This window comes from Actinomyces mediterranea (genome assembly GCF_900155595.1).
GTDB classification, from domain to species: domain Bacteria; phylum Actinomycetota; class Actinomycetes; order Actinomycetales; family Actinomycetaceae; genus Pauljensenia; species Pauljensenia mediterranea.
Map to the genome: position 1 here is coordinate 173,015 of NZ_FTPB01000003.1, position 57,671 is coordinate 230,685.

Annotated in this window: 49 protein-coding genes and 1 pseudogene (2 of these 50 running past the window's edge); 8 read left to right on the forward strand and 42 right to left on the reverse strand. The window is 63.8% G+C overall.

All coding sequences use genetic code 11. The annotated features are described in order from the left end of the window. The 11 genes from pgsA to BQ7471_RS10985 all read right to left on the reverse strand — a co-directional run. Positions 1–329 carry the 5' portion of a CDP-diacylglycerol--glycerol-3-phosphate 3-phosphatidyltransferase gene (gene pgsA / locus BQ7471_RS01915; RefSeq protein ID WP_076463809.1) on the reverse strand. 301 nt of this gene lie to the left of the window's left edge, so only the first 329 of its 630 coding nucleotides appear in the window; it begins with the start codon at positions 327–329; the stop codon falls past the left edge of the window. A 23-nt stretch (positions 330–352) separates the two neighbouring features. Further along, on the reverse strand, positions 353–3,070 hold the full coding sequence (locus BQ7471_RS01920) for an FtsK/SpoIIIE family DNA translocase (RefSeq protein WP_076463810.1): 2,718 nt from the start codon (positions 3,068–3,070) through the stop codon (positions 353–355). A gap of 81 nt (positions 3,071–3,151) precedes the next feature. Then, positions 3,152–4,099, reverse strand: a complete 948-nt coding sequence (locus tag BQ7471_RS01925; RefSeq protein WP_205408231.1) for a PfkB family carbohydrate kinase — start codon at positions 4,097–4,099, stop codon at positions 3,152–3,154. A gap of 22 nt (positions 4,100–4,121) precedes the next feature. Then, positions 4,122–5,813: a ribonuclease J gene (locus BQ7471_RS01930; protein WP_076463812.1), complete on the reverse strand. Its 1,692-nt coding sequence runs from the start codon at positions 5,811–5,813 to the stop codon at positions 4,122–4,124. Positions 5,814–5,907: 94 nt separating this feature from the next. Continuing rightward, the gene (dapA, locus tag BQ7471_RS01935) at positions 5,908–6,804 is read right to left on the reverse strand and encodes a 4-hydroxy-tetrahydrodipicolinate synthase (protein WP_076463813.1); all 897 of its coding nucleotides are present in this window, start codon (positions 6,802–6,804) and stop codon (positions 5,908–5,910) included. 43 nt (positions 6,805–6,847) lie between these two features. Beyond that, on the reverse strand, positions 6,848–7,303 hold the full coding sequence (locus tag BQ7471_RS01940) for a GNAT family N-acetyltransferase (RefSeq protein ID WP_129583307.1): 456 nt from the start codon (positions 7,301–7,303) through the stop codon (positions 6,848–6,850). Between the two features lie 158 nt (positions 7,304–7,461). After that, on the reverse strand, positions 7,462–8,202 hold the full coding sequence (gene dapB / locus BQ7471_RS01945) for a 4-hydroxy-tetrahydrodipicolinate reductase (RefSeq protein ID WP_076463816.1): 741 nt from the start codon (positions 8,200–8,202) through the stop codon (positions 7,462–7,464). A 181-nt stretch (positions 8,203–8,383) separates the two neighbouring features. Further along, entirely contained in the window at positions 8,384–9,154 is a 771-nt protein-coding gene (locus BQ7471_RS01950; protein WP_076464375.1) for an NYN domain-containing protein, read from the reverse strand. Positions 9,155–9,394: 240 nt separating this feature from the next. Further along, positions 9,395–10,708 carry a M16 family metallopeptidase gene (locus tag BQ7471_RS01955; RefSeq protein ID WP_076463818.1) on the reverse strand — a complete coding sequence of 438 codons (1,314 nt, stop codon included), beginning with the start codon at positions 10,706–10,708 and terminating at the stop codon, positions 9,395–9,397. Positions 10,709–10,827: 119 nt separating this feature from the next. Further along, positions 10,828–11,067, reverse strand: coding sequence for a hypothetical protein (locus BQ7471_RS01960; protein WP_076463819.1), 240 nt, complete (start codon positions 11,065–11,067; stop codon positions 10,828–10,830). An 18-nt stretch (positions 11,068–11,085) separates the two neighbouring features. Next, entirely contained in the window at positions 11,086–11,496 is a 411-nt protein-coding gene (locus BQ7471_RS10985) for a hypothetical protein (RefSeq protein ID WP_129583308.1), read from the reverse strand. A 391-nt stretch (positions 11,497–11,887) separates the two neighbouring features. On the opposite strand from BQ7471_RS10985, the gene BQ7471_RS11870 reads away from it, so the two are divergent. Genes BQ7471_RS11870 through BQ7471_RS11585 form a run of 3 tightly spaced genes read left to right on the forward strand, consistent with a single transcriptional unit; the run spans position 11,888 to position 12,646 of the window. Continuing rightward, positions 11,888–11,995 carry a helix-turn-helix domain-containing protein gene (locus BQ7471_RS11870; RefSeq protein WP_083663189.1) on the forward strand — a complete coding sequence of 36 codons (108 nt, stop codon included), beginning with the start codon at positions 11,888–11,890 and terminating at the stop codon, positions 11,993–11,995. Positions 11,996–12,023: 28 nt separating this feature from the next. Next, positions 12,024–12,311 carry a hypothetical protein gene (locus tag BQ7471_RS10990; RefSeq protein WP_129583309.1) on the forward strand — a complete coding sequence of 96 codons (288 nt, stop codon included), beginning with the start codon at positions 12,024–12,026 and terminating at the stop codon, positions 12,309–12,311. After that, positions 12,308–12,646, forward strand: coding sequence for a ribbon-helix-helix protein, CopG family (locus tag BQ7471_RS11585; protein ID WP_083663190.1), 339 nt, complete (start codon positions 12,308–12,310; stop codon positions 12,644–12,646). The genes BQ7471_RS10990 and BQ7471_RS11585 overlap by 4 nt, the downstream gene beginning before the upstream one ends. A 352-nt stretch (positions 12,647–12,998) precedes the next feature. Here the strand turns inward: BQ7471_RS11585 and BQ7471_RS11000 are convergent, their stop codons facing one another. The 12 genes from BQ7471_RS11000 to BQ7471_RS02035 form a co-directional block, all read right to left on the reverse strand. Next, positions 12,999–13,421 (reverse strand): hypothetical protein, encoded by a 423-nt coding sequence (locus tag BQ7471_RS11000; protein WP_129583310.1) that lies wholly within the window; start codon positions 13,419–13,421, stop codon positions 12,999–13,001. A 655-nt stretch (positions 13,422–14,076) separates the two neighbouring features. Further along, positions 14,077–14,763 (reverse strand): response regulator, encoded by a 687-nt coding sequence (locus BQ7471_RS01985; protein ID WP_076464378.1) that lies wholly within the window; start codon positions 14,761–14,763, stop codon positions 14,077–14,079. Between the two features lie 8 nt (positions 14,764–14,771). Beyond that, complete coding sequence (locus BQ7471_RS01990) at positions 14,772–15,524, reverse strand: sensor histidine kinase (protein WP_129583311.1); 753 nt, start codon at positions 15,522–15,524, stop codon at positions 14,772–14,774. A gap of 825 nt (positions 15,525–16,349) precedes the next feature. Next, the gene (locus BQ7471_RS01995) at positions 16,350–18,719 is read right to left on the reverse strand and encodes a polyribonucleotide nucleotidyltransferase (RefSeq protein ID WP_076463827.1); all 2,370 of its coding nucleotides are present in this window, start codon (positions 18,717–18,719) and stop codon (positions 16,350–16,352) included. Positions 18,720–18,949: 230 nt separating this feature from the next. Beyond that, positions 18,950–19,219 (reverse strand): 30S ribosomal protein S15, encoded by a 270-nt coding sequence (gene rpsO / locus BQ7471_RS02000; RefSeq protein WP_076463828.1) that lies wholly within the window; start codon positions 19,217–19,219, stop codon positions 18,950–18,952. Positions 19,220–19,373: 154 nt separating this feature from the next. After that, entirely contained in the window at positions 19,374–20,363 is a 990-nt protein-coding gene (locus BQ7471_RS02005) for a bifunctional riboflavin kinase/FAD synthetase (protein WP_076463830.1), read from the reverse strand. Beyond that, complete coding sequence (gene truB, locus BQ7471_RS02010; protein ID WP_076463831.1) at positions 20,360–21,367, reverse strand: tRNA pseudouridine(55) synthase TruB; 1,008 nt, start codon at positions 21,365–21,367, stop codon at positions 20,360–20,362. Before truB ends, BQ7471_RS02005 begins: the two co-directional genes overlap by 4 nt. A 2-nt stretch (positions 21,368–21,369) precedes the next feature. Beyond that, positions 21,370–21,807 carry a 30S ribosome-binding factor RbfA gene (gene rbfA, locus BQ7471_RS02015; RefSeq protein WP_076463833.1) on the reverse strand — a complete coding sequence of 146 codons (438 nt, stop codon included), beginning with the start codon at positions 21,805–21,807 and terminating at the stop codon, positions 21,370–21,372. A gap of 353 nt (positions 21,808–22,160) precedes the next feature. Then, positions 22,161–24,944, reverse strand: coding sequence for a translation initiation factor IF-2 (infB, locus tag BQ7471_RS02020; protein ID WP_076463834.1), 2,784 nt, complete (start codon positions 24,942–24,944; stop codon positions 22,161–22,163). A gap of 107 nt (positions 24,945–25,051) precedes the next feature. After that, positions 25,052–25,378, reverse strand: a complete 327-nt coding sequence (locus tag BQ7471_RS02025; RefSeq protein WP_076463836.1) for a YlxR family protein — start codon at positions 25,376–25,378, stop codon at positions 25,052–25,054. A gap of 9 nt (positions 25,379–25,387) precedes the next feature. Continuing rightward, complete coding sequence (gene nusA, locus BQ7471_RS02030; protein ID WP_076463838.1) at positions 25,388–26,449, reverse strand: transcription termination factor NusA; 1,062 nt, start codon at positions 26,447–26,449, stop codon at positions 25,388–25,390. Between the two features lie 5 nt (positions 26,450–26,454). After that, the gene (locus BQ7471_RS02035) at positions 26,455–26,925 is read right to left on the reverse strand and encodes a ribosome maturation factor RimP (protein ID WP_076463839.1); all 471 of its coding nucleotides are present in this window, start codon (positions 26,923–26,925) and stop codon (positions 26,455–26,457) included. Between the two features lie 154 nt (positions 26,926–27,079). Here BQ7471_RS02035 and BQ7471_RS02040 point away from each other — a divergent pair, with 154 nt between their 5' ends. Next, positions 27,080–28,123 (forward strand): hypothetical protein, encoded by a 1,044-nt coding sequence (locus BQ7471_RS02040; RefSeq protein ID WP_083663192.1) that lies wholly within the window; start codon positions 27,080–27,082, stop codon positions 28,121–28,123. 13 nt (positions 28,124–28,136) lie between these two features. Next, positions 28,137–28,622, forward strand: a complete 486-nt coding sequence (locus tag BQ7471_RS02045) for a hypothetical protein (protein ID WP_076463842.1) — start codon at positions 28,137–28,139, stop codon at positions 28,620–28,622. Positions 28,623–28,704: 82 nt separating this feature from the next. Here BQ7471_RS02045 and BQ7471_RS02050 read toward each other — a convergent pair whose 3' ends face one another. The 3 genes from BQ7471_RS02050 to BQ7471_RS02060 are packed head-to-tail and all read right to left on the reverse strand — an operon-like array spanning position 28,705 to position 32,540. Next, complete coding sequence (locus BQ7471_RS02050; protein ID WP_076463844.1) at positions 28,705–29,184, reverse strand: S-ribosylhomocysteine lyase; 480 nt, start codon at positions 29,182–29,184, stop codon at positions 28,705–28,707. A 21-nt stretch (positions 29,185–29,205) separates the two neighbouring features. Then, entirely contained in the window at positions 29,206–31,182 is a 1,977-nt protein-coding gene (gene dnaG, locus BQ7471_RS02055; RefSeq protein ID WP_076463845.1) for a DNA primase, read from the reverse strand. Positions 31,183–31,235: 53 nt separating this feature from the next. Next, complete coding sequence (locus tag BQ7471_RS02060; protein ID WP_083663193.1) at positions 31,236–32,540, reverse strand: deoxyguanosinetriphosphate triphosphohydrolase; 1,305 nt, start codon at positions 32,538–32,540, stop codon at positions 31,236–31,238. A 141-nt stretch (positions 32,541–32,681) separates the two neighbouring features. Here BQ7471_RS02060 and BQ7471_RS11005 point away from each other — a divergent pair, with 141 nt between their 5' ends. Beyond that, positions 32,682–33,026, forward strand: coding sequence for a hypothetical protein (locus tag BQ7471_RS11005; protein WP_129583312.1), 345 nt, complete (start codon positions 32,682–32,684; stop codon positions 33,024–33,026). Here the strand turns inward: BQ7471_RS11005 and BQ7471_RS02070 are convergent. The 16 genes from BQ7471_RS02070 to BQ7471_RS02145 all read right to left on the reverse strand — a co-directional run bounded on the left by BQ7471_RS02070 (position 33,023) and on the right by BQ7471_RS02145 (position 56,036). Beyond that, entirely contained in the window at positions 33,023–33,694 is a 672-nt protein-coding gene (locus tag BQ7471_RS02070; protein ID WP_076463847.1) for a response regulator transcription factor, read from the reverse strand. The genes BQ7471_RS11005 and BQ7471_RS02070 overlap by 4 nt on opposite strands. Next, positions 33,691–35,118, reverse strand: a complete 1,428-nt coding sequence (locus tag BQ7471_RS02075; RefSeq protein ID WP_076463848.1) for a sensor histidine kinase — start codon at positions 35,116–35,118, stop codon at positions 33,691–33,693. Before BQ7471_RS02075 ends, BQ7471_RS02070 begins: the two co-directional genes overlap by 4 nt. A gap of 79 nt (positions 35,119–35,197) precedes the next feature. Then, positions 35,198–36,511 carry a UDP-glucose dehydrogenase family protein gene (locus tag BQ7471_RS02080; protein WP_076463850.1) on the reverse strand — a complete coding sequence of 438 codons (1,314 nt, stop codon included), beginning with the start codon at positions 36,509–36,511 and terminating at the stop codon, positions 35,198–35,200. Further along, positions 36,508–37,524 (reverse strand): phosphotransferase, encoded by a 1,017-nt coding sequence (locus tag BQ7471_RS02085; protein ID WP_076463851.1) that lies wholly within the window; start codon positions 37,522–37,524, stop codon positions 36,508–36,510. The genes BQ7471_RS02080 and BQ7471_RS02085 overlap by 4 nt, the downstream gene beginning before the upstream one ends. Beyond that, positions 37,521–38,612 (reverse strand): phosphotransferase family protein, encoded by a 1,092-nt coding sequence (locus BQ7471_RS02090; protein WP_076463853.1) that lies wholly within the window; start codon positions 38,610–38,612, stop codon positions 37,521–37,523. Before BQ7471_RS02090 ends, BQ7471_RS02085 begins: the two co-directional genes overlap by 4 nt. Beyond that, positions 38,609–40,399 (reverse strand): ABC transporter ATP-binding protein, encoded by a 1,791-nt coding sequence (locus BQ7471_RS02095; protein ID WP_076463855.1) that lies wholly within the window; start codon positions 40,397–40,399, stop codon positions 38,609–38,611. The genes BQ7471_RS02090 and BQ7471_RS02095 overlap by 4 nt, the downstream gene beginning before the upstream one ends. Then, complete coding sequence (locus tag BQ7471_RS02100) at positions 40,392–41,513, reverse strand: glycosyltransferase family 4 protein (protein WP_076463857.1); 1,122 nt, start codon at positions 41,511–41,513, stop codon at positions 40,392–40,394. Before BQ7471_RS02100 ends, BQ7471_RS02095 begins: the two co-directional genes overlap by 8 nt. Beyond that, on the reverse strand, positions 41,510–42,724 hold the full coding sequence (locus tag BQ7471_RS02105) for a glycosyltransferase (protein ID WP_076463859.1): 1,215 nt from the start codon (positions 42,722–42,724) through the stop codon (positions 41,510–41,512). Before BQ7471_RS02105 ends, BQ7471_RS02100 begins: the two co-directional genes overlap by 4 nt. Then, entirely contained in the window at positions 42,721–43,908 is a 1,188-nt protein-coding gene (locus BQ7471_RS02110; protein WP_076463861.1) for a glycosyltransferase family protein, read from the reverse strand. The genes BQ7471_RS02105 and BQ7471_RS02110 overlap by 4 nt, the downstream gene beginning before the upstream one ends. Positions 43,909–44,230: 322 nt before the next feature. Continuing rightward, positions 44,231–44,551 (reverse strand): hypothetical protein, encoded by a 321-nt coding sequence (locus BQ7471_RS10715; RefSeq protein WP_235821207.1) that lies wholly within the window; start codon positions 44,549–44,551, stop codon positions 44,231–44,233. 461 nt (positions 44,552–45,012) lie between these two features. Further along, the gene (aroD, locus tag BQ7471_RS02120) at positions 45,013–46,008 is read right to left on the reverse strand and encodes a type I 3-dehydroquinate dehydratase (protein WP_235821208.1); all 996 of its coding nucleotides are present in this window, start codon (positions 46,006–46,008) and stop codon (positions 45,013–45,015) included. An 83-nt stretch (positions 46,009–46,091) separates the two neighbouring features. Further along, the gene (gene dusB, locus BQ7471_RS02125; RefSeq protein ID WP_235821209.1) at positions 46,092–47,264 is read right to left on the reverse strand and encodes a tRNA dihydrouridine synthase DusB; all 1,173 of its coding nucleotides are present in this window, start codon (positions 47,262–47,264) and stop codon (positions 46,092–46,094) included. An 86-nt stretch (positions 47,265–47,350) separates the two neighbouring features. Then, positions 47,351–48,742: a glycine--tRNA ligase gene (locus BQ7471_RS02130; RefSeq protein ID WP_076463865.1), complete on the reverse strand. Its 1,392-nt coding sequence runs from the start codon at positions 48,740–48,742 to the stop codon at positions 47,351–47,353. Positions 48,743–48,896: 154 nt separating this feature from the next. Continuing rightward, positions 48,897–53,090, reverse strand: a complete 4,194-nt coding sequence (locus BQ7471_RS02135; RefSeq protein ID WP_076463867.1) for a WD40 domain-containing protein — start codon at positions 53,088–53,090, stop codon at positions 48,897–48,899. A gap of 769 nt (positions 53,091–53,859) precedes the next feature. Next, on the reverse strand, positions 53,860–54,702 hold the full coding sequence (locus BQ7471_RS02140) for an AraC family transcriptional regulator (protein ID WP_076463869.1): 843 nt from the start codon (positions 54,700–54,702) through the stop codon (positions 53,860–53,862). A 434-nt stretch (positions 54,703–55,136) separates the two neighbouring features. Next, positions 55,137–56,036 (reverse strand): helix-turn-helix domain-containing protein, encoded by a 900-nt coding sequence (locus BQ7471_RS02145; RefSeq protein WP_005961849.1) that lies wholly within the window; start codon positions 56,034–56,036, stop codon positions 55,137–55,139. A 325-nt stretch (positions 56,037–56,361) separates the two neighbouring features. Between BQ7471_RS02145 and BQ7471_RS02150 the strand changes: the two genes are divergently transcribed. Further along, positions 56,362–57,372 carry a metal ABC transporter substrate-binding protein gene (locus BQ7471_RS02150; RefSeq protein ID WP_076463870.1) on the forward strand — a complete coding sequence of 337 codons (1,011 nt, stop codon included), beginning with the start codon at positions 56,362–56,364 and terminating at the stop codon, positions 57,370–57,372. Beyond that, a pseudogene (locus BQ7471_RS11590) lies at positions 57,363–57,671 on the forward strand (metal ABC transporter ATP-binding protein) (its annotated part continues 456 nt past the right edge of the window); the annotation flags it as partial. The gene BQ7471_RS02150 and the pseudogene BQ7471_RS11590, both read left to right, overlap by 10 nt.

Consider the following 57,671-nt stretch of genomic DNA (forward strand, 5'->3'; position numbering starts at 1 on the left):
ATGAGGATCGTCACCCACCACGGCAGGATGTCCGCCAGGGACAGGACGGCGAAGGCCGACAGGGTGAGCGCCTTATCCGCGATCGGGTCTGCGATGCGCCCGAAGTCGGTGACGAGGTTGTGCGAGCGGGCGATGTGCCCGTCGAGTTGATCCGTGGCGGCGGCGACCATGAAGATGATAACCGCCCACCACCTGAGCGGCTCCCCGGACTGCAGCGCGAGGAGGATGAACACGGGCACCAAGACGAGGCGCAGAACAGTCAGCGCATTGGGCAGGTTCACCAACGATGCCTTCTGGTCATGCCGACGCTGCGACACATTGTCATCCATGACCTCGCTCCTCTCTCGTGCGCTCAGCGGCCCGTGAGCTGCCATGCGTCTTCGTCTCCTTCCGGGTCCTCGTCGATCCAGTCGGGCACATTCCCACCGAAGTCATGTCCAGCATAAGGGTCCGACGAAGACGAGGCACTGCGTGTGTCATCAGCCGGTGCATGTGCGAGCGGGGTGAGCGCCTCGTCGCCCTCGTCCGCTCCCCCATCCGACACCGGATCCGGCTGTTCCGCGGTCGCGGCCTCGCCCAGCGAGGTCGACTCCCCCCGCAGCATGGCGAGCACCTCGGGCAGCTGCTCGGGCTGCACGAGGACCTGACGCGCCTTCGACCCCTCGGAAGGGCCGACGATGTCACGCGACTCCAACAAGTCCATGAGGCGTCCGGCGCGCGCGAAGCCGACCCGCAACTTCCTTTGAAGCATCGAGGTCGACCCCAACTGCGTAGAGACGACCAGTTCCGCCGCCTGCAACAGATCGTCGAGATCATCGCCGATATCCTCAGCGACCTTCGTCGTCTTCTGCTCGACGACGACATCATCGCGGTAGTGCGGCCGCATCTGTTCCTTCACGTGGGCGACAACCTTATGGATCTCCGACTCCGAGACCCATGCGCCCTGGACGCGCATCGGTTTCGATGCCCCCGCCGGGAGGTAGAGGGCGTCACCCTGACCGATGAGCTTCTCCGCACCCGGCTGGTCGAGGATCGTGCGCGAGTCCGTTAGCGACGAGGTCGCGAAGGCGAGCCTGGAGGGGATATTCGCCTTGATGAGACCCGTGACGACATCGACCGACGGGCGCTGCGTGGCGAGCACCAGGTGAATGCCCGCTGCTCGGGCCAACTGTGTGATCCTCTGGATGGATGCCTCCACATCGCGGGGCGCCACCATCATGAGGTCGGCGAGTTCGTCGACGACGACCAGCAGATACGGGTAGGGGCGCAGCGTCCGCTCCAAGCCGGGCTTAGCCTGTACCTGTCCCGAGGCGACCGCCTTATTGAAGTCGTCGATGTGCTTGAAGCCGTAATCCGACAGGTCGTTGTAACGCGCGTCCATCTCCCGCACCACCCATTCGAGGGCCTCGGCGGCCTTCTTCGGGTCAGTGATGATCGGCGAGATGAGATGCGGGATTCCCTCGTAGATGGTGAGTTCGACGCGCTTGGGGTCAACAAGGATCATACGGACCTCGTTGGGTGTCGCACGCATCATGATCGACGTGATCATCGAGTTGACGAAGCTCGACTTACCCGAACCGGTCTGGCCGGCGACCAGTAGGTGCGGTGTCTTCGCCAGGTTCGTCACGACATACCCGCCCTCGACGTCTTTCCCAACGCCGACGACGAGGGGATGCTGATTGCGCAGTGCCGCACCCGAGCGGAGCACATCGCCCAGGGCGACATTTTCACGGTCGGTGTTGGGGATCTCGATGCCGATCGCGGACTTGCCGGGGATCGGCGCGAGGATGCGCACATCGGCTGAGGCCACCGCGTAGGCGATGTTCTTCGACAGGTTCGTCAACTTGTCGACCTTGACCCCCGACCCGAGAACGACCTCGTAGCGGGTGACCGTCGGTCCGCGGGAGAAGCCCGTCACCTGCGCGTCAATCTTGAAGTCGTTGAACACCTGGCCGAGGGCGCGCACCACCTGGTCGTTGACGGTGGAGCGGGTCTTGTGGGGCGGACCCGTCACGAGGAGCGCATCATCGGGCAGCGTATAGGTGATCGACTCGTCGAGGTCGGGCTGGACCTCGGCACCATCGGGGGCGGGGGTGATCGGCGGCGGGGTGATCGACGGTGTGGACGCGGTCGGGGCGTCGGCCTCGTTCGTCAACGGCGCGAATTGCTCGGTAGGGGCGTCTGGCGCCGATGGGGACACTCCGATCGCGAGCTGCGTCGCAGTATCGTCGCCCGCGGGCGCATTGGTGAGCAGCACGGCCTCGTCGTGGGAGGACTCTAGCTGCGCAGTGCGGAAGGACTCGTCCCCATCGTACTGATCGAGGAAGGGGTCATCGCCCGCTGCGAGCCCCTCGCGCAGGCGTGAGCGCGCGGACTGGGCATCATCCGATGACGAGTCGGGGCGTGTTCTGCGACTCAGCACATCCCACAGGCGACGCGCCCTATCGGGGACATCGGCAACGCGCGTCCGAGTCGCCAGCAGCAGCGAATAGACGAAGAGCAGGACGAGGACGGCGCCCGCCCCCCATGCGGATAGGAGGATCGTGAGGGGGCGCGCGATGAACCAGCCGATCAGTCCCCCGGCACCCTCGATCGCCTCGAAATCCTGCGCCGACGGATTGCCCTGGCTGACGTGCACGAGGCCCGTCAGCGCGACAACGATTCCGAGACCGCCCGCCACATGATGCGGCAGAGCGTGATTGCCGCTGCGAGCCCGGAACAATTCGACGGAGAATCCGATGAGGGCGATGGGCACGACGACGGAGAAGAGCCCCACGGCCCCGGCTGCCCCGTGATGGATGAAATCGCCGGCCTGTCCGGAGATGCGGAACCACTCCCGCAGCGCGACGAGAATACCAGCCGCCAGGCACACGAATGCAAGCGCATCGCGCTTCACCTGTGCATCGGTTACCCTCCAAGCGGTGATCGCCGCTATGAACGCCCGCCCGCCCGCCGCGAAGAAGCGCGCGAGCAGTCCTGATTGATTCATCGCCGAAGAAGAAGCCGAAGAGGTCCGCCCGGACTGGGCGTTCCTCCCCTTCTTCCCCGAAACAGGGGTACGTGATGCCATGATGCTTCGACGCTACCGCGACGCCAACTCAGCCCCGAACAGGCGCGCCGATGAGGCCCGAAGCGCGAGAACCTCACGTTTCTAAAAGATGATGCCGGTCGCAGAACCCGTCTCGAGGACGTGGTTGATCTGATCGAGGGCCGGTACGGGCAGCGCGGACTCGTGGCTGATCGCAATGGCGGCCCCCGCATTCGCCATGAGGCACGCCTCCTCCAGATCCTTGCCGCGCAGCAGCTGCGCGCACATGGTCGCGATATGCGTATCGCCGACACCCGCAGTATCTGCGATATGCGTCTCGAATGGGGGGATCTGCAGGCGCAGTTCACCCCGGCCGAGCTGAACCTCGCAGCCCATCCTGCCGGTGCGCCTCACAAGCGCCGCCTCCGGCTTCATGAGGGTGCGAATCGACAGGCCCGACTCATATTTGGCGAGAATCGCCGTCAGGGCGGCCGCCTCACGCACATTCATCGTCACGATATCGGCCCGTCCGAGCAGTTGGTGCCAGCATTCGACGGGCACCTGCTCGACGGCGGGCGACACGGCGACGACGAGCGTCACCGACGAGGGCAAGGCGGCCCCCCACCCGGCGAGGACCTTCGCCGAATGCGGGTTCGCCAAGTCGGAGGCGGTGATGTGGATGAGGTCCCCGGGGGTGAGGACGAGGCGGTCCAATGCCGTGCGCGAGGGTTCGGACTCGACGCCCGCCGTCACAATGGACGTCATCGACCCGTCGGGCTCGATAAGCTGGATCGCAACACCAATGTCGCCGACGAGTTCCTGCGTGAGGACCGTGATCCCCTCGGCGATGAGCTGCTGGCGCACCGTGTACGAGTTCGGGCCCGTCCCCAGGGGCGACGCCATTGCGGCGGATATCCCCTGGGCGGCGACCGCGCTCAGCGTGGTGAAGCCGCCGCCCGGCCTCGAACTGGCCGCATCGGCGTGGATCGAGGCACCGCGCACCGGGGAATGCGCGATGTGCATGGGCAGGACCAGCACTACTGAGTGGGTGGAAACGAAGCGAGCGGTCATGGGAGTATCGTCGTCCTATCCGTCACTGCTCGACGACGACGGGCACGATCATCGGGCGGCGGCGCAACCTGCGCGCCACCCAGCGACCGATGACGCGGCGCATCGCCTGCTGCAGGATGTACGGATCCTTACCGCCCGGGGACGCCGCCTCTTTCAGCGCCGCATCAACATCGGGCAGGATCTCGTCGAAGACGGACTCGTCCTCGGCCATGCCGATCGCGCGGATCGTCGGACCGGAGAGCACCGCCCCCGAATCGTGTTCGACGACCGCGTAGACGCTGATGAATCCTTCAGAACCGAGAGTGCGCCTGATCTCGAGTTCCTCCTCGGAGATCTCCCCGATTGAGCGCCCGTCGACGTACACGTACTCGCAGGGGACGGCTCCGCTGATCGATGCCTGCCCGTCGCACAGGTCGACGCACACTCCCCCGTCGGCGAGGACGACCCTGGCGGGGTCGACCCCCGTGGATGCGGCGAGCTTGCCGTTGGCGACCAGATGGCGCAATTCGCCGTGGATCGGCATGACATTGCGGGGGCGGACGAGGTTGTAGAAGGTGAGCAATTCACCCTGGCATGCGTGCCCGGAGACGTGGACCTTCGCATTTCCGCGGTGGAAGACCTTGGCGCCCAGGCGCGTGAGGTCGTTGATGACGCGGTTGACGTCGGTCTCATTGCCGGGGATGAGGGAGGCAGCGATGATGACGGTGTCCCCCGCTTCGAGGGTCACGGACTTGTGGGAGCCGGAGCTCATGCGGGCCAGTGCCGCCATCGGTTCTCCCTGCGAGCCGGTCGCCATGTACACGCGTTTATCGGGTTCGAGGGCGGCGATCTCCCCCATGTCGACGATAAGGCCCTCGGGGGCGGTGAGGTAGCCCTTGTCTTGGGCGATGCGCATATTGCGCTCCATGGAGCGCCCGACGAGGGCGACATGGCGCCCCGCATTCGCAGCGGCGTTGATAACTTGCTGGACGCGGTGCACGTGGGAGGCGAAGGAGGCGACGACGACCTGCCCGGTCGCCTCGTTGATGATGCGGTCGAGGACGGGGCCGATTTCGCGTTCGGAGGGGATGAACCCGGGAACTTCGGAGTTCGTCGAGTCGATCATGAACAGGTCGACGCCCTCCGAACCGATGCGGCCGAGCGCGGGCAGGTCGGTGGGGCGCCCGTCGAGAGGCTGATGGTCAATCTTGAAGTCGCCGGTGATGAGGACGGTTCCGGCGCTGGTGCGCGCGCACACGGCGAGGGCGTCCGGGATGGAATGGGTGACCTGCACGAATTCGAGGTCGAAGGGGCCGACCGTCACACGGTCGCCGCTCTTGACGACGTGCATGTCCCCGGCGGGGAGGCGGTGCTCACGCAGTTTCGGCTCGGTGAACGCCAATGTCAGGTCGGAGCCGTAGATCGGGATGTCGTCGCGGAGCTTGAGCAGGTAGGGGACGGCGCCGATGTGGTCCTCGTGTCCGTGGGTGAGCACCATGCCCACGACGTCTTCGAGGCTGTCCTCGATCCACGTGAAGTCGGGGAGGATGAGGTCGACGCCGGGCTGGTAGACCTCGGGGAAAAGGACGCCGCAGTCGACGATGAGCAGCTTCCCGTCGCATTCGAGGACGTTCATATTGCGTCCGACCTCGCCCAGGCCGCCCAGTGGGATGACACGCAGCGCGCCGTCCTCGAGGGGCTCGGGCGCGGACAGGTTTTCGTACAGAGGCTTCATGACTCTAAGTGTGCCACGCCCCGACGCCGCCCCGGCTCCCAGCGCCCGAGCTGACGCATTTGCCCGCCCTCCGCACCAGGGTGTTCAGTCCCCATCAGAGGAGCTCAGCGGCCTCGAGGGCGCGTCGCAGGCGGTCGACCTCGTCATCAGATGCGGGCACGAGCGGCAAGCGCACGGTCGGAGTGCCGATGAGGCCCTGGAGGTGGACGGCGTGCTTCGCCATGACGGCCCCCTGGCCGCCGCCCATGATCGCACTGACGAGGGGGCGCAGCGAATAGGCGAGCTCTCGCGCCTCCCACACCTGGTCCGCGTCGAGCAGGTCGATCATGCGGCGGTAGCGGGATGCGGCGACGTGGCCGACGACTGACACGAAACCGGAGGCTCCGCCCGTCATCCACGCGAAGTTGAGCCCGTCATCGCCCGAGTAGTATTCGAGGCCGGTGCGGTGCATGCGCTCCACACCCTGTTCGACGTTCCCCGTCGCATCCTTGACCGCCCTGATCCGCGGATGCGTCGCCAGATCGTCGAGGGCGGAGTCTGAGAATGCGAGTCCGGTGCGCCCGGGGATGTCGTAGAGCATGACCGGCAGGTCGGTGGCGTCGGCGATGGCGCGCACATGTGCGATGAGGCCCGCCTGCGAGGGGCGGTTGTAGTAGGGGGACACGACGAGCAGGCCGTCCGCGCCGTGGGCCTGGGCGCCCTCGGCGATGCGGACCGCATGCGCCGTGTCGTTCGAGCCGGCGCCGCACAGGATGAACGCCTGATCCCCGACGGCCTCCTTCACGGCGACGGTGAGGTCGTTCTTCTCCGGCTGGTGGGTCGTCGGCGACTCGCCGGTGGTTCCGGACAGAAGGATCGTGTCGCAACCGTCGAGGACGAGTTTGCGGGCGAGGCGCTGCGCGGAGTCGAGGTCGATGCTGCCATCTGCATGGAAGGGCGTGACCATCGCGGGGGCGAGGGATCCGAACAGGCGCGGGGGGATGTGACTCATGGTGTGAGCATATGCACGTCCGAGGCCGTTTCACATCCTGTGTTCAGTCGGTGGTCGCGCCCTCGTCGACGCCCGCCCACCACAGGTGTTGGACGAGCGGCTCCCCCTCCTCCACGGGCAGTCTCCTCCTCAACGAGGAGGGCGCGAATCCGCAGGAGTGGAAGAATCTCAGGCGCGCCTCGTCGCCCGATGCGATCCATATGCGCAGCGTCGGAGCCTCCGATAAGTCAGCGACCGCCGACATGAGCCGGGAGGCGTGGCCGGATCTGCGGAAGCGCTCGTCGACCGCGAGGTCGAGGATCTCAGCTCCCGCGCCGATCACATCCGAATCGGAAGCCGCTTCCTCTGCGGGTGCGAATGCCGCGAAGCCGACGACCGTGTCCGCATGGAGTGCGACGAGGGTGAGGCACCCGGGGGGCGCAGGCGCAGACAGCGTGGCGGTCCACTGCGCTGCGAGACGTTCATCGTCAACGGCGATCTGGGAGGAGGGCGGGAGCATGAGGCGCAGAGGCGAGGGGGGGAGGGGAGGAGGGGAGAGGGAGGGAGGGGAGAAAAAAGAGAAGAAGAAGAAGAAGAGAGAGGAGGAGAGGAAGGGGGAGGAGGGAAGGAAGAAAAAAAAAAAAAGGAAAGAGAGAGGAAAGGGAGGAGAGAGGCCGGTCACAGTCCGAGGTAGGTGTCGAGGCCGATGGACAGTCCCGGGTGCTCGCCGACCGAGCGAATCGCGAGGAGAACCCCCGGCATGAAGGAGATGCGGTCGAAGGAATCGGTTCGGATGACGAGTTGCTCTCCGGGGTTGCCCAAAAGGATCTCTTCCGACGCGGTCAGTCCGCGCAGCCGGACCGCGTGGACGGGGATCCCCTCGATCCTGCCCCCGCGGGTGCCCTCCGGGTCGGTCTGTGTGGCATCCGGTATGGCGCCCAGCCCGGCATCCCGGCGGGCTGCGGCGATGCCGCGCGCGGTTGCGGCGGCTGTGCCCGAGGGGGCGTCGACCTTATTCGGGTGGTGCATCTCGACGACTTCAGCGGACTCGAAGTAGGGGGCGGCCAGGGCTGCGAATTTCATCGCGAGGACGGCTCCCATCGCGAAATTCGGAGCGATGAGGACATTTCTGCCCGCCCGCTCGGCGTGCTCGCGGACGCGCGCATAGGACTCATCAGTCCATCCGGTCGTGCCGACGACGACGTCAACACCCGCGTCGAGCAGGGCGTGCACATTCGACTCGGTGACGGCGGGGATGGAGAAGTCGACTCCGACCTGCGCCCCGGACAGGGTCTGGGAGGTGATCTCGTCCCCGGCGTCGAGTTGCGCGACGACCTCCATGCCGGGCGCCGCGGTGACGGCATCGACCACCGTCGATCCCATGCGGCCCTTGGCTCCGGTGACGGCTACGCGAATCATGATGCTCCTATCGGTCGGGTGTGTCAGTTCTCAGGAAGGACGAGGGCGCGGGCGCGCGGCTGGGAGACGAGCTGGGCGGCGAGGACACGCACGTCATCGGTGGTGACGGCGTTTGCGGCGTTCGCAGTTGGGAGCACATACGGGAAGGCAGACTCATGCGTTCACGAATGCTAAAACGTATTCAGTCGACAGCACGAATGAACTCCTGCCGAATGACATTCAGTTCATCGGCAGTCAACCGTCGACTCCCCTGGAGCTTCGATACCGAGGCAATCAAACGACCGTCGAATTCTCTGGGAATTTTCCCCGCGATCTCGATCTGCGCTCGGATCTGCTCCTTATCTCTTTCGTCCATTCCGTTGACGAGTTGGTGGACCACTCTGCTAATCGAATCATTAATCGTCTCTCCCTCAATGGGATCCAATTCGACTCGTCGTGTTGATCGCCTCCCGATGCCGACCTGCGTCGATTGGCAATCAACCACGCTTTCGACCGTCGGCGCTGTTGTGGCCCCTGTTACTGAGCCCGGAACTTCGAGAACCTCGGTGAACCACTCACTCGGCAGTATTTCTACAGTATCCGCTTCCTGGCGCAGCAATCTGCTCATATTCCTTGACACGTCCCCGGCGCCGAGCAAATGGACGCGAATACCATAGTTCTGCGCTAACTGCACTCCTAGGCGAATATCTTCATCTCCGGAGAGAACGACCGCATCGACGACTGCTCGATGGCGAGCCAAATCGATAAGATCTGTGACGATCAGGGAGTCAACTCCCTTTTGTTGTCCGGCGCCGTTGAGAACGCCGAGCCGAAGCTTGACAGAAGGTAACAGCGCCAATTCAGCCTGATCCGCAGACAATTGATTTCCAGGCATGGCATCATACCAGTAGGTACGCAGGAGCGGCACATCCGATGCCAATCGTTGAGAGATCTCAACCAGCTTATCGATCATCCGCATCGGGTCCTTGAGGCGAATCTGGTCGCGTCTCAGCTTCTCTCCAAATGCTGCGCGTATCCCCGCGGCATAGAAGTATCCCGCATCTACTAGGAGCGCACAACGATCCACATCGACCCCCAGATCAAATACATAGGCCCCCTTGCGGGGGCCATACGCTGACCGTGCAACTAATAACGACCAGCAGATTATTAGGCTACCAGATTTGGTAGCGGTCCACAATCGTTAAGGGGTGTGTCAGTTCTCAGGAAGGACGAGGGCGCGGGCGCGCGGCTGGGAGACGAGCTGGGCGGCGAGGGCGCGCACGTCATCGGTGGTGACGGCGTTGACGGCGTCGAGGGACTCGGTGACGGTCTTGTAGCGCCCTGAGACTTCGGAGCGCCCCAAGCGCATCATCTTCGACCAATTGTCCTCCAAGCCGAGGGCGACTGAGCCGCGGACTTGGCCGCGCACACGTTCGAGTTCGGCGTCGGTAGGGCCGGTGGCAGCGAGGTCTTCGAGTTCGCCGATCATGATGCGCTGGACCTCGTCGATGTTCGAGGGCGAGGTGCCCGCGTACATGCCGACGGTGCCAGTGTCGGTGTAGGCGGATTCGAAGGCGTAGGTCGTGTAAGCGAGGCCGCGCTTCTCGCGCACTTCTTGGAAGAGCCTCGATGACATGGAGCCACCGAGGACGCTGATGAGCACCGACATGGTGGGGCCCTCGTCGGCGTGGACTCGCCTGCCCTTCGTTCCGACGATGAGGTGCGCCTGTTCGACAGTGCGCCTGCGGATGACCTCGTACTCGTGCTCGGGCGTCGCCTCCGGGGTCATCGACCTGCGAGGCCTGGGCTGGGCGCTGGTCGGGGCGTCCGACCAGGCGGAGGCGCTGATCGCCTCGTCGATGAGTGCGACGAGCCTGTCGTGGTCGACGGCGCCCGAGGCTGCGACGACGAGGGAGTCGGGCGCGTAGTGGCGGCGGTAGTGCTCCCAGACGGCGTCGCGCGTGACCGATGAGATGACGTCGGGAGTTCCTCCTATGGGTCGGCCCAGAGGTGTGTCGCCGTGGACGGCAAGTTGGAAGGCGTCGTGGACGACTTCGTTGGGACTGTCCTCCGCCATGGCGAGCTCGTCGAGGATGACGCCGCGCTCCATGGAGAAGGCGTCGGGGGTGAGCATCGAGTTGGAGAGCATGTCGACGAGGACGCCGGTCGCCATATCAAGGTCGTCGGAGAGGATCCGCGCCCAGTAGGCGGTGTGTTCGCGGGCGGTTTCCGCGTTCGAGTCCCCGCCGACCCGGTCGAAGGATTCTGCGATGTCGAGGGCGCTGCGCCGCGTCGTCCCTTTGAAGAGGAGGTGTTCGAGGAAGTGAGTGGATCCGGCGAAGTCCGCGGATTCGTCGCGCGACCCGACGGGCACCCACAGACTGAGTGCGACCGAGCGGGTTGCGGGGACCGTCTGGGTGATGATTCGACTTCCCGATGAGGTGACGGTTCGCAGGATGTCGCCTTCGGAGTCGTCAAGCAGGTGCGCCCGGGTCGCTTCAAGGGGCAATTCGATCGGCGGAGTCATGGCGATGATTCTAGCCGCCCGACGGTAAAGCTCCCTCCGGGGGTGACACAGACACAGAACAACGCATAGTCGGGGCTAGCGTGACGACGCTATCCCCGACTATGCGGCATTGGAAGATGCTACTGGCCGTTTTGGAGGGCTGCGGCTTGCTCGTCCATGATCCGGCGCCGATTGCGGTCATAGTCCCCCAGACCCCGCCCCACCGTGAACAGCAGGAATGCCACCATCCAGGTATTCTCAGGAGTTTGGCTTTTCGTGATCAACGCGTACCCGAAGCTCATCACTAGGACCGCGATCGTCAGCCAGTCGCAGGCGCGACCGACCTTTCCCCACGCGCTCATGTCCTTCCATTGAGCCATTGTGCTTGTCACTTCCTCTCACCTGTAGTAGCAGTACGAGTGATTGGGGCATTCTTTCTGGAACCCGTGACTCCATCCATGGTATCCGGCGATTCCCACCGGACCGAGTCCATAAGCAGCTCCCATCAGACCCCATCCCCAGTCGCCGCTCCACATACTCCATGTCACTTGGCCTGTGGCAGCACGGGCAACACCATCATTGTAAGCCACGGTGTAACCTGCCATCAGAACGGCAACAATAGCCGCTATAGGAATCGCTCTCGTCTGTTCAGATTCTCTTTCAAATGTCGTACTCTCGACCGTGACAGACACGCTATCACGGTCTTGCATTGTGACAGTATCAGTGGAGCCGTACGCGACTCCAGCGCCACTGAGTACGAGCGCACACGAAGTCAGTGCACTGATCACAGTCCTCTTCAACGTCGTCATTGTTGTCTCCTTTGAGACAAAGCTGCTTGAGTGATTGTCGGCGGACGCCGTCATTTTATGATTTGCGACTCGTCCTCTTCTATCGAGGAATGTTAATGATTGTTGGGATGGTGCCTGTCTCGGCGTTCATCGCCAGATAGCATCCGACCGAAGACGCACGGCATACCCCGCTTCCACGACACGTGGTGCAGCACGGACATGTGAAACACGTTGAGTACGAGAATCTGCGTCTATGCAGGTGAGGGTAGGGGTCGTGGAGCGGGTCTGGGTGGTGCTTGCTGTCTAGTTCATGGTGGTTTTCCATTCGATGGGGGGTCAGGCGGTCGAGGTGGTCGTGTCTGCGGTGCCTGTGGTAGGTGCGTTCGATCCAGGTGACGATCGCGATGCGTAGTTGGTCGTACTCGCTCAAGATCTGCGCCGCCAGGGCATGAGCCTCGCTCGCATCGGGCGGATCCTTAACTGCTCAACCTCAACAATCAGACGCGCTGTGGGTTGCTAACACCATAGATTGGTAGTACCATTCTCGTGTGGCCATTAGATTCACTAAGAGTGCCGGACGCCACGGGGTATCTCAACAAGAAGCCCTGCACGCTGTTTTCCATCACGTTAACGCTGCTTCGATTGAAGGAGAGCCGGGAGATAAGACCATGGTCTTCGTCGGATTGCCGCACCCTCAAGCACGGCGGTTCATCGAGGTGATTGCTTCGATCAGGGGGAGCGCAGATATCAAGATCTTTCACGCAATGGAGGTCACCGACGCGTGGAAGCATCTGGTCTACGAAGCCGGGCACACAGAATGGGAGAACGAATCGTGACTCACACACTGACTGAGGAAGAAGAAGCCCGCTACAGCGCCCTCGCAGACACAGCGGAAAGGGGCGAACTCAAGCAACTCGGACCCGCACTCGGGTCGAGGACGCTCGCCAACGCGGACGATCTTGCGTCGTTCATGGTGACTCATGGCGTGACCACTGGGGGCCGACCTAATCTCGGGAGAGCGCGCGCTACGGGTCATGGGCGGTCGCCGCGGCGCCAGGTACGGCTGCCTGAGGATCTGAACAATCGCTTGGATGCATATGCTGACGCCAAAGACCTCACAGTCTCCGATGTCATCCGCGCCGCCCTCGAAGCGTATCTTCAACCCGCCTAACCGCCGGTATTGATCACTGCCAGGAGGCATCCTTGGATTGCCAGCAGACTGTGCACATCAGATGTAGCCGCGGCATTGAACGATGGCTATTGACCAATATCGATGCCAGGTCTTTGCGCTGGGCAAGACGCTGACTCGTTCCGCCGACGAATACGTTGATCATATTCCTTGAATCCGGCACCTAACAGCATCAGGAATATCGCCATCCACCACATGAATTCAGAAACCTGAATCCCCCGAATCATCGAATACGCCAAGTTAACGCCCAGCCCCACGGCTGCGAGCCAGTAGCACGCCTCACCGATGAGAGCCCACACACCCATGTTGTTCCACCGAGACATCACCCGCCCCCTCACCTGTAGTAGCAGTACGAGTGCTTTGGACACTCCGTCTTAAAGCCGTGGCTCCATCCTTGGTACCCCGCCCAGCCAACGGGACCAAGTCCATTTGCGTACGCAAGTAAAGCCCATCCCCACTGTCCCTCCCACATGCTCCATGTCACTTGGCCTGTGGCAGCACGGGCAACGCCATCGTTGTACGCCCACTTGTAACCACCCGCCAGGACAGCAAAGACGACAGTGACGGCTACGCCTACTCTTCTCGGCGACTCGGGTTCAGATTCTCTTTCAAATGTCGTACTCTCGACCGTGACAGACACGCTATCACGGTCTTGCATTGTGACAGTATCAGTGGAGCCGTACGCGACTCCAGCGCCACTGAGTACGAGCGCACACGAAGTCAGTGCACTGATCACAGTCCTCTTCAACGTCGTCATTGTTGTCTCCTTTGAGACAAAGCTGCTTGAGTGATTGTTGGCCGACGTTGTCATTTTATGATTTGCGACTCGTCCTCTTCTATCGAGGAATGTTAATGATTGTTGGGATGGTGCCTGTCTCGGCGTTCATCGCCAGATAGCATCCGACCGAAGACGCACGGCATACCCCGCTTCCACGACACGTGGTACGGCACAGACGCGTGAAACACGTTGAGTACGAGAATCTGGGCCTTTGCAGGTGAGGATGGAGGTCGTGGGGTGGGACTGGGTGGTGGTGGGGGTTGAGGTCTCTCGGTGATGGGAGTTCTTACACGACCTGTCAGAGAGGCCTGGGCGTGTGTCACGTTACCGGCAGTCTTGCTGATCTCACTGCTTTCTTGTCCCTGGATCGGCTCGGTCTACGAGCGCTGTGGCAGCAACTCAACGAGCAGCCCACCGTCATCGAGTGTGCCGTCATCGAGTTGTATCCGTGGTGTTTTGCTCGTGGTGGCCGGGAGTCTGTAACCCCGACAACAACCGCCTCAGAATACTCCTCAACGGCGGCGGCCCACACACCTACCCCACGCTCAAATACGAAGAGCCGGTTGGAGTCCCCACGCAAAGGATCGATGGCGCAACCCTATTTCCGGGACCGTCGCCCCTCGATCGAGGAAAGTCAACAACCCGGAGTCGACCCGATCCGAGCGGCGCGAACGGCGAGTTCGGTCCGTGAGGTGCAGCCGAAGCAGTCGAGCAGTTGTGTGACATAGGTACGCACCGTCCCCTCCGAGTAGCCAACCTGCTCTGCGATCTCCCGATTCGTCACGCCTTGTATCAGGCACTCGTAAACAGCCCTCTGGCCTGTCGACAGTGAGTCGACGATCCGTTCCCACCGTTCAACCGCCTCGTGCCGTTCTCCGAAGGATCTCAACACATTGACGGCGGCATCCATCACTCGCGGCGAGAAGACATGCCTCCCTGAGACGACGCGCACGAGGGAGTCCACGATTTCATCGATCGGCAGATCCTTCGTAAGGAAGGAGCAGGCTCCCGCAGCCATTGCCTCGGCGAGGCGATGCTGGACCTCGAAGGCCGTGAGCATCACGACTCTCACCGATGAGTGCTGCTCAGACATGATCCGAGTAGTCTCCACTCCGTCAAGCACGGGCATCTCAACATCCATCAGAACGATGTCGGCAGGGCGGTGTTTCACAAGCGCGAGGACCTCGCGCCCATCAGCAGCGGTCCCGACAATGCTGATGCGAGGATCCAGACCCAGAAGGGAGGCGAGGCCGTCGCGCAGATCAGGATCGTCATCCGCCAAGATCACCCGGATGGGGCGGATATGATCGTACGGCGACATGGGGTCGATCATTCCATTTCCTCATTTCGGGCAGTATCAATCGGCATGACGAGAGATATCATCCAGCGCCGGAGCACCGCGCCGAAATAAACATCGCCGCCGAGCGCCTGTGCCCGGCTCTGCAGACTGACGATTCCCAGTCCGGACGACAATTCGAGTTGAAGATCCGGTTCTCCCTTCGAAAGATCCGATACGACGGTGACTTCCACGCCGAGATCCGACACATCTGCCGATACATTGACAATCGAGTCAACTGGCGCATATTTTACGCAGTTCATCAATGATTCTTTGAGGAATATGACTAGGAATCGGAGTCGCGCGGCTCCCAGAAGCATTGACAACTCATGTTCGTCGGGAAGGGCGCTGTGCAATCGTCGGTGTCCCATGCGAAGCATCCGGGCGGCATCATCGAGTGCGTGCGACACCGACTCATTCATCGGATCGTTGCTGGGTTGCAGCATGGTCACTGTATGACGCAATTGAGTGATGGCACGCGCTACTGATTGTTCAATGTCGGCAAGCGCGTGCGAAGGTTGATCCCGTTTGGGCATTTGAAGGGAGCGGACCATGATGAGCGCCCTGGTCAGATCCGTGACGACCGTGTCGTGAAGCGTCACGGCGAGCTCTGCATTCGTCCTATGGGCGAGGTACTCCACCTCCTGTTTTAGCAGTTCAATTTGCTTACTACTTGTCAGCATGACTAGACCAAGTGGTACGGCGATGACCGCTTGCAGGAGAATCGCCCAGACGTAAGTCGTCATCGATCTCACTGTTGGATCCAAGTAATACGCGAATGCCACAAGAATCCCACAGCACACAGCGATGAGCCGGCGGCGACGTGAGATCAACTCTGCAACTGCGAGAACGACGAGAAAAGGGGTCATAAGAGAAGCGAGGGCGTCGGACGGCGAGATGATGACCAGGCAACTCACGATAATAACCGTCAGACTCGCAGGAGTAGAAAACCAAGCAGCTGCTCCAGTAGCCACTGCGATTGACATTGATGCCGCCAATTCGAGCCACGTCAAAGGCCTTCCAAGCAGTGCGACTGAGCAATCGAGTCCGAGGAATACCAGTGCGACCATTGGGTATGCGAAGCGCTTTCCCGCGTCCTGAATCCAGCGAAGAGGGCGGCGAACGCGCTGCAGGAGCCTTTCGTTCACACGCGACCCCGGCACAACTCACTGTTCGGAAAAACCAAACAGAAGAGTTCCACGGGAGAATACTGAACAGTCGCATCGGGGCGCTCAACGGAGACCACGGGCATGACGAGCCCCATCATCATGGACATCACCGCCATCATTCCAAGCACTCGACGAATCACAGTTGACCTCCACTGGTGTCGCTGGACAGACTCCCGTATCCATTCAACACCAATGAGGGCATCCGCGACTATCGAGGAATGTCGCTCTCTTCCCCGCCGCCTCTCCCCGCATCAGCCGAACGCCCAACGCCAGCCACGTCATGAGCAGGGCGAATACGCTACAACAACCCGGCCCCGGACATGTAGTGACACAGTGGGGTCGGGGAGCATGCGCTCCCCGGCCCCACCCATCAGCCGATGAATGACACCGCCTTAACGAAGATCACTCCTCGGTGATCTCCTCGACCGCATCATCATCGCGGGTGCGACGCGTGCGGGTACGGGGACGGCGCTCACGACGCTCGGAACGATCACGACGCTCGCGGCGCTCCGCACGCTCGGAGAACTCAGCCATCTTCTCCCCCTCAACGCGCGCCTGCTCGGCAGCCAGCGCATCATCGTCGAGGACGGCGTGCAGGCTGAGCTTGCCACGGTCACCGATACTCTCGATCTCGACCTCGACCTGCTGGCCCACCTGGAGGACATCGTCGACGGAGTCGATCCGCTTCCCACCGACGAGGCGGCGCACCTGCGAAATGTGCAGCAGGCCGTCCTTGCCGGGGGTGAGGGACACGAAGGCGCCGAAGGAGGTGGTCTTGACGACCGTGCCGACGAAACGCTCGCCGACCTCAGGCATCTGCGGGTTCGCGATCTGGTTGATCATCTGACGCGCGGCCTCGGCCGAGTCGCCCGACGCGGAGGCTATGTACACGGTACCGTCATCCTCAATGGTCACATCGGCGCCGGTGTCCTCCTGGATCTGGTTGATCATCTTGCCCTTGGGACCGATGACCTCACCGATCTTGTCGACCGGGACCTGGACGGTGATGATGCGAGGAGCATTCGGGCTCATCTCATCGGGACCGTCGATCGCCTTGTTGATGAGGTCGAGGATCGCGAGACGGGCGTCGCGCGCCTGGGCGAGGGCTCCTCGCAGGACCTGCGAGTCGATGCCGTCGAGCTTCGTGTCGAGCTGAAGGGCGGTGATGAAGTCCGCCGTGCCCGCGACCTTGAAGTCCATGTCGCCGAAGCCGTCCTCGGCGCCGAGGATGTCGGTGAGGGTGACGGCCTTTTTCACGCCGTCAACCTCGCCGGTCATCAGGCCCATCGCGATGCCGGCGACGGGGGCGCGCAGCGGCACGCCCGCCTGCAGCAGAGACAGGGTCGACGCACACACCGACCCCATGGAGGACGAGCCATTCGAACCCATCGTCTCAGAAACCTGGCGGATCGCGTAAGGGAACTCCTCGCGGGTCGGCAGCACCGGGACAAGGGCGCGCTCGGCGAGATCGCCGTGGCCGATCTCGCGGCGCTTGGGGGCGCCGACGCGGCCGACCTCACCCGTCGAGAAAGGCGCGAAGTTGTACTGATGCATGTAGCGCTTGGAGCTCACCGGAGACAGGTTGTCAAGCTGCTGCTCCATGCGGAGCATCGCCAGCGTCGTCACACCAAGGATCTGGGTCTCGCCGCGCTGGAACAAGGCGGAGCCGTGGACGCGAGGAAGCACCTCGACCTCGGCTGACAGGGAGCGGATCTGGCGGGGAGTACGGCCGTCCATGCGGATCTCGTCGCGCAGGGTGCGCTGACGGATCGTGTACTTCTCGAGGGAGCGGAACGCGGCCTTGAGGTCCTTCTCGGCCTCGGGGAAGCGCTCGGCGAGAGCGGCGAGCATCTCGGCCTTCACAGCGTCAACGGCCTCGTCGCGGGCGAGCTTGCCCTCGGTGAGCAGAGCAGTGGCGAGCTTGTCACCGACGAACTCCTCGACCGCCTGGTACTCCTCGTCCGTGTAGTCGATGAACAGGGGGAACTCAGCGGTCTCCTTGGAGGCGTGCTTCGCGACCTCGATCTGGGCCTCGCACAGCGCCTTGATGAAGGGCTTGGCGGCCTCAAGACCATCGGCGACGACATCCTCGGTCGGGGCAACGGCGCCGGACTGGATGAGGTCCCACTGGTTGGCGCCGCCACCGGCCTCGACCATCATGATGGCGACGTCTTCGGAGCCGTCGTCAGCGGTGACGATACGGCCCGCGACGACGATGTTGAAGACGGAGCGCTCCAACTCCGACCAGCGCGGGAAGGCGACCCACTGCCCGTCGATAAGGGCGAGGCGGGTGCCGCCGATCGGGCCGGTGAAGGGCAGGCCGGCGATCTGGGTGGACATGGATGCCGCGTTGATCGCGAGGACATCGTAGGCGTCGTCGGGGTGGGCGGTGAGGATGGTCTCGACGACCTGGACCTCATTGCGCAGGCCCTTGATGAATCCGGGGCGCAGCGGACGGTCGATGAGGCGCGCGGCGAGGATCGCCTCGGTGCCGGCGCGACCCTCGCGGCGGAAGAAGGAACCGGGGATGCGTCCGGCGGCGTAAGCGCGCTCTTCGACATCGACGGTCAGCGGGAAGAAGTCGAACTGGTCCTTGGGGGACTTTCCGACGGTGGTGGCGGACAAGACGGTGGTCTCGTCGTCGAGATAGGCTAGGGCGGAGCCGGCGGCCTGCTTGGCGAGGCGGCCGGTCTCGAAACGGACGACGCGCGTGCCGAAACGGCCGTTGTCGATGACCGCCTCTGCGGCGGTGATGTCAGAGCCTTCCATCATGAGGGCATCTCTCCTTGAATAAATTTCGATTCGAATCGAGTGGATGCGCGCAATGCTTCGGCCTTCGATCGAAGCCCACGGCCTGCACCCCCGCCTGCGGGGCGGAGCGATCCGTAAGCCACTGTCGAAAACCGGCGGCACCTGCGCGCCTCGTCTCAACGGTTGTCCAGGAAAAGGCTCCTGAACGCAGTGAACCGGCCCGGTCCCTCACGGGATCGGGCCGGAATCAGTCAGCGACGCAAGCCCAGACGAGCGACGATGGAGCGGTAGCGCTCGATGTCGATCGAGGCGAGGTAGCCGAGGAGTCGGCGACGACGGCCGACCAGGAGGAGCAGACCACGACGTGAGTGGTGATCGTGCGTGTGAGTCTTGAAGTGCTCGGTAAGATCCTTGATGCGCTGGGTGAGCAGTGCGATCTGAACCTCGGGGGAACCGGTATCGCCCTCGTGGGTCGCATACTCGGCGATGATCTGATCCTTGACGTCCTTGCTCAGGGGCACGGGCTTCTCCTCATTGTCTTGTTGCGCGGAGCACGAGGGCCTCTCCCCCGAGCATCCGATCCGCGGCCGATCCAACGGCCCGTCCAGACTAGCATGCGCCGCACACCCTCCCCCGGTGAGATAACCCCCTCACGCACCCGCAAACCTGTGGGATTCAGCACGCGGTGACAGAGTTCGGATCGACTCGGGTGGGCACCCCGATGCCGAGGATGAAAGCCGTCTGACGCAGATCGTCATCCATCTGCACGAGAAGATCATCGACGGAATCGAAGGACAGCATCGGCCGGATGCGGGACACGAATGTGACCGCAACCTTCTCCCCGTACAGATTGAGGTCCGAGCGTCCCAGCACATGCGCCTCGACGGTGCGCGACTCGGCCTCGAACTGCGGATTCGTGCCCACTGAGATCGCTGCGGGCAAGAACTCCGCGGACTGGGTGCCCGGCACGGTGCGAACGAGCCACCCGGCGTAAACGCCGTCTCCAGGGACGACTCCCTCAATGTCTTGGCTCAGGTTCGCCGTCGGGAAGCCCAACAGCCTGCCCCTCTTGAAGCCGTGCTCCACGGTACCGCGGATGCGGTGCAGATGCCCCAGCACCCTGGCCGCGCTCGTCACATCGCCCGCGGCGAGCAATTCGCGCACCCACGACGAACTCCAGCGCCTGCCCTCGGGGGCTTCGATGTCCGTCACCATGACGACGTCGAAGCCGTGACACCGCCCCAACTCGCGCAGAGTGTCGATCGTCCCGGCGTTGCCCCGTCCGAAGCGGAAATCCTCGCCGACGACGACCTCGATCGCGCCGAGCCTCTCGACGAGGAACTCGACGACGAATTCCTCTGGTTCGAGGGTGTACACGGAGGCGTCATAGTGGACGACGAGCGTCGCGTCGAGCCCCGTCGCCCCCATCGCGTCGAGGCGATCGCGGAGCGGCGAGATCAACTGCAACTCCACTTCGGGATGGTGGACCTGGATGGGATGAGGATCAAAAGTGACGGCAACGGCGTCCACTCCCCTCTTGCGGGCGCGCTCCACACATGAGGAGATGACCTTCTTGTGACCATTGTGCATGCCGTCGAAGTTGCCGATGGTGACGACGCACTTCTCATCGCCGGGAACGTCCGCGAGTTCAGTCCAGATTCTCATGTATTGGCTCCTGTGAAGACACAGACGGTGATCAGGCGATTCTCCTTGAACCGCACGAGTCCAAGGGCGCGCCCCTGCGGCGACAATGCGGCGATGGGCCCGCAGGAGCCGCCGGACGAGACCTCGTCGCGGCGGCGCGCGGGAGGGACTCCGTGGGCGAAACGGGCAGTCTCTTCCGGAGTGAGCGGGATCGACGGGAATAGCGCGCGAACGGCGTCGTCGAGGCTGATGAGCCCTGGAGCGGCACGGCCGCCGCCGCCTTCGACTGCGGGCACCGCCTCTTCCAGATCACTAAGAGAACGCGCATCGTCCAGCGTGAACGCCCCCACCCGGGTTCGGCGCAGCGCGGTCAGGTGAGCCCCGACTCCCAGCGCCCGACCGAGGTCGCGGGCAAGCGCGCGGATGTAGGTCCCCGACGAGCAGTCGACGCTGACGTCGACATCAACAACGCGAATGCTCCGTGACGCGCGGGCGCCGCCCCCGTCGACAGACTCCACCTGCGCTACACCGACTCGCGGCCGCGATGTGCGTTCAAAGCGGTGGATGGTGACGGGGCGGGCGGTGAGGGCGACATCCTCCCCCCTTCGGGCGAGGGCATAGGCACGCTCACCGTGAACCTTGATCGCCGAGACTGTTGACGGCACCTGCATGATCTCTCCGCGCAACTCAGTAATCGCAGCATCAATGGCGGCACAGCCGAGGGTGTCACAGCCGCGGATGTCTACGGCCTCCCCCTCGGCGTCGTCAGTCGTGGTGGAAAAACCGAAGCGGATCGACGCATCGTAGGACTTCGAGTCGCCGCTGACGTAAGTGAGCAGGCGTGTCGCCGCTCCAATGCCGACGACGAGGAGTCCAGTCGCCATCGGGTCGAGGGTGCCGCCGTGACCGACCTTGCGGGTGTGGGCGAGGCGGCGCATCCTGGCGACGACATCGTGACTCGTCATTCCCCGGGGCTTGTCGACGATGACGAGACCTGGGACCGAGGTGTCGGGGCGCTTCGCCATTGTCAGTCGAGGCCCTCGTCGTCCTCATCGTGACGGTAGGGATCGGCATCTCCGGCGTAGGAGGCGCCCTCCGCCTGTTTCGCGATCTCCTCGTCGCGGATCTTTGCCGCGGCAAGCGCATCTTCGAGCGCAGCCGCAGACTCGGGAAGCGCATCGAGGATGAACTCCAGGGTCGGGGTGAGGCGGATACCCAGGGCCTTGCCCACTGCGGAGCGGAGGATGCCCGTCGCCGATTCGAATGCGTCGGCGGCGTTTTTTCGGTCCGAGTCGTCGCCGAGAACGGTGTAGAACACGGAGGCGTGCTGCAAGTCGCCGGTCACGCGCACATCGGTAATGGTGACGAATCCCAGGCGCGGGTCCTTGATGCGATGGGCCAGCATCCGCGCGACGGTCTGCTGGATGCGGTCCTGCACTTTGCGGACGCGCGATTCGTCGGCCATTGTTTCTCCTTCACTGTGCGGCGGCGGGTCCGCCTTCGTCAATACTCAGGACATCAATGGTACGGGGCGCAGACGCGGAGCGACGAGTCCGCCGGGTGAGAGCCGCACCTCGTCGGGCGAAAGTGTCGTTTCAGGGGTACAACACTGACAAGGCGGGGCGAATGCACACACTCATGCTGCAGTGCCGCATGCCCGAGCAGCACGACCTGCGGTTTCACCCCCGATCTGCGGCGAACGGGGCCAGGAGTGTGTGCAATTGGGATGGGAATGCCAGGGGGCGGGTGCTTGAGCACCCGCCCCCTGGCATTCCGAGAACAGTCCGGACCGCTCGGCGGACCAGAATCAGACCACGGTCAGTCGCGAGCCTTCTCGCGCATCTCCCAGGTCTCGATGACGTCGCCTTCGGCAATGTCTTTGTACCCGAGGGTGATGCCGCACTCGTAGCCCTCGCGGACCTCGGTGACATCATCCTTTTCACGCCGCAGCGACGCGATCTCAAGATCGTCGGCAACGACCACACCGTCTCGGACCAAGCGCGCCTTAGTGCCGCGTTTAATTGTGCCGGACCGGACGATCGAACCCGCGATGTTGCCGAACCTGCCGGAGCGGAACACCTGGCGGATCTCGGCGCTGCCCAGCGAGATCTCTTCGTAGATCGGCTTGAGCATGCCCTTAAGAGCCGCTTCAACATCGTCGAGGGCCGAGTAGATCACGTTGTAGTACTTGATCTCCACGCCTTCGGCGTCGGCGAGTTCCTGCACGCGCTCTGCGGGGCGCACATTGAAGCCGATGATGACAGCGTTGTCGACGGTCGCAAGGTTGACGTCGTTCTGCGTGATCGCACCGACACCGCGGTGGATGATGCGCAGCTGAACCTCTTCGCCGACATCGATGCGCAGCAGCGAATCCTCCAGCGCCTCAACGGCGCCCGAGACGTCGCCCTTGATGACCAGGTTGAGAGTGTCGACCTCGCCCTCCTTGAGTACCTTGTCGAAGTCCTCGAGGGAGACGCGCTTGCGACGCTTGGCCAGCATCGCCTGACGCTCCGCCGCCTCACGCTTATCGGCGATCTGACGGGCGGTCCGATCATCAGCGGCAACCAGGAAGGAATCGCCAGCTCGCGGCACCGACGTCAAACCGAGGACCGCCACAGGACGGGACGGGCCCGCCTCGAGAACGTCATTGCCCGTGTCGTCGAACATGGCGCGGACGCGGCCGTGCGACGAGCCCACGACAATGGCGTCGCCGACTCGCAGGGTGCCGCGCTGGACGAGCATCGTCGCCACCGCGCCGCGACCCTTGTCGAGGTTCGCCTCAATGGCGACGCCTCGGGCGGCCGTATTCGGATTCGCCTCCAGGACGAGGGCAGCGTCCGCTGTCAACAGCACCGCCTCAAGGAGTTCGCGAATACCGGTGCGCTGCTTGGCGGAGATGTCGACGAACATGACGTCGCCGCCGTACTCCTCGGCGACCAAGCCGTATTCGGTGAGCTGACCGCGGATCTTATCCGGGCTGGCGTCTTCTTTATCGACCTTGTTGACGGCCACGACGATCGGCACATTCGCCGCCTGCGCGTGGTTGATCGCTTCAACAGTCTGCGGCATAACGCCGTCATCTGCTGCAACCACGAGGATCGCGATATCGGTGACCTGCGCGCCGCGGGCGCGCATAGCGGTGAACGCCTCGTGGCCGGGAGTGTCGATGAAGGTGATGGGGCGGGTGACGCCCTCATGCTCAACATTGACCTGGTAGGCGCCGATGTGCTGGGTGATGCCGCCGTGCTCTGATTCGACGACGTCCGTATGGCGGATTGCGTCGAGGAGCTTCGTCTTACCGTGGTCGACGTGGCCCATGACGGTGACGACCGGCGGACGTGCCTGCATATTCTCCGCATCGTCGAGCTCTTCGGCTTCGAGGTCGATGTCGAAGGACTCGAGGAGTTCGCGGTCCTCATCCTCAGGGGAGACGACCTTCACGTCGTAGCCGAGTTCGGCGCCGAGCGCTTCGAAAGTGTCCTGGTCGAGGGACTGCGTCGCCGTCGCCATCTCACCGAGGTGGAAGAGGACGGTGACGAGCGCTGCGGGATTGACGTCGATCTTGTCCGCGAAGTCCGCGAGGGACGCGCCCTGACGGATGCGGATGACCTGTCCATTACCGCGGGGGATGGACACGCCGCCGATGACCGGAGCATTCTGCTGCTCGAACTCTTGACGTTTCGCGCGCTTCGACTTTCGTCCGCGCTGGTTGCGACCGCCCGCTCCCCTGCCGAATGCGCCGGGGGTCGCGCCGCGCCCACCGCGGCCCCCGCCGCGGGGAGCACCGAAACCGCCGCCGGCCTGTGCGCCGGTTCCCGCGCCTGCGCCGACACCGGGGCGTCCGCCTCGGCCTCCGCGTCCACCACGCGTGGGACGATCAGTGGTCGAACCCGATGCATTGCGGGCGAAGTTCGCCTGTCCGGGCATCATCGCCGGATTCGGCCGAGGGCCAGAACCCGCGCGGGGCGCCGGACGACCGGAACCTGCGGGACGCGGGGCGCCGGAGCGCTGACCCGCGCCACCGGGGCGGGGGGCACCAGGACGCGGAGCGCCGGAGCGCTGCGGGCGCTCACCCTGGCCGCCCTGCGGGCCGGGACGGCCTTGTGAGCGCGGGCCAGGGCGGGGGCCACCGGTCCCACCGGGACGGGGCATGCCCTGGCTCGACGCATAGGGATTGTTACCCGGGCGCGGACCAGCCGCGCGCGGTCCGGGACGCGGAGCCGTCGGACGCGGGGCTGCGGGCTCGTCCTTCGCCGACGTCTTCGCATCAGCGGTGCGCGGCGCTGCGGGCTTCGGGGACGCGGATGCGTCGCTGAATGCGGGGGCCTGCGGTGCGAGCGCCTCTTCCTTCGCCGTCGGCGCCTTGGGCGCGGCGGGCTTGGGCGCTGACGGCTTCTTCGCGGGTGCGGGCTTCTTCGCCTCGGCCTGGGGCGCTGGGGCGCCCGTCGACCTGTAGTGCTCGCGCACTGCTCGGACCACGGGCGGTTCAAGGCCGGAGGAGGCCCCCTTCACCCATTCGCCACTGTCCTTGAGGTGCGCGAGAAGTTCTTTGCTGGTGATTCCGAGCTCTTTCGCGAGCTCGCTAACACGCAACTTTGCCACTGTTCTCCTGTCCGGAAGCGTCTCCGGACGGAGACGCACTACTTGTATTGCTGGCAGCTCATCGCTGGGTACTCATCGGGTGCCCATCGGCTTCCAACCCGCTTCCATTACTCGATGTGGGGCGCTGTCGACGCCCGGGATTGAACAATCAGGCCGAGTTCGTCCCACATGTCATCCGAAGGCATTTCAGATACACGCAGTGAACGCTCGATCGTCCGCCGCTGGCGGGCTCGTTCCACGCAACGCGGATCCGGATGGATCCACGCGCCGCGACCCGGCTGGTTGCAGTGCGGATCCGCCGTTGCAGACCCGCCTCGGGGCGCCGCTATACGGATGAGATCCGAACGCGGCGCGCGCTTCGCGCATCCGACGCATGTACGCACGGGTCCTGCATCGCGAGATGCAGTTCCCGGGTCCTGCGCTGAATGCGGCACACGGCCAGTCTAGTCGAGGGCGCCGGGGGCGCCGTCCTCGTCTAGTGAGCGAATGGTCACGTCATCGGGGGCCGAGGTGCGCGAGGCGATGGGCTCGTCGCCGGATTCGGTATCCGCATGAATATCGATATGGAAATCGGTCAGTCGCGCCGCCAGGCGAGCATTCTGCCCCTCCTTGCCGATCGCCAGTGACAGTTGGAAGTCCGGGACGACCGCCGTCGCCGTGCGATTGTCGACCGAATGGACGACGACGCGGGAGACGCGAGCCGGGGACAGGGCGTTGGCGACGAAACGGCCCGGATCGGCGGACCAGTCGACGATGTCAATCTTCTCGCCGCCCAGCTCGGTCATCACAGCGCGCACGCGCGCACCCATCGGGCCGATGCACGCGCCCTTGGCGTTGATACCGTCGCGCGTCGCAGCGACAGCGATCTTCGTGCGATGGCCGGCCTCGCGGGCGATCGCCTTGATCTTGACAAGCCCCTGCTGGATCTCAGGAACCTCCCGCTCGAAGAGGCGCTCCACGAGGCCAGGGTGGGTGCGCGACAGGGTGATGCGCGGGCCCTTATCCGTGATCTCAACATTGACGACGAAAGCGCGGATGCGGTCACCGTGGCGGTACACCTCGCCGGGAACCTTCTCCGAGTCCGGCAGCACAGCCTCGAAGTCGTCACCGATCTTCACGATCGTGATGCGGCCGTCGTGCGGCTGGTCGACGATGCCGGTGACGATCTGTCCGCGCTGCTGCGCGAAGCCACCGAGGACCTTCTGATTGTCGGCGTCGCGCAGCCTCTGCATGATGATGGAGCGCGCCGTCGACTGGGCGATGCGACCGAAGTTCTTCGGAGTGTCGTCGAACTCCCCGATCGGGTTGCCGTCGTCGTCCTCTTCGGTGGCCATGACGGTGACACGCCCGGTCTTCTTGTCGATTTCAATACGGGCCTGGGAGATCGCGCCGGGAATATTGTGGTACGCCTTAAGAAGAGCCTCTTCAATGGCATCGACGAGCCTTTCGAGGGACACGCCCTTTTCCTGCTCCACCATGCGCAGTGCAGTCATGTCGATTTCCATGCGTCTCATTCCTCCATACCGAATTCGACGCAAGCACGCGCCTTCTTCATCTGTGTGTAGTCGATGGTAGTCGCCTCGCCGTCAACAATCAGCGTCACCTGCTCATCGGTGGCGGATTCCACGCGCCCGACGAGGGCGGTCTTGTCGCGGAGTTTGACGCTTGTCAGGCGCCCAACCTGCTTGAGCCAATGCCGCGGTTCGGTCAGCTCCCGCTCAGCGCCGGGGGTGGACACCTCCAACAGGTACTCCCCCTCCTCCGGGTCGACGTCGTCGAGGATCTTCGACACCGCGCGCGACACGTCGGCGAGCGCATCCGAATCGATGCCGTCGATGCCGATCGGAGCGTCCACGGTGACACGGATCACCGGAGTCCCCGACTGGTTCGCCCTCACGACGGAGTCGAGTTCCAGTTCGAACCCCTGCACTGTCGAGCGCAGCAGTTCTTCAAGATCGCTGAGGCGTTGGGACTGGGACACGAAACCTCCTGGGTATGCGACACGTCGTCGCCCTCCATCGTACCCATCTGCAAGACGTGGGATGATTTCTCACGTGCTTATTGACCGCTCATCCACACGAAGTTTACAGCCCCGCGCGACGCGGAGCACCGCCGCCTGGCGCCGTCGAAACGCGATGCGGGCGCGCTCGTGGGGTGCGGCGGCACTGGCAACAGCGGCCCTGGCGTCGTTGAGCGCCTGCTCGCCCGCCGACATCCGGCGGGAGCATGCTGCCCTGTCCATCCCTGAACTCACCGGCATTGAAGCCGCTCGCGATAGGGCCGCCCGCACTGAGGCCGCCGCCGCGCAACGGGCCGAGATACTCGCACGGAATGCGTCCTCGTGCCCGCAGTGCGCAGATGCACTCGCAAAGCTCGTCCAGGATTCGTCGACTCGGCTCGACGCCGTCGGCGGAGTGTGGGACCCGTGGCAGAGCAACGCCCCCGACAATGCGGACAACGTTCCGCCCCTCACGGAGGCGCCGGTCACCGTCGAGGGGCTCACGTCGTGGCTAGCGCAGACCGCGACGCGGGACCTCGCAATCGCCGCCGACCCTCTGCAGACCTCCGTTGCGGACTCGCGCGCCTTCGCGGGCATCGCCCTCGGGCGCTATCAGTCGGCGCTACAACTCGCCAACGCCTACGGCATCTCCCTCAACTCTGATTCGCAGAGGGTGACCGACCTCGCTGACCGCCTCGAACACATCGCGGGCAGCGGGTCGCGCGCCGCACTGGTCACCTGGGGGCTCGACTCACAGACTCTCGCGAACGCTCCCCTGCTCGCCGCCCCGGACCTTACACAAGACGCCGAGGCCGTCGCCCAATCCGCCGAATTGTCCGACGCGGTGTCGGCATGGGACTGCGCCGCCCAGTCCCTGCCCGCAGCGCAACTCGTATCGGGCTCGGTCGCTGACGCATCGGCTCTCGCCGATCGCCTCCTCACCAAAGTCGACTCCTATCTCGCGGCGGGGGTCCCAGACACCAGGTCACTACGCTGTACGATCGACTCCTCTTCCACGACGGCGATCGCCTCCGCCCTCGTTAGGGCCGATGTGCGGGCACTGTCATCCGACAATGCCCAGATCCGCCTCGTCGGCGCGGCAGAGGCGCTGGCCGACCTCGACACGTGGGTTCCCCGGTCGGCGGATCTCGGCGCACTCGGCCCCTTCACCTCGAACTAACCCCAGGAGCACCATGATGGCCAGGCTTCCCTCCGCCCTCGTCGCATTCATCCCCGCCTCGGATGCCGACTGCCTCGCAGAACCCCTCGCAGATGGGCGCTGGATCATCGCGGGGACCTACGCGCTCATCCTCGTCGGCGAGGACGGAGTCGAAGACTCCGGCATGTGGTACGAAATCGCTTCGGCGAAGTTCACCGGCGTAGAGCGCGCCCTCACAGTCGAATGGATGGATCCGGCCAGGGCAGCTCTCAGCGCCGTCATGGAATCTGGCGACCCGCACGTTCTCATGCGCCGCATCGCCGACCGCGTCAACCACTCGATCATCATCCACAAAACGACGAGGCTCCACAATGGCACGACCATCGCGGCGTGGGTGAGGCGCCGAGAGGACGACCGACTGTTCTCCGCTCTCGTCGCCTACGGTCCGCTGGATGAGCGGGCCAAGCGCGAGGCGGAGAGGTTCGAGGCGGTCCTGCGCGAGGGCGTCGGACTCGACTGACGCCCCCGCCCCAACTCAGCCGCCCCCTACCAGCGCATCGACCAAGGCCGGAGCTGTTCGGCTGGGCGCTCCCCCGCCTGGCTCAGTCGTCGAGGAACACCCTTTGGAACGGGTCGATGGAGAATCTCCTGTCGAGGATCGTCCGGCACCATTCGCGCGCGGCGAACAGCGAATGGTCCCGATAGTTGCCGCACGAGTAGGCGTCCGTGCCGGGTACGTCCTCCCAGGTCGCGTCCTCGGCGATGACGCGCAGTGACTCTACGAGGGCCCGGGTCACCGCCTCGACGCTCGGCGTCCCCCACGTGATGAGGTGGAAGCCGGTTCGGCAGCCGAAGGGCGAGCAGTCGATGACGCCGTCCATGCGGTCGCGCAGCAGGGATGCGAGGAGGTGCTCGATGGTGTGCAGGCCGCCAGTGGGGATCGCGGACTCATTGGGCTGGATGAGACGCAGGTCGAAGTTAGAGATCTCATCGCCCTTGGGACCTGTTTCGACGCTGATGAGGCGCACGTAGGGGGCTTTCACCGCAGTGTGATCGAGGGTGAAGCTCTCAACATCGGCCATGGGAGTGTCCTTCCGGTGGGGTCAGAAACGCTCGTTGCGTTCTTTGAGTCGTTGTTTGCGCTGTTCGAGGAGGATGAGAGCGCGGAAGGCGTCCTGGTAGTCGGGATCGTCCTCGTCCATGCGCTGTAGGCGGGAACGCGCCTCCCCCATCTTCCTCGTCAAGTCCATGCGGACGAGGGCGGCCATCACCCCCCGGCAGTAGGAGCGCATCTTGTCATCCCTGTCCTGCGGCAGTGGGGCGACGGCGAGCTGGGTGACTGCCTCCGCGAGGACATCGCCCGCCTGATCGCGGATCAGGTCGAGGAAGCGCCTAGTCGCCGCCTCCTGCGCATGCGCTCCCGTGCCCCAGTGCTCCTCGGCTTGCCGCAGAAGCTGTGCGAAGGCGTCGAGTCCGCCGATTGCGCGGATCGCGTCGTGGACGGCGCGGTAGGTCGGGACCTGGAAGGAGGAGCCGTCGAGGTCCTCGAAACCCGAGCCGATGAGATGCATCGGGTGCTGCAGGAGCGCTTCGAGGGCGAGGCGCTCGACCTTCGAGATCGTGTCCTCAGGGCCCTGCCGCACCGGTGGAGCGGGCCGTCCGGCGTACGCCATGTCGGTACGGGGCTCTCCGGAGCGGGCGTCTGCCGCATGTGAGCGCGGCGCTCGGCGCACCTCCTGCGTCACCTGGCGGATGTCCATGCCGAGCCAGCCCGCCAGGGAGCGCGTGTACTCCATGCGCAGTGCCTGGTCCTTGATGTCGGCGACGATCGGCGCGGACGCCGCGAGGGCGCGCACCCGCCCCTCCGCGGTCGACAGGTCGACGGCGTTAATGACGGAGCGGATGACGAATTCAAAGAGAGGAGTGCGCGAGCGGACGAGGTCGAGGACGGCGCCATTGCCCCGCGCCATACGCAACTCGCACGGGTCCATTCCGCTGGCCTCCACGGCGACGAAGGTCTGGGAGGCGAAGTTCTGATCCTCACCGAAGGCCCTCAGTGCGGCTTTGCGGCCCGCTTCATCCCCATCGAAGGTGAAGATCACCTCTGAGCCACGTGCCCGACCGCTCGACAAGACGACTCCCGCTGCGGGGTCGGCATGGTCTCCGAGCAGACGCCGCACGATCTTGACGTGTTCGGCTCCGAATGCGGTGCCGCAGGTGGCGACGGCGCAGGGCTCACCGGCGACGTGAGCGGCCATGACATCCGTGTACCCCTCGACGATGACGATCCTGCGGTTCTGGGCGATCGCCTTCTTCGCCAGATCAAGGCCGTAGAGGAGCTGGGACTTCTTGTAGATCGGCGTCTCCGGGGTGTTGAGGTACTTCGGGGATTCCTTGTCCGAGTCGTCCAGCCTCCTCGCCCCGAAACCGACTGTCTGACCGGTGATGTCTCGGATGGGCCACATGAGTCGCCCTCTGAATCGGTCGTAGACGCCGCGGTTGCTCTGCGAGACGAGTCCTGCGACAGTGAGTTCCTTATCGGTGAAGCCCCGCGAGCGCAGGTGGCGCGTCAAGCAGTCCCACGCTTGCGGGGAGTATCCGACGCCGAAGTGCGAGCACATGCGCTCGTCGAAGCCCCGTTCGGCGAGGAAAGTCCGGCCCGCGTGCGCTTCCGGGGAGGCGAGTTGGCCGCGGTAGAACTCTTCTGCCGCCTGGTGGGCCTCGAGGAGGCGCTGGCGCTTGCCGGGCTCTTCGGAGCGGACGTGGGCGCCACCCTCTTCGTAGTGGAGGGTGATGCCGGTGCGCTGGGCGAGGAATTCGACGGCCTCGGTGAAGGACAGGTGGTCGATCTTCTGGACGAAGGAGATGACGTCCCCGCCCTCGGAGCATCCGAAGCAGTGCCACATGCCCAGGTGGGGGCGGACGTGGAAGCTGGGCGTGCGCTCATCGTGAAAGGGACACAGTCCTTTGAGGGAGCCGACTCCGGCGGGGCGCAGCGAGACGTGCTCGGACACGATCTCTTCGATACGCGCGGCCTCACGCACTGCAGCGATGTCGTCTTTGCGGATGAGGCCGGTCATGGGGGCAGTCTACCCGTTGCCCTCCCCGCCCACGGCATAGGGCAGCGGTCGGGTTACAGCTGCGTGGAGAGCATTCCGCACAGGCGGGCGTGCCACTGCGATGCGGAGGCGTCGGTGAGGGAAGCGACCTGGTCGATGACGGCGCGGATGCGCTGGTCTTCGGTGTCGGCGTCGCGCCATTCGTCGGCGAACATCGGCTCCAGGGCGTCGGGCCCGGCGTCGAGGAGCGCATCGACGAGGTCGGCGAGGAGTGTGCGCTGCTGGAAGTAGAGGGGCTCGGTTTCACGCGGGCTCATCACATAGTGGACGGCGAGCCCCTTGAGGACCTGGATCTCAGCGCGCGCCGAAGGCGGCACGATGAGGTCGGCGCGGTAGCGGCCCAGCGGCCCCGCACCGCATTCGACGCGCGTCGCGTGGACCGCGGCGGAGCAGAATCGTCCGATGAGTTCACTGGTGAGGTCTTTGAGACGGGCGAGGTCGGCGTAGGAGCCGTCGAAGGAGCCCATCCACTCATTCATGCGCATGAGCCGCTCGATCGCCGTTTCGAGGTCGGCGCGAGCGACGCCGGGACCGTACCAGTCGAGGGTCGAGTCGATGACTGCGCTGATCGTGTCATCGTCGCTGAGGCGGGCGAGGTCGCATTTGCCGGTGGCGACGGCATCCTCGACGTCATGCACGCTGTAGGCGATGTCGTCGGACAGGTCCATGATCTGTGCTTCGAGGCAACGCCGATATTCTGGGGCGCCCTCGCGCATCCAGTGGAAGGCGGCGGCATCGTCGTCGTAGACGGAGTACTTGCGCCAGGATTTCGCTTCGTCAACGCCCTGTCCGCGCATCCACGGGTATTTGCAGATCGCGTCGAGGGTGGCGCGAGTGAGGTTGAGGCCAGCGGGGGCGCCCTCGTCGGACAGGACTTTCGGTTCGAGTCGGGACACGAGACGCAGCGTCTGCGCATTGCCCTCGAATCCGCCGCATCCTTGAGCGAGATCGTCGAGGACGCGCTCCCCGTTGTGGCCGAATGGCGGGTGGCCGAGGTCGTGGCTGAGGCAGGCGGCGTCGACGACGTCGGGGTTGGCGCCGAGTTCCTTGCCGAGTTCGCGGCCCACCTGGGCGACTTCGAGGGAGTGGGTGAGGCGGGTGCGCACAAAATCGTCGGTTGCGGGACCGAGAACCTGCGTCTTCTCCCCGAGCCTGCGCAGCCCCGAGGAGTGGAGGATGCGGGCGCGATCGCGCTCGAAAGCGGTGCGCATCGCAGACTTCGGGCTTTCGGCGACCATGCGCGACTGGTCGGCCTCGGAGTAGACGGGGACGAGGCCAAGGTCCGACGGGTGTCGTTGCAGTCGAGCGGTCACGGCCACAGTCTAGCCGCCGCCCCACCCGAGGGCTCCCGCAGCCGCGTACCGCCCTCCCTTAGAGGATTCTCATCTCCAGGGGGTGGCCATCTGGCGAATCATCGGGTTCACTGGAGGGGAACACCCGGCGAGGGGAAGGAGTCGCTCATGGAATCGTCACTACGCCGGCTCGCCGCCGCCCTCGTCCTCCTCACCGCCCTGGCCCTTGGAGTCGTATGGTGGCTCGCATCCGTGTTCACTTCTGTGGCGAATGACGTCGTCTCCCCCGGGATCGTCATGTCCGGGAGCGAGGGCGCCCAGTCGGCGCAATCGGGCACCCCGGCCGGAGCACAGTCCGGGCAGGAGGGGGCGCAGTTGTCCTCGTCGCCCGATTCGGGGGGAGCGGCGCCCGTTGGGACTCCGACCCCGATCACCCCGGCCCCGCCGATCGACCTCGATGATGACGACGATGACGACGACGGTGACATCGACGACGACCGGGATGACGACTAGCGCAGCTTGTAGCCCATTCCCCTCACCGTTTCGAAGTGTTCCTTGCCGAGTTTCGAACGCAGGTAGGACATATACACATCGACGACATTGGACCCCGGGTCGAAGTCCATCCCCCACACTGCGGATAAGAGCTGTTCGCGGCTGAGCACCTGGCGGGGGTTGCGCAAGAACATCTCCGCGAGTGCGAACTCCCTGGCGGACAGGTCGACGACGCGCCCATCGACCGTCATCTGCCTCGTCCGATAGTCGAGGGTGAGGTTCGCGTGGGACACAGTGGTCGCAGCCGCGCCCGCCTGGGCGGCGGGGATGGAGTCCCTCAGGCGCAGGCGGATCCTCGCGAGGAGCTCCTCGTAGGAGAAGGGCTTGGACATGTAATCATCCGCCCCACTCTCCAACCCGGCGACGCGGTCCACGACTGATGAGCGTGCGGTCAGCATAATGATCGGTGCCGCCACTCCCTGGCCGCGCAGTTCGTCGAGTACCTCGAATCCGTCGACGTCGGGCAGTCCCACGTCGAGGATGATGAGATCGAATTCGCCCGTCAGGCCGAATCGGATCGCCTCTGCGCCCGAGCCGGTGATCGTGGGAGTGAATCCGGCGGCCTTGAGGCCCTTGGCGATGAAGGACGCGATCCGCTCCTCGTCCTCGACGATCAGGATCGTGCTCATGTTCCGTTCTCCTCAGTCGTGGCGTGAAGTGGCAGCCGCAGGGAAATAACGGACCCGAATCCGCTCCGCGAAAAGATGTCCAGCCTCCCCGAATGGGCGCGGACGATCGAGTCCACGATGGAGAGCCCCAGCCCGGATCCTGGGGCGGTGCGCTGTGCTTGCAAGGTGCGTGAGAATCGCTGCGTCACCCGCTCCACGTCCTCAGGGGCGATGCCGATCCCCTCGTCTTGCACCCACAGGACGAGTTCGCCGCCCTCGACGCGCGATCCGAGGGCGATGCGCGAGCCCTCGGCGGAGTATTTGATGGCGTTGTCCACGAGTTGGAGCCACGCCTGCGTGATCCTGTCAGAGTCGAGGACGGCGTCGACGTCTGCGACTTCTCCGAGCTGCCAGGTGCGCTCCCCGAGCAGGCGAACTTTGTCGAACACCCGATCGGTGAGGTCGGCGACTCGGATCGGGGCGAGATGCAGAAAGTCTGTCTGCTGTGCTCGGGCGAGCAGCAGAATGTCCTCAATGAGCAGGCCCATCCGCTCGGTCTCGTCGAGTAGGAGGCTCCTCGTGACGCGAACGTCTTCCGGATCCGCAGGATCGAGGACTTCGAGGTGTCCGTGCAGGATCGTCACCGGTGTGCGAAGTTCGTGACCGACGTCGTCGAGGAGCCTCAGCTGGTTCGTGTGGGAGGCCTCGACCCGGTCGAGCATGCGGTTGAAGGAGCGTGCGAGCGCTGCGAGGTCATCCCCTCCGCGCGCCTCCACCCGCGATGTGAGGTCATCCTCGCCGATGGCCTCCGTGGCCAATCTGAGTTCGCCGATGGGCCGTAGGAGACGGCGCACGGCGAAGTATGCGAGCGCCGTCACGAAAGCGAGTGTGCAGGCGCCGACGACGATGGAGGTCCCCATGATGGAGGTGAGACTGCGGATCCGACTGCGGATGTCGATGATGTGGACGAGCGTGGCGGTATCGACCCTGGTGCGCACGGGCGCGACGAGCACCCGGTAGTCGCCCTCGCCGGTCGACACCGTCGTGATAATGCTGGACTCGCCGCCGATCCACGGTTGGACGGCGGCGACGAGTTCGGCATCGTTCTCGGGGCGCAGTTCCACGTCGGCGGGCGCGAGCCAGCGCAGATGCGCTCCGTGATAGGCGATATACGATTCGCCGGTCGACAAGAGCGTGCTCTCGAGGTAGGTCTGCACCATCCTCTCGGCGCTCGCGTAGGCGCTCCCCGTCAGCGGATCGATCCCCGTGTCGGATAGGAGGCGCAATTCGTTGTCGATGTGCCCGAGGTCCTGTGTCATCGACGTGTAGGCGTGGCGGTAGTGGAGCACGGCGACGAGGGTCTGCGTGACCGTCAGTGTCGCGAGGGCGACGACCATGATCGCGGCGAGGATTCTGACTCGGATCGTCGCGTGTCTGAGTCTCATACACCTATTGTGGCGGGTCACCCGCCGAGGCGTCACTGCTCCACCCCTCTATTCTCACGGTTCGGCCGCACTGGCGCCCTCAGCGCCCCATCCCCCTCGCGTCCCATCCTGCGTCGCGCCACCGCTGTAGGTCGAGAACATTGCGGGCATCGAGGATGCGACGCGATGCCACCGTCCGGGAGAGCACAGCGGGATCCGCACGCACGTACTGGGGCCATTCGGTCGCGAGGACCACGATATCCGCCCCCGTCACGGCCGCTTCCTCGTCCTCTTCGACGCGCAGATGCGGGAACGAGCGTCGGACGTGGTCGAGTGCCCGGGGGTCAGTCACGGTGACGACCGCGCCGAGGCGGTGGAGCCTATTGGCGAGATCCACCGCGGGAGAATCTCGGATGTCGTCGCTATTCGGTTTGAATGCCGCGCCAAGGACGCTCACCCTCACCCCAGTCGGGTCCGATCCGCACATGCGTATAACGAGGTCGACGGCACGGTCGCGGCATCGCATGTTGATGGCATCGACTTCTTCGAGAAACGCCAGGGAGTGCGCTGAGCCGATCTCCTCGGCGCGGGCGCAGAAGGCCCGGATGTCCTTGGAGAGGCAGCCCCCTCCGAATCCGATCCCCGCATTGAGGAACCGCCGCCCGATTCTCGGGTCGTATCCAATCGCGTCGGCGAGGACCGTGACATCGGCTCCCACCTTGTCGCAGATCTCCGCCATTGCATTGATGAAACTGATCTTGGTGGCGAGGAACGAGTTCGCGGCAACTTTCACCAATTCCGCCGTCGCTAAGTCGGTGACGAAGCGGGGTGCGCCCGCGCGCAGGATCGGCTCATACGCGGAGTCGAGGGCACGCTTCGCGCGTTCAGCGGATTCCGGGTCCTCGGATAAGCCGTAGACGATCCGGTCGGGGCGGAGAGTGTCCGCGATGGCGTACCCCTCGCGGAGGAACTCCGGGTTCCACGCGACGCTCATCCCCATGGGGGAGAATCGGCGGGCGACGAGTTCCGCAGTGCCGACGGGGACCGTCGACTTGCCGACGATGACCGCCCGATGCATCCCGTGGGCGGTCAAAGACTCCACCGCCTCCCACAGGAAGTGCAGGTCCGCTGTCCCGGACTCGTCGAGTTCGGGGGTGCCCACGGTGAGGAAGTGGATATCGACATCAACAGCGTCCTCGCGGGACAGGGCGTCGGTAAATGTCAGACGACCTGCGGTGACTTGCTCGTCCAGCAGGGCGTCGAATCCCGGCTCGTGGAAGGGCGCCCTCCCCTTCGTCAGGGCGGCGAGACGCACCGGGTTCGTTTCGACGCCGATGACGCTGTGGCCCAGGGAGCTCATACATGCGGCGTGAACGGCGCCGAGGTATCCGCATCCGATGACACTGATCTTCATGATTCCTCACCACATGGTGGCAGTGACGTGGACGGTGAAGCCGACAGGGCGTATTCGATCCAGGCAGGAAGCCACGGAGTCGAGGCAGGGCGGAAGGCGTGGACGCAGCCGAGGCGCAGCCGCGCAGAGGCGAGATGAGTCGCGAGCCTGTGATCCGACACGGGCAGGCACCCGGCGACCTCGTCGAAGAGGTGCAGCCGCGATACTGCGGTTGCAGCGTCGAGGGTTCCGCGGACAAAGGACAGTTGCGTGTGTGCGATGAGATTCGCCAGGTCGAGGGCGCCCTCAGCCTGCGACGCCGTGTCGAGGTCGATGAGCGCGAGGCGGTCGCCGTCCCACAGCAATTGCTTTTCGTGCAGATCCCGGTGGGATGTGACGAGAGGGTCAGAGTGCTCCCTGAGGTCGCGGCTGAGGGCCGCAGCGAGGCTCCCCGCCGCTGCGGCATCGGGCAGGAGACGATGGATGAGGGCCCGGGTCACCCACCTCGTCAGGGTGAGCGCTTCAAGTTCGCCGCTGTGAACGGGCAGCGGCGCCGAGCATCCGGCGAATCGCGGCCACACGGCGGCGAACGCCTCCCACGCCTCGTACGGGGCTCGCGCATCACTGAGGTTCTCGCCATCGAGGTACTCGTTGTCGAGCACGTGAGGATCGGCCGACACGATCCGGGCGAGGACGAGTCCGGCCGCCTCGGCCGCCGGCCCGAGGGCGTCGTGCCGGTCGACGAGGTCGGCCGTTCGGCCTCGCCGCAGGTGCTTGCGGACGATGCCGTTACCGATCTGGACCGCCCTGCGACCCCAGCGGTGAACGACCAGTGCGAGATGATCGGGGCGCAGTGTGGGAAGCGCGGGGTCGCTCGCGTAGGGCAGGGGGCTCACCCGCGTGTCGGAGTCAATACGGATGGCGCGCAGCCGCCCGTCCTCGTCGACTCTTTCGCATGTGACGGCACCGTCGGCGGCGGGCCACACCCGTGTGATCCCCGACAGGGACCATGCTGTCGATATCGCTGTTGTCATGGCATGAGCCTTTCGAGGCGTTCGAGTGAGGCCGCGACGTTGCGCCTCCACGTGGGCCGCGCGTCCCTCAACGGGTCGAGGAGGCGTTCGACGATGGCGACGATGCTCCCCCAACGCAATTCATCCGGTGTCGGCATCCGTCCGCCCGCAGCGCGATACCCCGAAAGGAGCGCGTCGGCCTGTTGTGGGGTGGAGCAGTGGGAGTAGGAGGCGAGGTCGAGACTGCGCGGAGCACAACAGGCGCGATCGAAGTCGGTGATCCACACCCGTCCGCGCCCGTCTAGGAGGAACTGGTCGGGTGAGGCGTCCCCATGGCTGAGGACGGTGTCGTCGCCCGGCCCGCGGGGTGTGGGGTCGAGTGCATTGAGGCGTTGGGCGAGGTCCGGGGCGAGGGCGCGAAGGACGGCGCAGTGGTTGTCGAGGGTGTCGATGAGTGTTCGCCTGGGTCTTCGGGCGGCTCTCGGTGCTTCGTGGCGGTGGATGCGTGCGAGGACTTCCCCCGCCTGTTGGTGGGCAGCCAGCGGCGCTTGAGATGACAGGTCGCTCCCGTCAACGAGTTCGCGCCTGGACACGTGGACCGCCCGTCGGTTGTTCAGCACGGCCTCATATGAGGGCAGCGGCAGGTCGGCGAGCTCCTGTTCGATGGCGATGAGCGTGTTGTGGGCTGCTGCGCTGATCCGCACGATCACCGCCCCGTCTGCTGCGATGGCCCTGCGGAGCGGGTTGTGGCGCAACCATGTGGCTTCGGGACTCAGTGCGGCTGTGGCGATGTGGCGGGCCAGTCGGGGATCCGTCGCTAGGGGCCCGGCTTGGAAGAGCAGGCCTGCGGGCAGTTCGCGCTCGACGAGGTCGAGGCGGGTCGCCCGTGCTGCGGCTCGAGCGCGACGGGCCTTGGCGCGGCTCGTCGGCCAGAGGATCCTCGCCCACCCGAAGTTCTCCTCCCTGCCCGTCCCGAAGCGGATCGCGGCGGTCAGACTCGTGTGCGCCTTGACTCGGATACGGGTCGCACGAGCGGGACATCCGACGAGATCGGACAACTCATCCGCTGATATGAGGGCATCAACCCAGGAGGATGTTGACCCGGTCATTGCCGTGCCTTCCCCGAATCGGAGTCCGACATGCGCACCCACTCGCGGAATAGCGCGGACTCTTCCATCAACTCGTCGGGGCTCGCGTCGAGGAGGATGCGGCCTTCATCGATCCACAGGACACGGTCGGCTCGCAGCGCCGCTTGGTAATGGTGTGTGACGGTGATCGTCGTGCGCCCTCGTGCCAAGACATCAACGGAATCAAGGACCAGGCGTGCTGCCTGCGGGTCCAGGCCGGTCGTCGCCTCGTCGAGGAGGACGACAGGAGTGTCGCGCAGCAGTGCGCGAGCGATGGCGATGCGCTGCTTCTGCCCTCCCGAGAGGGTGGTTCCGCGTTCGCCGACCCTGGTGTCGTATCCGTCGGGCTGTTCGCAGATGAAGTCGTGGGCGTTCGCGGCCTTGGCCGCAGCTTCGATCTGTTCATCGGAGGCGTCCAAACGCCCCAATGCGATGTTCTCCCTGATGGTTCCCGCGAGGATGACGGCGTCTTGGTGCAGCACGGTGACGCATGAGCGCAGGTCCGCCAGGTCGAGACTCGTCAGCGGGATGCCGTCGAGGAGGACCCGCCCCTCGACGGGATCGAGTTCGCGGATGATGAGGGAGATGAGGGTCGATTTGCCCGCACCGGAGGGGCCGATGACGGCGACGTGCTCACCGGGCGCGATCGTCAGGGTGATCTTGTGGAGGATCTCCGCGTCCTCGTAGCGAGTGACGACCCCTTCGAATTCGATCTGTCCGCTCACGCGCTCGATCCGAATGGGATGCTCAGGGGTGACGATATCGGGCTGGATGGTCAGGAGTGCCGCGACTCTTTCTCCCGAGGCGTTCGCCCGCGAGATGCGCCCGGTGTATTTCGCCATGTCGCGCAACGGTTTCATGGCGGTGCGCAGGTAGGAGACGAAGAGGACGAGGTCGCCGACGGTGATCGCGCCGTGGAGTACCCGGTATCCCCCGATCACCATGACGGTGGCGACGGCGAGCCCGATGATGATGTCGGTTCCGCGTTCGAGGCGGGCGGCGAGTCGCAGCGCGGCGACGCCCTCTTTGAGGGAGGTCGTGTTCGCGCCGGTGAAGCGTTCCTCCATGAATGACTCCAGCGTGTACGCCTGCACCGCTTTGATGGAGATCAGCGACTCCTGGGCGGTGTTCGCCAGCTTCCCCTCCCCCGCCCTGGTGCGCCTGGATGCCTGGGTGATCCTCTGGGAGGTCCCCGTTGTCGTAGAGGCGAAGAGGAGGATCGCGGCGACGACAACGAGGGCGAGGAGCGGGTCGAGGACCGTCATGATGACGATCATTGCGGCAAGGGTCGCGAGATTCGCGCTCAGAGGAAGCCCCGCGGTTACCGCCACCTCTTGCATGCGCCCGACATCGGAGACGATTCTCTGCACCGTGTCGGCGCTGCGGTTGCGCGCATGGAATTGGAGCGAGAGGCCCTGGACATGGTGGAAGAGGTGCGCGCGAAGCGCCGTCGCCGCACGCGAACCTGCGAGTGCGAAGCTCACGGTCGCCAGGTAGTTGCACGCCGCCCTCCCCGCAACGATGACGATATGAAGGACCCCCAGGACGATCAGCATCGCCACAGCCGGGAGTGGCATCTGTGCAGCGGGGTCTTTCGGCGACAGCACCGCGTCGAGGATGATCTTCAGGGGCCAGGGCTCCGTCACTCTGAAGAGCACTTCGAGCAGCAGCGCTGCCGTTCCCCCTGCAAGCAACCCCTTATGCGGGGCGATATGCGGCAGCAATACGCGCAGCGTCGTTCGCGTCGCTCCGGAGGTGTTCTCAGACATGGTCGGCCTCGACGCGGGTGAGGATACGGGTGACGACGCGCTCCCATGAGTGCTCTCTTTCGGCACGGAGGCGAGCGGCCCTGCCCAGGGCGCGTCTCCTGGCGGGGTCCGCCACCAGGGAGTCGAGGGCGCGAGCGAGCAGGTCCGGCCGAGACGGCGGGACGAGGACGCCCACGGACTCGAGGACGCTGCGCGCCTGACCGATGTCGGAGGCAATGATGGGAAGGCCAGCGGCCATGTACTCGTAGATCTTGAGGGGCGAGAAGTAGGACTGGGCGTCCTCGACCAGCGGATAGGGAGCGACTGCTATGGCCGTTCCCGTCAGGTGTTCCATGATCTGCGAGTGGGCGACCGCTCCTCTGAAGTCCACATCGACTCCGAGGAAACGCGCATAGGACTCGAGGGGTTTTCGCAGCGGCCCATCGCCGATGATACGGAGTGTGAATATCGTCCGGCATGCGGCTGCTGCGGCGATGAGGTCGTTGACGCCGTGCCATGGTTTGAGGGAGCCGACGAATGTGACGATCGTGGCATCGGGATCCTCTACGACGGGTTGGATCCGGTGGATGTCGACTCCATTGGGCACTGTGGTGATCCTCCCGGAGTTCGTGTGGGACTCGACCCACGTGGCGACTTCCTCCGACACGCACACGGTTGTGCTGGCGGCTTCTACTTGCGCGGCGAGAGCGGTGAGTGCTTCGCCGTGGTGGACGAGTTCGCGGTGGATCCGCTGTTCGTCGATCAGTGGGGCATTCACTTCGAGGACGGAGGGGATCCGCCGCATGGTCGATACGACTGCTATGACCCTGGAGAACAGGGAGTAACGTTCGTAGATGAAGTCCACGGGTTGGGAGATCAGGGCGCGGGCTATGCGGGTGGAGACGCTCATCTGGGCAAGCTCACGGGCGGCGACGTCGGCCTCGTCGATGGGGTATTCGATGACGCGAAGATCGGCCAGATCGTCGGGGACGTGTTCTCCGCGTCGGATCGCGTGAATGGTGACGTCGTGTCCGCGTCGGCACAATTCGCGTACGACTCCCTGAATGTGGATGCTCGCGCCCTTCGTCCCGAACACGGGGATCCCCGGATCGCAGCAGATGTAGGCGATCCTCATCGTCGTCCCCTCCCCTCGCCTGCCTCCCAAGCGGACAGGCGACGAGCTTGATGATGCGAGTCGAAGAATTCGTCAATGAGAGCGCGGGCGCGCTCCGCCATGCACTCACGGTCGAGCCGCCCGTTCATGACGTCGATGAGCGCCTCGGCGAGGAGGTCCGCGCGCCCTGGGTCGAGGAGGATCCCCGTGTCCATGTTGCGCACGACCTCCGGAAGGCCGGTCACGGCTGTGGCGATGACCGGTGTTCCCGTGGCCATGGCTTCGAGGACGACCGTGGGCAGCCCGTCCATGTTGCCGTCCTCTGCGATGCGGCACGGGGCGACGAACACGTGCGCCTTCGTCAAGAGCGTGCGGATCTGAGTCTGGGTCTGTGCCCCGATGAGGCGGATCATTTGTGCAAGGCCGAGGTCTTCAATGCGCTGGGCGAGGTGGTCGTGGAGTTCCCCCTCCCCTGCGATGTCGATGGATGCGTCGTATCCGCGCTGCCGGAGGAGGTCGGCTGCGTCGAGCAGGTCATCGAAGCCTTTCTTGGGGACGAGCCTGCCGACTGCGAGAATCCTCAGCGGCATCGCAAGTGGTGCGGCCGATTTGAAGGGGAAGCGGGATAATTCGATGCCGTTACGCAGCAGGCGGATGCGGGCGCCGCTGCCCTCGAGGACCTCGGTGAGGTAGTCCTCGTTGAAGCGGCTGATTGCGATGACCCGTTCGGCGTCGGCGCTGATCCTGCGCAGCCACTGCATGTCGACTGACTCGTGGAAGATGTCCTTCGCGTGCGTCGTCACCGTGTAGGGGATGCCGGCGAGTTGTGAGGCGGCCCAGGTGACCCGCCCGGCGAGTGAAGCGAAGTGCGCGTGCAAGTGGGTGATCCCTCCGGCTCGGGCGGCTCGGGCGAGACCGACCGCTTGGACGGCCTCGTCAGCAGGCAGTTCGGCGAGGACCGGCAGGATCTGGGCGAAGCGTCGGCGCATGTCGTCATCTAAGAGTCCGCCCGCTAGGTGCTTCCACTGCTCGCTCCCCTTGTAGGGCAGGGGGATCCACTGCACTGGGGCGGCGACTCTGGCAATCTCGGAGTGGAATCGAGTGTCGCTGGTGTGGCGCAGCGCGAAGATCATCAACTCGTCGCCGATCGCTTCACGCGCGAGGATTTCCGTGACGATGAAGGTCTCGGAGAAGCGCGGATAGACTTTGAGGACGTATCCGATGCGGCTCATGTCAGGCTCCTTCGAGGCAGAGCGTCGGCGTCGGCGAGAAGGCTCGCTGCCCTCGCCCCCGCCTCGTCCAGTCCGTTGAGGGCGAGGCGCGAGCGGTCGACACGCCGGGTGATCGCCGTATTCGCCCATGCGTACAGCACATGCGGGCTTGGGTTCTCCTCGCGCAGCACATCGACTGCGCCAACTCTGTCGAGCGCGAGGGCGCGGATGAGTTGTTCCGTGCGGGGCCGCCGCCTGGGGATGACGAGGGCGGGAACACTGGTGGCGAGGATTTCCGCAATGGTGTTGTATCCGCCCATGGCGATCACTGCGGAGGCGTTCGCAATCCACGTGCCCAGGCCCGGGACCGCTGACACGATGCGCGTCCGCTCGGGCTCTCTCACTGCGAACCCGAGGCTTCCACCATCTGCTGCTTGCGGGCCCGTGACGATGATGTGGCGGTATCCGGTGGGGATGGGCATCTGCGCGGCGGCGCGGACGATATCGTGTCCGTCGCGTCCCCCTCCGACGCACGTGAGAATGTAGGGGCCATCCGGTGCGGCGACATCATCGTCGATTCGCCGTCCGTGGGCGAGATAGCCGATGCAGTGGGCGTTGCGCGCCAGTTCTGCGGGGATCTCCCCACTCGTCCGGGCGTCGTGGACGCTGGGGTCCCCGTAGATCCACGCGTCGTCAACCAGTCGAATCAGGGCGCCGATGGGGCCGAGTCCGGCCCATTCCCTCCGGCATGCGGCGGGTGCGTCGAGTACATCGCGAAGTCCGAGCACGACCCGTGCCCGTGGCCGCTCGCGGCGCAATCGGTCGAGGGGCACCCTGAGTTCGCGGTTAATGCCGTAGATGTGGCGGTCGATGATGACGAGGTCGGGGGCGAATGATGCGAATGCTGCGCCTATGACGACGCTGCGGATACGAATCGTCTCCTCCAGGGTGATGTTCAGTCTCCTGGCACGGTAGCCGTCGTCTCCTTTGGAGATTCCAGGCAGTACCAGCCAGTCGAAGTCTTCAGGGATGGGGAAGCCGCATGAGGGCTCGATCCCGCAGATGAGCATGCCTGTGATGTTGCGCCCCGTCAGTCGGGGGATGGCGGTCGACAGGCGGTGGGCGAGGGTGAGGTTGCGCCGAAGATGCCCGAGTCCGAGCGAGTCGTGGCTGTATAAGGCGACGCGGAACGGGGGTGCCGCCATGGGTGATCGCCTCCTTCATACCGGTGCGGCGGGTATGAAAGAAGCGTGTCAAAGGATCATTGGAAGGCGGTTAAGCCCTCAATGAGAGACCTCTAAGGATGCGGTGATGGCTTCGTTCTCTTCAGCTCACCCACCGTATTAGGGCAGGTGGCGCCATGAAGGCTGGTGGCGGCATCAGGGCACGTGACGCCCTCAGGACGAGTGACGACCTGAAGGCACGTGATGCCATGATGGCAAGTGACAGCGCACCACAAGCGCATGTCTTCCGCGCCCCGTCCTCGTCTCGAGCACGCGCCGCTCGCTCTGCCTCGAACACAGGCGCTCAAATCTCTTCGAGCAAAGCCCCTTTCGTCTCTTTCGCAAAGAGGTAGAAGATCCCACCGACGAAGAGCAGAGCTGCGAAGAGGATGAAGGCCGGGAAAACCGCGCGAAGCGTGACCTCCTGTTGGAGGGCACTGCCGCCGATCATGACCCCCATGATGAGCGGGCCGATGATCTTCGCGCTCGCGCCAATGCCGTAGCCCAAGCCGAGGCCAGTGCCGCGCGCCTCATTGGGGAATTGTTCACCACCGAAAGCGTTGAGGATCCCGAAGGCGCCATCGCCAAATGCCATTGCGATAAGGATGCCCGCGAAGAAGACCATCCACGAGCCGGACTCCCCGTCCTTGCGGAGAAGGCGACGATGAGCGCTCCGATGGCGCCGATAAGGGTTCCGAGCCCCGAACAGGCGAGGATGATGCCCGTTTGAGTGCCGGAGAGGTTCCAGGGCTTGGACAGCGAAGAGACGACGAAGCCGATGAAGAACATGTCGAAGAACTCGGAGATGTTCAAAACGATGACGAGGGCGATGAGGCTCTTGTGGTGTCAGCTCAGCGGATGCGAGTCGATCTGTTCGAGCGCGCTCGGCCTTAGCTCATGAATCGCTATTGTCCCCGGTTCTCGGTCGTGCGGTGGGCCCGTGATCCGCGTGGCTCTCTCAGCCTTTTGGCTCTTTCAGCCGTGTGTCCTCCGCTTTTCGACTGGGTTCTCCTCTTCGGCTGGCTTCCTTTTCAGCGGCCACTCGCTTTGTCGACTGTCTCTTCTTCCTCGGCTGGCATCCCCTTCTCAGCGGCCCCTCACTCTATCGACTGCCTTCTCCTCCTCGAGTGTCCTCCCCTTCTCCACGAGGTCGAGGCCACTCCTCGTCTCTTCGACGGTGAACTGGCCGGGAGCCGAAGAGACGCCGACAGAAGCGAAAGTGGCTGCTGAGAAGAGGGGGGCACCTGCGATCCGCGTGATCGCCCCCGCTTCTCCCATGCCGATGCCGATGATGGGACGGCGGTGCTCGCGGTGGGCGCCGATCTGGGCGGCGAGGACGCGCAGGGCATCCTCGGGAGTGGTGACGCGGCACGCGACTTTGAGGACATCGGCGCCCGCTTCGGCCATCTGCGCGTAAAGGGCAGCGAGGGTGTCATCGGGCGGAGTCTCGTTGAAATCGTGGAAGGAGGCGATAACTGCGGCTCCGGCCTGGTGGGCACGAAGGATGAGGGCGCAAGACTCGGCCCTGGCGATCTCCACGTCGACCGCGTCCGCGAGGCCTGCGAGCAGCGCCACGAGTTCGGTGTACTCGTTTGCGCTCAGTTCTGCCGCACCGCCCTCGGCTGTTGTGCGGATCGTCGCGAGGACGGGGAGGGGAGCCTGTGAGACCGCCTCTTCCCAGGCCTCATTGATGGCAGCGCGCCTGTCAGAAGCGGGCTCGAGTGCGGCGAGGAGCGGGTCGACTCTCCATTCGACGAGGTCGACCGCTTGACTGGCCACAGCTTCGATTTCGGCGCTGAGGAGTGCGGGAGTCGTTCCCATGAGGGGCGTGATAATGCGAGTCGGCCCGCCGAGCACGACAGCGGGACGAGGCGAGGAGCCGCGTCCGATCCTCACCTCGATCTGCTCGGAATCCGAACGCACGGCGCTATTCATGCCTGCCCCGGTCGGGAGGACGCTATTCGCCTCTACCCCGGCTAGGAATGCACTGTTCTTGCCTGCTCCGGGCGGGAAGGCACTGCACTCGGATTCAGCCCGAGGGGCAGCGCCCTCGCCTCCCCCGGTCGGGAGGACGCTATTCACCCCTGCCCCGACTGGAAAGAGGTCGTGCTCGCCTCCCCCAGGTGGGAACGCACTGTACTGAGGATTATGGGAATCCACGTCTCTCATCCTCCGTTCGCGCCATCTTCAGCAAGGTGGAGATTCGCCCGCTCTGCGTCAGTAAGGAAAGGAGAGTCGAGCCATCCTTCGGGAAGGTGCGGCGTCTTCTCCCCTCCTGCGCGCCCTCGCGGCCCCAGCCCAGCCTTCGGGAACTCCTGGTCGAGGTCGAGGCCGTGGAGGAGTTCGTGAAGCTCTTCGAGGGTCGACACCATTGCGAGGGCATGCCGAGTCGTCCCGCCAACGGAGAATCCGCGCAGGTACCAGCCGAGGTGCTTGCGCATTTCACGCATCGCCCGCCCCTCGTCTCCCTGGTCCTCGACAACCCAGCGCGCGTGCTTTTCAATAATGGAAGCGATCTCGCCAAGCCCTGGATCGTGGAAGACGGGGCCAGCGTTGAGGGTTGAGACGATGTCTGTGAAGAGCCAGGGCCGTCCTTGGCATCCGCGGCCCACGACGACCGCGTCGCACCCCGTTTCTTGCATCATCTGCTGTGCATCAGCGCCGGAGAAGACATCACCATTGCCGAGCACCGGGACGGGGATCGTGTCCTTGAGACGGGCGATCGTCTCCCAGCGAGCCCTCCCCGAGTAGTGCTGCGTCTGGGTGCGCGCGTGGAGCGCAACCGCCGCGACTCCACGATTGACGGCCGTGCGCGCGGCGTCGAGGTAGGTGATGTGCTCGTCATCAATGCCGATGCGCATTTTCACGGTCACGGGAACCTCTTTGCCGGTCCTGCTCCCCGCCCTTTCGGCGGCAGCGACGACCGCGTGAAGGAGATCGTCGAAGAGGTCCTTCTTCCACGGCAGGGCCGCTCCCCCGCCCTTGCGGGTCACTTTGGGAACTGGACACCCGAAGTTGAGGTCAAGGTGATCGACGAGCTCACAGTCGATAAGGATCTCGGTCGCCTTCGCCATTGTCACCGGATCCACGCCGTAGAGCTGGATCGAGCGGACTCTCTCCGAAGGATCTGGACGGACCATGTCGAGGGTGCGGCGGTTCCCTTCGACGAGGGCGCGCGAGGTCACCATCTCCATGACGTATAGGCCCGCGAGGGCGTCAACGCCGGGGGTCGCTTCACGCTCACAGGCCGGGTCGCCCGGGGCGAGGCGGGGTGGGAGCCCCTTTTCGCCGAGTTCTCGGCAGAGTCTGCGGAAGGGCGCATCGGTCACTCCCGCCATCGGTGCGAGGACGACGGGAGACCATATGCGCAGCGGCCCGATCTCCAGGGGGAAACCGGACCGTGCGCGGGTGATTCCAAGGCCACTTAGCAGGCGCCGAGCTTGTCGATGAGCCAGCTCTTGACTTCGGCGAGCGGGATGCGCTCTTGAGCCATGGTGTCGCGGTCGCGCACGGTCACCGCCTGGTCCTCGACGGAATCGAAGTCGTAGGTCACACAGTACGGGGTGCCGATTTCGTCCTGGCGGCGGTAGCGGCGGCCAACAGCTCCGGCATCGTCGTATTCGACGTTCCAGATCTGACGGAGCTGCGCGGCGAGCTCCTTCGCGGGCCCCGTGAGCTGTTCCTTGCGCGAGAGCGGGAAGACGGCGACCTTGACGGGTGAGAGGCGCGGATCGAGTTTGAGGACGACGCGCTTGTCGACTCCGCCCTTCGTGTTGGGAGCCTCGTCCTCGTGGTAGGCCTCGATGAGGAAAGCCATGAGGGAACGGGTCAGGCCCGCAGAAGGTTCGATGACGTAGGGGGTCCAGCGTTCGCCGCTTTGCTGATCGAAGTAGTCGAGCTTCGATCCGGAGTGCTCGGAGTGAGTGGAAAGGTCGAAGTCGGTACGGTTGGCGATGCCTTCAAGCTCGCCCCACTCGCTGCCCTGGAAACCGAAACGGTATTCGATGTCGACGGTGCGCTTCGAATAGTGCGAGAGCTTCTCTTGGGGGTGCTCGTAGAAACGCAGGTTATCAGGATCGATGCCGAGCCCGACGTACCAGTCGCGGCGGTAGTCGATCCAGTACTGGTGCCATTCCTCATCCGTGCCGGGGGCGCAGAAGAACTCGAGTTCCATCTGCTCGAATTCGCGGGTGCGGAAGATGAAGTTGCCGGGCGTGATCTCGTTGCGGAAGGACTTGCCGATCTGGCCGATGCCGAAGGGCGGCTTCTTGCGTGAGGCGGCAGCGACGTTCCCGTAGTTCACGAAGATGCCCTGCGCGGTCTCGGGGCGCAGATAGTGCAGGCCCGCTTCGTCATCAACGGGGCCGAGATAGGTTTTGAGCAGGCCAGAGAAGGAGCGAGGCTCGGTCCAGGCGCCGGGCTGGCCGGTCACCGGGTCGGGCACCATGTCGAGGGTGACGGTGTCGGGATCAAGGCCCTTGCGCTCCGCATACTCTTCAATGAGTTGGTCGGCGCGGTAGCGCTTGTGGGTGTGCAGCGATTCGACAAGGGGGTCGGTGAAGGCTTTGACGTGGCCGGAGGCGACCCAGGTTTCACGCGGGAGGATGACTGAGGAGTCCAAGCCGACGACGTCTTCGCGTCCTCGGACCATGTACTGCCACCACTGCTTCTTGATGTTCTCTTTCAGTTCGACGCCGAGCGGGCCGTAGTCCCATGCTGAGCGGGTGCCTCCGTAGATCTCTCCGCAGGGGAAGACGAAGCCGCGGCGCTTCGCGAGGCTGATGACGGACTCGAGGCGAGAGGGGCCCTGTGCCACTTGATGCTCCTTGCACATAATGGCCGCACCTGGCAGGGGCGGCATTGACCTCCTGATCCTATCGAAGATTAGAAAGAGCCCCGCATCCCGGCTCCGTAATTCGGTGAGGCTGAGAGTGCGTGGATGATCACTGCACCAGAAGTCTCAGGGGCACTCAGTTCACAGGAGGCTCGTGGGACACACTGGGAATGACGGGGCGGCTCACGCGACTGTTTTCATTGAGAATCCACAGCCTACGCCATGCGCCCCCTTCGACCACGTCGATCATGGGAAGGCCTGGACGCCATGAGGCGAAGCCAGCCGGATACCCTGGCTCACTCCGCGTCTGAACGGCCGTCCTCAGCAGCTTCCTATTCTTTGCGTCCCACACACGAACAGACCCATCCCACCCCCCGGCTACCACACGCGAACCATCAACCGACCCCGCGACCGATCCGACGGCTGCAGTATGGCCCTCCAGCACACTCACAGTCTCGCCAGAATCCACATCCCACACACGAACAGACCCATCCCATCCCCCGGCTACCACACGCGAACCATCAAGCGACCCCGCGACCGAGACGACGGCTGCAGTATGGCCCTCCAGCACACTCACAGTCTCGCCAGAATCCACATCCCACACACGAACAGACCCATCCCACCCCCCGGCGACCACACGCGAACCATCAGCCGACCACGCGACCGATCCGACGGGGGACGTGTGGCCCTCCAGCACACTCACAGTCTCGCCAGAATCCACATCCCACACACGAACAGACCCATCCTTCCCCCCGGCTGCCACACGAGAACCATCAGCCGACACAGCAAGTGAGACGACGGGGGATGTCTGCCCCTCCAGCACACTCAGCACACTCACAGTTTCGCCAGAATCCACATCCCACACACGAACAGACCCATCCCACGCCCCGGCGACCACACGCGAACCAACAGCCGACCACGCGACCGATTCGACCTGGGATGTATGGCCCTCCAGCACACTCACAGTCTCGCCAGAATCCACATCCCACACACGAACAGACCCATCCTCCCCCCCGGCTACCACACGCGAACCAACAGCCGACCACGCGACCGATCCGACGGCTGCAGTATGGCCCTCCAGCACACTCACAGTCTCGCCAGAATCCACATCCCACACACGAACAGACCCATCCCACCCCCCGGTGACCACACGCGAACCAACAGCCGACCACGCGACCGAGACGACGGCTGCAGTATGGCCCTCCAGCACACTCACAGTCTCGCCAGAATCCACATCCCACACACGAACAGACCCATCCCACCCCCCGGCGACCACACGAGAACCATCAGCCGACCACGCGACCGAGACGACGCGGGACGTATGGCCCTCCAGCACACTCAGCACACTCACAGTTTCGCCAGAATCCACATCCCACACACGAACAGACCCATCCCACCCCCCGGCTGCCACACGCGAACCATCAGCCGATAAGGCCAGCTCTCCAGAGCCGAGCGCTGGGAGGATGATCTGCCCGTGTTGATGCACACTCTTCATTTCCTTCTCCATAGATGCCCACGTGGCCCCTGAATGCCCCGACGGCCACAACGCGCCTTTACTGCGGGTGTTGGTGAAGGTCGCCTGGGTCAAACGAGCATCCGTGAAGTCAGCGTGGTTCAGATTCACCTCCTGAAAGACGGCTCGCCTTAGGGAACAGCCCACGAAGCTGGAGCTCGTGAGGTCGAGTTGCCTACTGGCGCTTCCCTGAATCACAATCTCATCGAGCTGAGCGCCATCAAGTTTGATCCCCCGCAGAAGGGGCATTGGGAGCCCCTGTCGATGAGCGTGAAGGGCGTAGGCAAGGAGAAGCTCACTCACCTGTGGCCGATAGCTGGTCCGCCAACGCGTGAGGTGTTGAAGGGCATCGGAATACTCTGTTTGGAACAGTTCACCGAGGAAGGTGAGCGTCTCACGGCTGGGCACGGGAATCCTCCAGCCTTCACACGCATTCCGCTTTACACTCTCGGCGAGGTGCCGGGCGAGGAAATACTCAAACAGGGAGGTGTGGGCGAATCTGAAGCCGGCACTAGGCGCATCTTCACGACTGAGAAAAGTGGCGGTTCTGAGATCCTCTTCGAGACGTTCAAGGTCGGCGTTTGAATAGCGTCTCTGGAACCGAGCTTCGCTGGCCACCCATTCATGGAACCAGTCGTGCAGCTCTGAGACCGGGAGCAGACTCGTCCCAGAGCGCCACAAGTGTGCGGCTAGAGCCATCACCAAGAGCGGCTTATGTTCGCGCGAAATGTAGTGCTTCAGGTCATCACGATCAAGCCATTCCTCTGTCATCAGTTCGTAGAGGGTGACTCCCGATACTGCCTCTCCAGAAGCACGCCTATCCTCGAGTTCTGGAATCTGTTTCGAAATGAGTTTGAGCGTGTACGGCCGCTCCGAGAGCTCGCTAAGATTGTGGACATTTCTAATGGTTTCCATCACCACATCAACCGGGATAGATGGAACTGCGGCTTCCAGGTACTTTCGCACCTGTTTTTCAGTCAGCGGCAACAAAGTCATTGCCCGATAACTCTGCGCAGTAAGGTCGGTCCTGTTCCGCAGAAGAAAGTGATTCTGCTGAGCCCTGAGAGTAGGGAAGTACTGCGTCCGACAGGTGAGCATGACTTTGGTTTGCGATCTCAGTTCTGAAGGCACAACGTCGATTACGCCGAGGAGCTGCTGCGTGAAAGCCAGTCCCGTCCTTTCATTGAACTTGACCAGCAATTCATCGAGCCCATCGAAAATCACCAGACAAGGCGAGTCGCTCAACCATGCGACAAATCGATCCCAAGTGTAGTGCTTCGACTCCTTGGGGAGCCAGCCATCGCGCATACAAACTTCCACGGTCGCTCTCAGCGAGGAAGCTTCGTCTGCTCTGACGATCTTCTTAAGATCGAAGTAGAGGGGGATGGGAAGGGTCGGATCATTTTCTCGTCGTTTCTCCAGCTCTTTGGCAAGACGTTGGGAGGTCACCGTTTTTCCCATGCCGTACTCGCCAAGTAGAGCGAAGAACTGTTCCCCCTTCGGATCTGACACCCATTCGAGCAGGGCTTCCAGAATTGGCCGTCCGGATTCATCAATGGGAGTCGATTCCCACTTGTCCAAACTCACAGGCATCGCTCGAGGATCTTCAATGAAACCACCGCCCGCGAAGACGGGATCAAAATCTCCCATTGTGGCGACACTCGGACTTAAATTCACAGGGCGGCGCGCCGGTAAATCGGTTGTCCCTCTTTCAATGATGGCATGAACAACCTTTGCAGCTTGCTCGGCTGCAATTTTCTGGTCTCGTTCCTTATGCGGATTATTCTTCTCTTCCGCCCAGTCGCAGATCCCTTTAACCAGCAACCAGCGAGTTTTTTCCCGACATGCTCGCTCGATGCCGGAGCCCTCCATTTCTCCGCCAACAATCCTTACATGTCTCGCCCTGAGCTCATCCCGATATTCCTTATTGTCTACCAGGGCATCGCCACTCAGCACGAGGCCTTGATGAATTCTCGGCCACCCCTCCTGTCCCCTGCGAGCATGCTCCAGCTCCCGCACCCTTGACAGAAGAACGTCTGATGCGGGCCTGGGAAATCCTCGTTGCGTATCATGGCCGTTGGGCTCGACCCGGACATGCATATAGTTGAGGATCGCTTCACTCACGAGAACATCACCGATTTGTTGCTCCCCAGGCTCAACACCAAAGGCAATCCCCACAGCGTAGACCTCAGTCGGGTTCCAATTCTGTACCGCCTCTATGGCTGAGTACTGCGCTTCCCCAGTCGTTTGTCCCGAGATCGCGTGAATGATTCGCATTCCGCTGATGTCAGCGAGGTGATAGTAGCTCCGTTCTCCACGGACCACGCGACGGTCCGGTTCTTTCTCGCTACCCCTGAACTCTTTCCATACTGCCCGAGTTTCATTCGGATTGAATGTCAGCAGCACGACCGTCGGCACCCCACTCTCAACAGCCCGCTGCTCTGCGAGTTGGTCCTCAGGAATCGCCCTCAGGACGTCCGCATCAAATTGGGGACTCTCCAACTCAGGCCCCTCGAACCACACCCATCGAGAGCTAGCTCCTCCGCGCTTGCTAGGAGTGATGCACATACTGAAGGCCAGCCCCTGCTCTTCGGCAACCTTGTTCACAGCCATCATGAGACGGTTGAGATTCCGATTCCGGTTCGCAGTCTTGTCTTCATAGGGGTAGAGCATCTCAAACAGCTCAGAAACCAGGACACGACCTTCCGCGTCGAGCATGCCGACGACGACCCCTAGGGCCTTTGAGTTGGCGGATGAGAGACCCTCAAGCCTCTGAATGGCACCCCTAGCGCTGACGAAATCTAAGACTCTCACCACGACACCGTCCTTCCAACAGTGCCATACTAGCAGGAAGACGGCGCCAACATGTCTGAATTGACTGAATACAGTCCGAATAGAATGCTCCTCGAATCTGTCGTCTCGCCTCTATGGCCCTGTGAACCACTGCAGCCATATGCCAATGAGACTCCATGCGCCCACTCTCCCGCCCTACACGCAGGCTGCGATCGACCGCACCCACACCCCCACGCTGACACCTGCGAGACTGCCCGGCGGCGTGCACTCACCCCTCACACACCCGAGCCCTCCGCCCAAGCTCACCCTCTTCTCATTCACGGAGCACAACCCTTCGTTTACGTCCACGCGAGCACTCGACTCCCACAACACTCTCGCCCCCTCCTCAGTGAGCAGGAGCAGACACCCTCTACTCCCCCTGAAGGATGAGACGACGGCCAAGGAATAGGAATCGGGGTGTCGTGGATTGATGCGAGCCGAGGCGAAGAGGGGTGCCTTGAGCCCATTGTTGAGGGACCTCTTCAGGTGGCCGGATGCCGCGTTCGCAGCGCACTCACAGCCCCATTAGCCCCTGAAAATGTTCGGAGCGGCCACAAGCCGCAGGGAGCCTTGAACGACATGAGCCGACGCTGATTGTGGTGGAGTTTCCATCTGGCGCAGGTGGTGCGCCCTCGTTCGTGGAATCTGTTGCGCCCGGACTGTGGTGAACGAAGGAGAGAGTACTCAAAACCGACGCTCGATTTCGCTCCACAGGAGCCAGTAGCCCCGCACTATTCCGGAGTGCTGCCACCCCCTACATTTTCTCGATGGGTACCCACAGCTCCATCTCATAGTCGGTCGCACGCATGTCCCCGGGGCCGTAGGCCTCAAAGTCCGGAGCGCCCGAGTGGCGATACCCGTGCTCGGGAAGGAACGATTCCATCACGTACCTCCATCCTCGGTGGATGCACTCGGGGACCGGGCCCTCAAGCCTGACGATCGCGTACTCGTTCTCAGGGACTTCGACGACGTCAAGCCCCAGCTCTCGCGCCGCCTGGCCATCCGAGGCGTCATAGCCCGCTAGGTAGTTGATCGTTCCCGGGTCCTCGACGTCGAAGCACATCCCAAAACACTGTCCACTTCCGAGCGCACAGAGTGTCCCCTCGTCCCAAGCCGCATGAAGTGCCTGCCAAGTAGCGGGGCACTGAGAGTTCTCGATGGACTCTCGCATGAGCCCGGCCACCACGAAGGCAGGCTTCTTCTGGATGCTCACTCTCATTTCATCTCCTCCTGTGACGCTGAGTGTCAGCCGTAGTTTGGACATGACCCGGAAGGGCTTTCCGTCCTTGACCTCGGAGGGGGTGCAGCCGTGGAAGTCCTTGAATGCTGCGGAAAAAGAATCCGGCGAGCCGAAACCGTACTGCAGTGCCACGTCGATGACCCGCCTGTCAGACGAGCGCAGTTCGAATGCGGCCTCGGTGAGTTTGCGCCCACGGATGTACTCCGACAGCGTCATCCCCGTGAAGATGGAGAAGACTCTGGCGAACATCGCGCGGGAGTACCCCGATAGGCGGCGTATCTCCGCATCATCCGTGCCCTCGAGCAAGTTCTCGTCAATGTGGCCCACCGTCTGATTGAAGTTCTCCATGATGCTCATCTCGCACCTCCTTGCAACGAATGTACGTGCGTCGATCACTGCCGTCCCGAGCCATTCGGTACGAATCGCATGGGGTGCGAATGGGTGCGCCCCCGCTGGACAGTCCGTCGTTCCCATTGTTCTCAATCTCCATCTTCTTCTCCGCCCCCTCACCCCTGAGCGTCTTCGATGGAGTCATTCCCGCTGTCCGCTTGGGCTCACCTCCCAGAGCAATCGCCTCCACTCTCACAACAGCAGACACATCCACTCGGGAAAGGAACACCCGTGGCTCCGCCGGGCCTACGAGCGCATCGCGGCGACACCTTCACTGGGGGAAAGGAATACCCAAGAGAAGGGAAGGCAGCGGGGTGCTCGGCATCCCCACGCATGGTGAGAAGCCAGCGAGTCCATGTGCATGCAAGCGCAAAGGCACATGGACTCGCTGGGTGCCATCACTACTGGAGCGCGGCTGATGCGAGGCTCGGCATGTCGATGACCAGTTCACTTGTGATCCCGTTGAACTCGATGTAGTTCTCGGCATCATCCTTCGAGAAGTTATCGGCGGGCTTGCCGTCACATTCATAGGAGATCGACGTCGCGATGCCTTTGCGCACGGCCCTGAACCCGTAGCCGGAGGGAAGGAGAATGCGCGAGGTGGCGGAGACCTGGTTAATCTCGATGCCTCCCTCGTGCGACATGACTCGCACGATCATGTCCAGATTCGAATCAATCTCGAACACTCCCCTGTTGTCCTGCACAACGATTTCGGAGATTTTGCCTCCCAGCTCAACCTTGTCGCTGTCGATTCCATTGACCTGGACTTTTCCCGCGTTCACGGCTAGCTCAATGTTCCCGGCATATTTCTGCGGGATGAGGATCTGGATCGTGAGCCCCTCCTTCGCCTGAGCCTCGCTCGCACCTTTGAGACGCACGAGGTCAATATCGATGCCCCTCTTGTTGTCGTCGATTTTGACCTTGTAGTCCTCTTGAATGCCCCGCAGGACGTTCGACAGGAGCGACACCTGGACCTTCTCCCCCTCGTAGGAGCTCATCGTCACCGTATGGGCTCCGCCCAGGTTGATATCGAAGTCCTTCACACCATCGAGGTCGTACTCGGTTCTGCTCTCGAAAAGGTAGTCGCTCTGCTTCCTCTCACGCTTTTCTCCGGAGAGCAGCTCATCGAGGGACACCTGGAACAGCTCGGCGATGGCGATCAGGTTGGACACGTCGGGCACGCCCGTGCCGTTCTCCCATTTCGTAATGGCCTGTCTGGAGACGCCGATCCTTTCGCCCATGCTCTCCTGCGACATGCCGGACTGCTTCCTCAGATTCTTGATTCGCGCTTCGAGGCTCATTGTTCTTCTCCTTCGTCCTGGTCAGATTCGTCATAGTCGGATGAGTCATCGTCGGCAATGTTCGTCAAACAGTGCTTGCGAAACAAGCAACTCTGGCTGACATCAGCCCGAATTTTCGCTACTTTCCGTAGCATTTGCCCCTGAGTTCTCCTCCTCGGCTCCGGCCTCGCCCTCGTCCCGTTCGCGCCTCAGTCTCAAGTTCCCGCGTCTTCGCCCCTTCCCAAAGCTTGAGCAGGAAATTCCTTGAATGAACAGTTGATCAGCGAGAGCAATGCAACACCCCTCGCCTTTTGACAACGATTCCCATTAATAAGAAACTGGTGGCATGAATATCAGACGCTCCCTCGCGCTCGCCACGGCCGCCCTCGCCGCAGCCTCCCTCACCGCATGCTCTCAGCCCACAGCTTCCACCCCCTCCGATTCAACGGCGCAGACCGGCGGCCAACTCAAAGTGATGGCCTCCTTCTACCCGCTCAAGTACCTGACTGAACAGATCGGCGGCGAGCTCACCTCCGTCACCTCACTCACCCCAGACGGTGCCGAGCCGCACGATCTCGAACTCTCCCCCGCCAGCGTCGATCAGCTCGGCAAAGCCGATGCCGTCGTCTACCTCAAGGGCTTCCAGAGTGCCGTCGACGAGGCCGTCGAGCACAACGCCCCTAAGACCGTCATTGATGTTGCGCCGGCTGTTCAACTCGTCAAGGTCTCCGACTCGGGGAACCACGTCAATGATCACGACCACGATGCAGATCACGATCACGAGGCCGACCACGACCACGATCACAAGGCCGATCACGACCACGATCACGACCACGACATGTCGACCGACCCGCACTTCTGGCTCGACCCGGAGCGCATGAGCCAGGCCGCCACCCTGATCGGACAAGCCCTCGCCGACGCCGACCCGAAGAACGCACAGACCTACACCTCGAACGCCGCGAATGTCGCGCACTCGATGAAAGACCTCGGAACCGAACTCGTCTCCGGCACCGCGACCTGCGAACACACAACCTTCGTCACCGCTCACGCCGCCTTCGGCTACCTCGCCGACCGCACAGGCCTGACCCAAGTGGGAATCTCCGGCCTCGACCCTGATTCCTCCCCCTCCCCCGCTCGCCTGCAAGAGATCTCCGAACTCGTGAAAGCCCAGGGCGTCTCCACCATCTTCACCGAGGCCCTCATCGACCCGAAGGTCGCAGAAACCCTCGCAAAAGACCTCGGAATCGAAACCGCCGTCCTCGACCCGATTGAGAGCCAAGTGAACCCGAACGAGGATTACGCGGCAGCCATGCGCAACAACATCACCGCACTTCGCAAGGCCCTGCACTGCAAGTGACGAACAATTCACTCACAGCACCGGCGGGTGCCCCAGCCTTGGGGGCACCCGCTGACATCGTCGATATTCACGATCTCCACGTCGCCTGGGACACCCACCTAGTCCTGCACGGCATCTCATTGAGCATCCCCAGAGGCCAGACGGTCGCCCTCACCGGAGCGAATGGTTCGGGAAAATCCACCCTCCTGCACGCTCTGCTCGCAACCGCCCCCATCACTCGAGGCTCGGTCCGCCTCTTCGGCGTGGACAACCAGGATTCGCGAGCCATCCCGTGGAAGCGCATCGGCTACGTGCCCCAG

What these genes read in the sequence shown, in the direction of transcription:
- BQ7471_RS02110 (WP_076463861.1), bottom strand. Translation starts at nt 43,908, where the DNA reads ATGGCGGCACCCCCGTTCCGCGTCGCCTTATACAGCCACGACTCGCTC.
- truB (WP_076463831.1), bottom strand. Translation starts at nt 21,367, where the DNA reads ATGGCGAAGCGCCCCGACACCTCGGTCCCAGGTCTCGTCATCGTCGAC.
- BQ7471_RS01940 (WP_129583307.1), bottom strand. Translation starts at nt 7,303, where the DNA reads ATGCTCCCGCCCTCCTCCCAGATCGCCGTTGACGATGAACGTCTCGCA.
- BQ7471_RS02050 (WP_076463844.1), bottom strand. Translation starts at nt 29,184, where the DNA reads ATGGCCGATGTTGAGAGCTTCACCCTCGATCACACTGCGGTGAAAGCC.
- BQ7471_RS02080 (WP_076463850.1), bottom strand. Translation starts at nt 36,511, where the DNA reads ATGAAGATCAGTGTCATCGGATGCGGATACCTCGGCGCCGTTCACGCC.
- BQ7471_RS02140 (WP_076463869.1), bottom strand. Translation starts at nt 54,702, where the DNA reads ATGAGCATCATGGAGAACTTCAATCAGACGGTGGGCCACATTGACGAG.
- BQ7471_RS02105 (WP_076463859.1), bottom strand. Translation starts at nt 42,724, where the DNA reads ATGAGCCGCATCGGATACGTCCTCAAAGTCTATCCGCGCTTCTCCGAG.
- BQ7471_RS01955 (WP_076463818.1), bottom strand. Translation starts at nt 10,708, where the DNA reads ATGACTCCGCCGATCGAATTGCCCCTTGAAGCGACCCGGGCGCACCTG.
- BQ7471_RS01925 (WP_205408231.1), bottom strand. Translation starts at nt 4,099, where the DNA reads ATGACCGCTCGCTTCGTTTCCACCCACTCAGTAGTGCTGGTCCTGCCC.
- dusB (WP_235821209.1), bottom strand. Translation starts at nt 47,264, where the DNA reads ATGGCGGGAGTGACCGATGCGCCCTTCCGCAGACTCTGCCGAGAACTC.
- BQ7471_RS01990 (WP_129583311.1), bottom strand. Translation starts at nt 15,524, where the DNA reads ATGACGACTTACGTCTGGGCGATTCTCCTGCAAGCGGTCATCGCCGTA.
- BQ7471_RS01950 (WP_076464375.1), bottom strand. Translation starts at nt 9,154, where the DNA reads ATGATCGATAAGCTGGTTGAGATCTCTCAACGATTGGCATCGGATGTG.
- BQ7471_RS02150 (WP_076463870.1), top strand. Translation starts at nt 56,362, where the DNA reads ATGAATATCAGACGCTCCCTCGCGCTCGCCACGGCCGCCCTCGCCGCA.
- BQ7471_RS01985 (WP_076464378.1), bottom strand. Translation starts at nt 14,763, where the DNA reads ATGTCGCCGTACGATCATATCCGCCCCATCCGGGTGATCTTGGCGGAT.
- BQ7471_RS10715 (WP_235821207.1), bottom strand. Translation starts at nt 44,551, where the DNA reads ATGGTCTTCTTCGCGGGCATCCTTATCGCAATGGCATTTGGCGATGGC.
- BQ7471_RS02100 (WP_076463857.1), bottom strand. Translation starts at nt 41,513, where the DNA reads ATGAGGATCGCCTACATCTGCTGCGATCCGGGGATCCCCGTGTTCGGG.
- BQ7471_RS02045 (WP_076463842.1), top strand. Translation starts at nt 28,137, where the DNA reads ATGATGGCCAGGCTTCCCTCCGCCCTCGTCGCATTCATCCCCGCCTCG.
- BQ7471_RS02090 (WP_076463853.1), bottom strand. Translation starts at nt 38,612, where the DNA reads ATGACCGGGTCAACATCCTCCTGGGTTGATGCCCTCATATCAGCGGAT.
- dnaG (WP_076463845.1), bottom strand. Translation starts at nt 31,182, where the DNA reads ATGACCGGCCTCATCCGCAAAGACGACATCGCTGCAGTGCGTGAGGCC.
- BQ7471_RS02005 (WP_076463830.1), bottom strand. Translation starts at nt 20,363, where the DNA reads ATGAGAATCTGGACTGAACTCGCGGACGTTCCCGGCGATGAGAAGTGC.
- BQ7471_RS11000 (WP_129583310.1), bottom strand. Translation starts at nt 13,421, where the DNA reads ATGACGACGTTGAAGAGGACTGTGATCAGTGCACTGACTTCGTGTGCG.
- BQ7471_RS02070 (WP_076463847.1), bottom strand. Translation starts at nt 33,694, where the DNA reads ATGAGCACGATCCTGATCGTCGAGGACGAGGAGCGGATCGCGTCCTTC.
- dapA (WP_076463813.1), bottom strand. Translation starts at nt 6,804, where the DNA reads ATGAGTCACATCCCCCCGCGCCTGTTCGGATCCCTCGCCCCCGCGATG.
- BQ7471_RS02095 (WP_076463855.1), bottom strand. Translation starts at nt 40,399, where the DNA reads ATGTCTGAGAACACCTCCGGAGCGACGCGAACGACGCTGCGCGTATTG.
- BQ7471_RS02075 (WP_076463848.1), bottom strand. Translation starts at nt 35,118, where the DNA reads ATGAGACTCAGACACGCGACGATCCGAGTCAGAATCCTCGCCGCGATC.
- BQ7471_RS01920 (WP_076463810.1), bottom strand. Translation starts at nt 3,070, where the DNA reads ATGGCATCACGTACCCCTGTTTCGGGGAAGAAGGGGAGGAACGCCCAG.
- BQ7471_RS02040 (WP_083663192.1), top strand. Translation starts at nt 27,080, where the DNA reads ATGCGGGCGCGCTCGTGGGGTGCGGCGGCACTGGCAACAGCGGCCCTG.
- nusA (WP_076463838.1), bottom strand. Translation starts at nt 26,449, where the DNA reads ATGGAAATCGACATGACTGCACTGCGCATGGTGGAGCAGGAAAAGGGC.
- BQ7471_RS10985 (WP_129583308.1), bottom strand. Translation starts at nt 11,496, where the DNA reads ATGACGACGTTGAAGAGGACTGTGATCAGTGCACTGACTTCGTGTGCG.
- BQ7471_RS11005 (WP_129583312.1), top strand. Translation starts at nt 32,682, where the DNA reads ATGGAATCGTCACTACGCCGGCTCGCCGCCGCCCTCGTCCTCCTCACC.
- BQ7471_RS02085 (WP_076463851.1), bottom strand. Translation starts at nt 37,524, where the DNA reads ATGACAACAGCGATATCGACAGCATGGTCCCTGTCGGGGATCACACGG.
- BQ7471_RS01960 (WP_076463819.1), bottom strand. Translation starts at nt 11,067, where the DNA reads ATGGCTCAATGGAAGGACATGAGCGCGTGGGGAAAGGTCGGTCGCGCC.
- dapB (WP_076463816.1), bottom strand. Translation starts at nt 8,202, where the DNA reads ATGATTCGCGTAGCCGTCACCGGAGCCAAGGGCCGCATGGGATCGACG.
- BQ7471_RS01930 (WP_076463812.1), bottom strand. Translation starts at nt 5,813, where the DNA reads ATGAAGCCTCTGTACGAAAACCTGTCCGCGCCCGAGCCCCTCGAGGAC.
- BQ7471_RS02145 (WP_005961849.1), bottom strand. Translation starts at nt 56,036, where the DNA reads ATGAGCCTCGAAGCGCGAATCAAGAATCTGAGGAAGCAGTCCGGCATG.
- BQ7471_RS01995 (WP_076463827.1), bottom strand. Translation starts at nt 18,719, where the DNA reads ATGATGGAAGGCTCTGACATCACCGCCGCAGAGGCGGTCATCGACAAC.
- rbfA (WP_076463833.1), bottom strand. Translation starts at nt 21,807, where the DNA reads ATGGCCGACGAATCGCGCGTCCGCAAAGTGCAGGACCGCATCCAGCAG.